The organism is Streptomyces sp. NPDC000941 (assembly GCF_053599555.1).
Genome location: NZ_JBSFMM010000079.1, coordinates 1 through 46,792, shown reverse-complemented (window position 1 = coordinate 46,792; position 46,792 = coordinate 1). Strand labels below are relative to the sequence as shown.

Sequence of the window (46,792 nt, the reverse complement as noted above, 5' to 3'; positions counted from 1 at the left end):
CGCCGGGCGGCCGCGAGGCCGCCCTGTGGCCCCGGCCGCCCTGTGGCCCCGGCCGCCCCAGGCACCGCCCGGCTTGCAGTGGACCTCCCACGCGTAGCTGTCCGCGCTCGGCCGCTACGGACACCACGTCAGCGTGCAGGCGCGGCCCGGGGCGGCCGTCGCCGGTCCTGACCCGGCCGCCCCGGGACCGGTCCGCGCGGTTGTCACGCGGTCACCCGTCGCGGCTCCCACCAGGCCCGGTTGTCCCGGTACCAGTCGACGGTCCGGGCCAGCCCGCGCTCGAAGCCGGTGACCGGCCGGTAGCCCAGCTCGCGGCGGAGCTTGCCGCCGTCGATCGCGTACCGCCGGTCATGCCCCTTGCGGTCCGGTACGAACTCCACGCTGTCCCAGTCCTTCCCGCACGCCGTCAGCAGCGTTTCGATGAGTTGACGGTTGGTCAGTTCCACTCCGCCGTCCACGTTGTACACCTCACCGGCCCGGCCCCCGGCCCGCACCAGCTCCACCGCCCGGCAATGGTCCGTCACATGCAGCCAATCCCGCACATTCAGGCCGTCGCCGTACAGCGGCACCCGGCCGCCATCCAGCAGCCGGGTGATGAACAGCGGTATGACCTTCTCCGGGAACTGCCACGGGCCGTAGTTGTTACTGCACCGCGTCACCCGCACATCCAGGCCGTGCGTGCGGAAGTACGCCAGGGCGATCAGATCCGAGGACGCCTTCGACGCCGCATACGGCGAGTTCGGGTCCAGCGCGTCCGCCTCCATCGATGAACCGGTCTCCACCGACCCGTAGACCTCGTCCGTCGACACGTGCACGAACTGCTCCACGCCGTGCCGCAGCGCCGCCTCCAGCAACGTCTGCGTGCCCAGCACATTGGTGCGCACAAACGCTCCCGAGTCGGCGATCGACCGGTCCACATGAGACTCGGCCGCGAAGTGCACCACTTGCCCGGCCTCCGCCATCAACGTGCCCACCAGATCCGCGTCGCAGATGTCGCCCTCGACGAACCTCAGCCGCCGGTCGGCCAGGTCGAGATTCTCCCGCGACCCGGCATAGGTGAGCTTGTCCAACACCGTCACACCGGAGACCCCGGCGCCCGAGAGCTCGCCCTCCAGCAGCATCCGCACATACGCCGAACCGATGAACCCCGCGGCCCCGGTCACCAGAAGGTTCACGCCTCCTCCAGCAGCTTCGCCAGCGCCCGCTCGGGCAGGTACGAGCGGGCCCGGTCCATCACGTACTGACCGTACGGCGAGTGGCCCATCGCGGCCCCCAGCTCGTAACACTCCTCCACTCCGATGAACCCCATGTGCAGGGCGATCTCCTCAAGACAGGCGATCCGCATGCCCTGGTGGCGCTGGACATGCCGGACGAACTCGCCCGCCTCCAGCAGCGTCTCGTGCGTCCCCGTGTCCAGCCAGGTCACCCCGCGCCCCAGCCACACCAGCCGGGCCCGACCCTGCTCCAGATACGCGTGGAGCACATCGGTGATCTCCAGCTCGCCCCGGTCCGACGGCCGCACGCTCGCCGCGATGTCCACCACTTGGCCGTCGAAGAAGTACAGCCCCGGCACGGCCAGGTTCGACCTCGGCTTCTCCGGCTTCTCTTCGATGGACACCAGACGGCCCTCCTGGTCGATCTCGGCCACGCCGTAACGCTCGGGATCCGCCACCTGGTGCCCGAACAGCACGCACCCGTCCAGCTGCCGCACGCTGCGCCGCAGCAGCGACGGCAGGTCCGCGCCGTGGAAGAGGTTGTCGCCCAACACCAGGGCGCAGTCCTCGCCGGCGATGTGGTCGGCGCCCACCAGGAAGGCGTCCGCGATGCCCCGCGGCTCGTCCTGCGCCGCGTACGACAACGACATCCCCAGCGCATTGCCGTCCCCCAGCAACTGCCGGAAGGCCGCCAGCTCCCCGGGGGCGGGTGATGATCAGGACGTCCCGGATCCCCGCGAACATCAGGATGGACAGCGGGTAGTAGATCATGGGCTTGTCGTAGACCGGGGCCAGCTGTTTGGAGCTGACCAGGGTCAGGGGCTGCAGCCGCGTGCCGCTCCCGCCCGCAAGGATGATGCCCTTCATGACGGCACCCCGTCCCGGCTACCGCGCACCGGGACCGGGGGACACCGGCTTGTGTGCGACTGCGATCAGGCACCCGACCTGGGGGGACGCGCCGAACCCGGCCGTCTGGGACGCCTGTGGATGGACCGGCTTCATCGCCTCAAGCACCTCCTCCACCGTCATCCCGTACTCCCGCTCGAAGTCCTTGCGGCACCGCAGGATTCCGTCGATCACCCGGGTGAAGGTGAACTTGGTGTGCTCGGTGACGTCCCTGAGGTCGTCCAGCTCCAGCCCCGCGTCCGCCAGGAGCCCCGGGTAGTCCTCCAGGCTCGCCATCGAGGCCACGTCCCCGACCGTGTCACCGGGCTGCCGGACACTGTCCCCCAGGGGGAAGGTGTCGGTGAGGACGATGCGGCCGCCGGGTTTGAGGACCCGTTTCCACTCCCGCAGCGCGGTGGGCCGGTCCATGTGCACGATCGACTCGAACGCCAGCACCGCGTCGAACGACGCCGCCTCGAACCCCGTGTCCATCGCATCCTTCAGCTGGAACCGCACCCGGTCGGACATCCCCGCCCGCTCCGTCAGTTCCACCGCCTGGTCCACCTGCTGCCCACTGATCGTGATCCCCAGCACCTCAGCACCCGTCGACGCCGCCACCCGCAACGCCGGACTGCCGATCCCACACCCCGCATCCAACACCCGACACCCCACACCCCACACCCACCCCCAATCGCTCCGCCAGCACATCCGTAAACCGATCCGTCGCCTCCTGCGGCGAACTCCGATCCGACGGCCCCTCCCAATAACCGAAGTGGAGGTTGTCGCCCCACGCCATCCGCAACAGCGGCCCCAGCGCGCTGTAGTAGTCGGTCACCTGGTCGCTCGTCGGCGGCGGAGCTGACGGAGACGTCATCGCGTTCCTCCAAGGGGGCTTGACTGGCTGCGGTACGCCATACGTGTGCAGTAAGACCCAGCCACTGACCACCGAAGCCGCGGCAACGGCTGGCTAAAGTCCGAGGTCACAGCGGTCTGCCACGCCCCCGCGGAACCGGCCGCGCCCAGCCGCGAATTCGGCAGCTCCCCGCTCCTTGCGCAACGGCTATACGTGCGTATCATCGACTACACGGCTGTACAGTAAACGACGCGGCCGTGCAGCGAGCAATACGCGTGAGTGGGAGTGCCGCATGAAGGGAGTAGGGGATGGCGCCGCCGGGCGCAAGACCCCGCGCAGGATCGGCAGATCAGCACCCGAGTCGGAGGACCTGACCGCCCGCGCCCGCATCCGGGACGCGGCTCTCAAGCACTTCACCGATTCCGGGTTCGCGAAGGCGACGATCCGTGAGATCGCCCGCACCGCAGGTGTGTCCCCCGGGCTCGTCCGGCACCACTTCGGATCCAAGGAGGACCTCCGGGACGCCTGCGACGCATACGTCCTCCAAGCCCTCCACCGCTTCAACGACCAGGCCCTGGAGCGGGAGCAGCAGCCCGGCGGCGTGGAGCACGAGGTGGCCGACCGCCACACCCTGGACCCCTTCCAGCGCTACCTGCTGAACGCCCTGTGGGACGACTCCTCCGTCGCGGCGCCGATGTTCGACGAAATGGTGAAGATGGTCGACCGATGGCTCGCACGGGCCGACGCCGAGCGGCCGGACGAGCCCCGGGCGGACCGGACGACCCGCGCCGCGCTGATGGTCGCGCAGTCCCTGGGGATCGCCACGTTTCACGAGCACATCTCCCGCACGATGGGCATGGACATCTTCTCCGCGGAGGGCGACCGGACGATCGCCCTGGCCTTGCTCGATATCTACTCCCACCCCCTGGTGAGCCCGGAGTACGCGGCCTCCGCTCAGGAGAACCTGGCCGGCGGCCACACTCCCGGACCCGAGCACCACCTCCCGGACGACCAGCCGCCCGCAGGGGCAGGCGGCACGTCACCCTCCGATGAACACCGAGACGAGAAGACATCCCCCATGACTGAAGGACGCTGCCATGTCTGATGCCATTACGGTGACCGGGCTGGTGAAGCAGTTCGGTCCCACCCGTGCGCTGGACGGACTCGAACTGAGCGTGGCCACCGGCGAGGTCCACGGATTCCTCGGGCCGAACGGCGCGGGCAAGTCGACGACGATCAGGATCCTCCTGGGGCTCATGCGCGCCGATCAGGGTGAGGTTCGGCTGCTCGGCGGCGACCCGTGGGCCGAGGCGACCGAGCTCCACCAGCGGATCGCCTACGTACCCGGCGACGTCACCCTCTGGCCGAGCCTGTCCGGTGGTGAGGTCATCGACTTACTCGGCCGGATGCGCGGTGGCCTGGACAAAACACGGAAGACAGAGCTGCTGGAGCGGTTCCAGCTGGACCCGAAGAAAAAGACGCGCACTTATTCCAAGGGCAACCGGCAAAAGGTCGCGCTGGTGGCGGCCCTCGCCTCCGACGCCGAACTGCTGCTGCTGGACGAGCCGACATCGGGCCTGGACCCGCTGATGGAGGAGGTGTTCCGGCAGTGTGTGATCGAGGCGCGTGACGCGGGCCGTACGGTACTGCTGTCCAGCCACATCCTCTCCGAGGTCGAGGCGCTGTGCGAGCGGGTGAGCATCATCCGCGCCGGGCGGCGGGTGGAGGCCGGCACTCTCGCGGACATGCGGCACCTGACGCGCACCTCCATCGACGCCGTGGTGAAGGAGTCGCCGGCCGGGTTGAAAGGCCTCGTGGGCGTCCACGGACTGCGGGTGGACGGCGGCCGTGTGCGGTGCGAGGTCGACACCGACGAACTGGACGGGGTGCTGGGGCGCCTGACGGCGCTGGGAGTGCGCAGCCTGGTCAGCCAGCCGCCGACGTTGGAGGATCTCTTCCTGCGACACTACGCCACGGACGGCGAGAGCAGCGGTGACAGCGGCCAGGGCGCCGGAGTGGGGGCGGCCCGGTGACTGCTTTGACCGGTACGGGCAGGCTGATCCGGCTGATTCTGCGCCGAGACCGCTGGCTGCTGCTGGTGTGGATGCTGTGGCTGGTTCTGATCGCGTCGAGTCTCTCCACCACGTATCAGGACCAGTACCCGACGGCTGCTGACCGCGCGGAGTACGCGAACACCAGCGGCACCAATCCCACGTTCCTCGCACTGTACGGACCATTGCAGGACTCCGGCGTAGGGGGGATCATCTCCCAACGCCTGGGCGCGGTTCCGATCTTCATCGCGCTGGTGAGCGTGCTGACGGTGATCCGTCATACCCGGACGGAAGAGCAGGCGGGGCGGCGTGAACTGCTCAGCGCCGGCGTCTGCGGACGACACTCCGCCCTGGCCGCGGCCGTGTCGGTGACCATGGTGGCCAACCTCGTGGTCGGTCTGCTGATCGGCGCCACACTGCGTCAGGACCTCCCCGGCTCCGGCTCCCTGATCCTGGGGCTGGGCTTTGCCGCGGTGGGGTGCGTGTTCGCGGCGGTCGGTGCGCTGGCGGCGCAGGTGACGGAAAACGCGGGAACGGCCCGTGGTATCGCCATCGGCAGCCTGGGGGCATTCCTGCTGATCCGGCTCGCGGCGGACGCCAGCGGCGAGGACAGCGGCCTCAACTGGCTGAACTGGCTGTCGCCCCTGGGGTGGCGGACGGAGCTGAGCGCGTTCGCGGAAGACCGGTGGTGGGTGTTGCTGCTGTTCGTGGTGTTCACCGCCGTGGTGTCCGCGGTCGCGGTGACGGTCTCCGCGCGGCGGGACGTCGGTGCCGGCTTGCTGGCGGCCCGCCTCGGTCCGGCCGAGGCCGCTCCGGCGCTGCGTGGCCCGCTGGGTCTGGCATGGCGCCTGCACCGGACGCTGCTCGTCGGCTGGGCGGGCGTGTTCGTGATCCTGGGCGGGGTGTTCGGCGGACTGGCCGAGGGCGTGGGCGATCTGTTGAAGGACAATAAGAACCTTCAGGATGTGTTCGCCCGGATCGGTGGACAGCAGGGGCTCGTCGACTCCTACATCGCGGCCATGATGAGCCTGGTGGGTCTGATCGCCGCCGGTTACGGCGTCCAGGCGGTACTGCGACTGCGCCAGGAGGAAGAGTCCTCCCGCGGAGAGTACCTGCTCGCCTCCGGCGCCGGCCGTATCCCGTGGGTGGCCAGCCACCTGGTGTTCGCCTTGATCGGTCCTGCGGTTGCGCTGGCCCTGGCCGGTGTGTCGGCGGGCGTGGTGCACGGGGCGAACGTCTCGGACGTGGGCGGCCAGCTGCCGTCGATCCTGGGGGCAGCGATGATCCAACTGCCGGCGGTGTGGATCCTGTCCGGTCTGACGCTGGCTCTGTTCGGCCTCCTGCCCCGGCTGACCGCCACGGTGGGATGGGGCGCGCTGGCGCTGTGCTTCGTGCTGGGCCAGTTCGGTCAGGCGCTGGAATTCGACCAGAGTGTGCTGGATGTGTCACCGTTCACGCATATTCCGCGGGTGCCGGGCGGTGATGTGGCGGCAGCCCCGCTGCTGTGGCTGCTGCTGACGGCTGTGCTGCTGACGGCGGCGGGACTGGTCCGCACCCGCGGGCGGGATGTGGGCGCCTAGCGGCGGATGCCGTCCCGCGCAGCCGTACGCTCCAGAGCGGCTGCGCCGGGTACGTGAACCGGCCCGTACCGCGGTTTCTCCCTGTGCCCGCGGCGCGGGCCGGTTCTGCCGGGTCGCCTGCGGCGACCGAAGGCCGATCGATGCAGCACCGGACGATGTCCCGCACCGAGATCGGGATCCGGCAGGCCGATGACCGCGGATCACGATCTCACCGACTTCCCCGTGCTGTACGGACTTCTCGTCCCCGTTGACCACCCGCATCTCGACACCCCGGATCGGGATGCCGACCGAACCGGGTCTGGGCCATCCCGCAGGGAGCAGATCGGTGGCCACGATGTCGCAGTTGCGGGTGAGGTTCGCGTGGGTCACTCGGCGCCCTTCGGCGCACCTTGGTTCCAGAGGGTAGTAGGCGACTTCCCGGGACTTGAGCAAGGGATTCATCGGAACGACGATGCCGCCGGTCCGGAGCACGCCGAAGTACGTAACGTCCGGGCGCATCGCCACCGCGGGCCGTCTCTGGGGTCCGCCGACGGCTCGTCAGCCGATGGGTTCCGGCATGGGGCGCACGTCGTAGGCGAGGCGGATGGTGTCGCCGGTGGCGGGGTCGCCCAGTTCCACGCGCCAGGCGTCGGCGAACTGGTCAACACCCGGGGCCATGGGGATGGTGCCGGAGATGAGGACGGTGCCCGGGGTGAGGGCGTCGCGGGAGCGCAGGACGTCGACCCAGTAGCCGGGGGTGAGGAGTTCGCCGAGGGTGCCGTGCTGGATCTCGGTCTCGGTGCCGTCGTGGGTGACCCAGGCGCGCAGGGTGAGGTCGTCCAGGCGGGATTCGACGTCGGCGAGCCGCCAGGCTCGGCGGGCGAGGACGTCGGGGCCGGCGTTCTTGCTCCATGCCACGCCGTGCACCTCGAGGTCGCGGTCGGTGTGGTCGCAGGCGGCCGTGAGCAGCAGCTCGCCGTCGCCGGCCACGACGAGCGCCCACTCGGCCTCGCCGGAGGTGCGCCGGTGCTGGACCGCGACGCGGTCGATCTGCTGGGCGAGGTAGGGGGCGACGGGGTAGAGGGTCGGGGTCACGGACGGGGTGGGCACGCCGAGCTCGGCGAGTTCGGCGATATGCGCGGCGACGTCGTCCTGGCTGCGCCCGGCGTACCCGGCGTTGAGGACCTGGACGATGTCGATCTCGCGTGTCGATCCGTCCGGCAGTTCGAAGGTCAGCTGAGCCATGAAGGCACTCCCAGAGTTCGGGTGACGGTCCGCGGTGGCGGATTTCTCCGCGGTTAACTTCTCGCGCAGGGCTTGCGCATACGACCTGTATACAAGAAGTATGCCGGAAGGTCGATGTCTCCGAGCAAGGATGGGCACCATGCACGACACCACCAAGGACGATCCGAGGGCGTCCGAGAGGCGCTCCGGCATCCGCCGGGCCTTCGTCGCGAGCCTGACCGGCACAGCCCTGGAGTGGTACGACTTCGCCGTCTACTCCGCCGCGGCGGCCCTGGTCTTCGGCGATCTCTTCTTCCCTTCGGAGGACCCGCTCACCGGCACGCTGCTGGCCTTCTCCACGTACGCGGTCGGCTACCTCTCGCGCCCGCTGGGCGGGGTCGTCTTCGGCCGCCTCGGCGATGTGATCGGCCGCAAGAAGGTGCTGATCGCCACACTGGTCCTGATCGGCGCGGCCACCTTCCTGATCGGAGTCCTGCCCACGTACTCCACGGTCGGGGTCGCCGCCCCGATCGCCCTGGTCGTGCTGCGGTTCGCGCAGGGCGTGGGCGTCGGCGGCGAGTGGGGCGGCGCGGTGCTGCTGTCCAGCGAGTTCGGAGACCCGCGCCGCCGCGGCTTCTATGCCTCGGCCGCGCAGGTGGGCCCGCCGGCGGGCAATCTCCTGGCCAACGGCGTCCTGGCCGCCCTCGGCGCGCTGCTGACCGAGGCGCAGTTCGAGGCATGGGGCTGGCGCGTGGCCTTCCTGCTCTCCGGCGCCCTCGTCGCCTTCGGCCTGTGGATACGGGCGAAGCTGGAGGAGACCCCCGTCTTCAAGGCGATGGAGGCCGAGCAGTCCCGGCCCGAGGCGCCGATCCGCGAGGTCTTCACCACCCAGCCTCGCGCCCTGCTCGCCGCGATCCTCTGCCGCGTCGGCCCCGACGTGCTGTACGCCATGTTCACCGTGTTCGTCCTGACGTACGCCACCGGGGAACTGGGCATGTCGCGCGGTTCCGCCCTCGCGGCCGTCCTCATCGGCTCCTCGCTGCAGGTCTTCCTGATGCCACTGGCCGGTGCCGTCTCCGATCGGATCAACCGTCGCGTGCTGTACGGCTGTGCCGCGGTGGCCGCCGGTGTGTGGCCGTTCCTGTTCTTCCCGATGATCGGCGGCGGCAGCTGGATCCCGCTGGCGCTGGGCGTCGTGGTGGGCCTCGTGATCCACTGCTTCCTGTACGGGCCGCAGGCCGCCTTCATCGCGGAGCAGTTCTCGCCCCGGCTGCGCTACACCGGCTCCTCGCTGGCGTACACCCTGGCCGGCATCATCGGCGGCGCCGTCGCCCCGCTGCTGTTCACCACCCTGCTGAGCGCCTACGGCAGCTGGCTGCCGCTGGCCCTCTACATCGCCGTCGCCGCGGCCGTCTCCCTCGCGGGGGTGTTCCTGGGCCGCGATCCCGAAGCCGCCGTCGACGAGGACGCCCGGCTCGCCACACCGGCCGAGCAGGCCACGGCCGACGCCGTCCGACCCACTGCCGTCTGACCCACTGAGGAGGAAGTATGCGGATCGCACTGAGCCAGCTCACCACCGGCCCGGATCCCGGGAAGAACCTGCGGCTCATCGAGGAATGGGCACAGCGCGCCGCGGACGCCGGAGCCCGTGTCGTCGTCTTCCCCGAGGCCTCGATGGCCTGCTTCGGCACCCCACTGGCACCGCTCGCCGAACCCCTGCACGGACCGTGGGCCGACGGAGTACGGGAGATCGCCCGCTCCACCGGCACCGTCATCGTGGCCGGCATGTTCACCCCGGCGGACGGCGGCAAGGTGGCCAACACCCTGCTGGCCACCGGCCCCGGCGTCGAGACGTCGTACGACAAGATCCACCTCTACGACGCCTTCGGCTACCGAGAGTCCGACACCGTCGCCGCGGGCTCGCGGACCACCGTCATGGATGTGGACGGCGTACGGCTGGGGCTGGCCACCTGCTACGACGTCCGCTTCCCGGAGCTGTTCCGGGCACACGCCGACGCCGGCGCGGCCGCGACACTGCTGGCGGCCTCCTGGGGAGCCGGGCCCGGCAAGCTCGACCAGTGGGAGCTGCTGGTGCGGGCACGGGCCCTGGACGCCACCCTCTGGCTGGCCGCCGTCGGCCAGGCCGACCCCGGCACCGCCCCGGGAGGCGCGCCGACCGGCATCGGGCACAGCCGGATCGTCGGCCCCGACGGAACCGTGCGGCACGCCCTGGACGCTGAACCGGATCTGCTGGTCGCCGACCTCGACATCGACGAGGTCACGGCCGTACGGAAGAACACATCGGTGCTGGCCAACAGGCGGCCGGAGGTATGGCAGTGAGCAAGCCGGAGCTGGAATTCCACCTGCCCGCCGGACCGTGGACCACTACCGCGCAGACCGGTCCGGGCGTACGGGAACGCGTGCTGGCCGACGACCCCGACGGCGGCGGCCGGACCGTGCTGGTCCACTGGGCGCCCGGCACCGACACCTCGGCGCAGGGCGTGACACGCCACGACTTCTGGGAGGAGGTCTACCTCGTCGACGGGGCGCTGCACGACCTGACGCTCGGCGAGACCTTCACCGCGGGCATGTACGCCTGCCGCCCGCCCGGTATGCCGCATGGCCCGTGGACCTCCGAGAACGGGGTCACGATGCTCGTGATCACCTATCCCGACGGACCACCGGCATCCCGGACCACCGGTCAGTAGCCCTCGAGCAGCACCTTGAGCGTCGACTGCAGGTGATGGTCGATCGCGGCGCACGCCTGCCCGGCGTCGCCGGCGGCAAGGGCGTCCACGATGGCCCGGTGTTCCTTCAGCACCGCCTCCTGCCGCCCTTGCTGGTTGAACACGGCCACTACCCCGGCCCGGACCTGGCGGCTGCGCAAGCCGTCGTAGTGCCGGTCGAGCAACGTGTTCCCCACGGCCGACACCAGCGCCGCGTGGAACTGGTGGTCCACCGCGATGAACTCCCGGGCCTGGCCGGGGCCGGTGAGTTCATCCTGCCGCTCGAGCAGCGACCGCAGCTCTTGCACCGGTACCCGTCCGGCGGTGACGAGCTGCTGCGCGGCGTATCGCTCCACGATGCCCCGCAGCTCCATCAGCTCCCTGATGTCCCGCCCCGTCAGCGGCGACACCCGGGCGCCCCGCTTGGGCACGAGTTCGACCAGGTCCTCGGCGGCGAGCAGGAGCAGCGCTTCCCGGATGGGAGTGCGGGAGACCCCGATCCGGTCGGCGATCTCCTGCTCGGACAGGAACGCCCCCTGCATGCTGGGATCGGTCAGAACCGTGTCCTTCAGATACGCGTACGCCGTCTCCCGACCGGACGCCACCGCAACCCCCAGAAGCTCGTATACATAGCGTATACAGACGCTACCACGCGCTCTCCTCGAGGCGCCGGACGTCGGCTATCATCTCGCCCGGCCTTCGGCGCCGCCACGGGCCGTGCGGCCGCCTGTCCGCGATCGGGCGCCGAGTGGCCCTGCGCTATCCGGGGCTGCGGCTCTACTACGCGGCGCACGCCCTGCCCAAGTCGTACCCGCCGAACGTCATGGGCGTGAACTTCCGCCGGCAGTACGCCGCCGCGTACGGCGAACACGACCTTTGGAGCAACGACGGCCGCGCGCCGCTGGCCTCTGACGCCCTGCGGGTGCTGGCCACGGCACTCAACGAGGCGCGTCAGGACGCCGGGACGGCGGCATTCGGCCGCGGCACGGTGCAGGCCGCACTGGTGAACGGAGCCGGCGGCACGGCCGGGGTACGGGGCGCGTCGGGGACGCTTGCGTTCGGACGGGACGGCAAGGTCCCCGCGCACAAGCGGCTACTCATCCTGCACGACACAGAGCGCGGGCCGGAGGTGGCATTGGAGTGCGGAGTGCGCGACAACGACGACGAAAGGAAGACATGGGGGCCGGAGAATGAGTTCACCTGCCCCAGGTGACCAGGGCCTGTTCGCGCGCGGTGAGAGGCGGTGCACCCGGAGCGCGTCAGCCTGCTCGCGTCACGGTGTCGCGTCGCACCTTTTGACTGGTTTCACGCTCAGGACGGAAGCGCGCGGCAAAGAGACCTTGCCGCCAACCGTCGCGTTGATCACCACCTGCTGCTCATCGACCAGCATCAGTTCGCCGCAGACCGTGGCGGTAGCCGTCCTCGCCTCCATCGGAGACGCGGAGGGAGCGCTCGTCGTCACCCACGCGACGATGAGCGCCCCGACCACCGAGATCACTCCCACTACACAGCACAAGGATGCCCAGGCCAGTGCTCGTGTCACCCGTGTCACTTCCTGCTCGGTCCAGCGGCGCAGCGCCTGCCCGCCCAGGAGAATCTGGCGCTCGGGAGCTCCGTGCGCTGCCCGTACGGCCAGGAGCGAACCCGCGGTCAACAGCAGAAAGGCAGCCATCAGCAGTCCCGTGGCGGTGTTGCGGGCCCAATCAGGGAGGCCGTTGAGGTCGTCGCGGCCCTTGAGCAGCACCAGGACCGCGAGCAGCGCTGTGAGCCCCGTCAGCCCGGTGCGCCACCCTTCGGCCTGTCTGCGCAGTTCCGGGAGTCTGGTGAACTCCAGCTCACGGGCGAGTTCGGCCCAGCGGCGGTCGGAACGGGTACTCATCGCCGGATCCGCCAACTGGCTCCACACCCGAGGTACGACGTGTCCGGAGGGCACTGCGGATGGGCGTGGCCGCACTCGCACAAGTGCACTTCGGCCACCAATGGATCCGGCCCGTCCTCCGCTCTCCTCGTAGTGCCGCCCCCGAACAGCAGGCTCAGTGCCCCCTTCGATCCGGTTCCCGGTGTCGCCCACGGGAACAGTGTCCTGGTGGGGCCATCGCAGCGGGGGCATGTTCCGGCGACGATCACTCCCTGCCCATCCGGGGCCGGGAGCTGAGTGAACAGGGTGGCGTCGACCTCGCCGAGATCCTCATCGGCATACGGTGTGCTGTGATCGTGCCGGCTGACTCGCGTCATCGCTCCGCTTTCTGCTCGTCGGGTTCTTCTCCCAGTTCGTCGACCCGATCGAACCGGAGCCCGAACATGCCCCGGTACACCTCCAGGCGCCGGCGTACCCACGTCGGTGTCTCACCCATCGCCCGCGCGCAGTGCTCGATGTGGTCGTGGCTCACCGCACCGGTCAGGGCGGGCAGTCTGCCGTCGAGGCCTTCGGAGAGGATCGCAAGGTCCTGCCAGCCGGGCACGACGTCGGGCACGTCGTTGATCGCCGGAGGCGTTTCCCCCAAGCCGATGTACGGGGTGATACGCCGCTGCCAGGTGTGACACACCGACTCACCGAGACGTCCTGCGATGCTGACCAGGTCGAGGGGCATCAGTGGGGACCCGGGTGCGGACACCCGATGAGCCGGGTCGACTGCCACGGCATCGTGTGCGGTGGGCACCTCGTCGGGCAGGGCGGCCTCGGCCGCGGCGGACAGCTCCGGTACGAGCGCACCGAGGGAGCGCAAGGGCGCCAGCGCCTGGTATGCCGCCCGAACCCCGAGGTTGCGGGCACGGGCGTAGCTCACGAGGCGCTGCGCGGTGAGGGGGGTCCAGCGCGGAGTCTCGAACCACTCGTATTCCACGTCCTCATGCGGGCCCTGTTCGACCAGCGCCTCGGTCTCTTGCCGCGTCGGGCTGAACGTTCTGAGCTCTTCAGGCGGGCCTGATGCGACCAGGCTGGTGCCCAGCTCCAGGTTGTCGACTTCCTGGCGTGCGGTGTCCCAGAGGAACGACAGCTTTTGCCGGAGCCGCTCGCTCGCGGTGAACAGCACGGCAGAGGTGGCCGGCACGGGGTAGTCGGCACCCTCCCAGCTGGGGTCTTCCCCGGAGAAGGCATATCTGCTGGGGGTCGGCAGAGTATCCCAGGCCTGTAGCAGGTTGGCCGCGTCCGGGAGATTCACCCCGGCTTCTCTCAACTCATCAGCGAACCACGACGTTTCCTCCCAGGACCAGTCGTCAGAGCGAGCGAACGCGAGGTCACGGAGCGAGATGCCGTCCTCCAGCCGTAGGTCCGCCCCGTGCAGCCACCGTGCGAGGTTGCCCGTCTCGGGTGACGGGACCATGTCTCGTCCAGCCGACCGCCTGGTGTAGCGCCGATGGTGGACCAGTCCGAGGCCCTCCGTCTCACGGGCGAGTACGCGTTCCGCCTCCCATACGGAGATCTCGAATTCCGCGGCCAGCTCGATGGTGGCGGCCCACGGCAGCGCGGGGCGGCTGTCGGGTCCGTGGACGAGGTAACGGCGCACGAGCTGAAATACGTCGGTCGACACGGCATCCCACCGGGCGACCAGGAAGGGGTCGGGCAAGGGGCGGTCCAGCCAGGCGAAATCCGCAATACGCCGTTGTGCTTCGCCCGTATCGAGGCCTGCCGCCGCGGCCACCACCCGTACGTCCCAGGGGTGTGTGGCCGGACGCCAGTGACGCTCCTCCTCCTGGAGGTAGAGCAGCTTGAGCTCGTCGTCGGTGCAGATGTGATCGCGGTGGTGGTGCGGTGCTGGGGGCAGCGGATCTTTCAGGAACGGCGCGTACCGAGTGCAGGCTTTGGCAAGCTCGCCGAGTGGCGTGCGATACATGGCTGAGGCACGGGCGATGCCGGAGAGATCCTGGGGTGCGTGCCGGTAGTAGATCTCTTTGGCGGCCGGCCGCTTGGACAGGCGCTGCCCCTGGACGGAGACGGAGAGGCCGGCCAGCGGAGCGCGTTTAGGGCCCAGGAGCCCGGTCATCACACACCAGTCGGTGAATTCTGGTTTCCAGTCCAGGTCGCCCTGGCCCCGGACGGCCGGTCCCGCCAGCCGCGGATGCACGATGCGCAGGCCCCGCGTCGCGCGGAGCACCTCCGCCACGGTCATCTGGTGCTCGTTGGCCATCAGAACCGCGGTGCGCCAGTCACCCTTGACCTTCTCCGCGATGTCCGACCAGCCCGGGCGCGGCACAGGGTGCCCTGACAGGGACAGGGGCGCCGCTTCCTTCTGGGCTTGGTGATCCGGCCCGAGGACGGCCAGCCGCCAGGGCCGGACCAATGCCGTGACCTTCTCGTCCTCGTGTCGGTTCGGCTGTCTAGCCAAGGAGGAGTCCAGCCTGAACCAGCCGACCTCGTCAAGGTTGACAGACCGCCCGAGGCCGGCCGAAGCGCGCACCCCTTGCCCCTGCCACTCCCGCCACAGGATGCGGGCGATCGAGGGCTCGCGGGATTCCATGTTCCGCAGCCACGCGAGGCTCAATCCGGCTCGAGCGGAGAGCACATGGGCGCCTCGCTGGAACTGCTGCTGCGCCCAGCGAACGTCGTAGCTCTCCAGCTTCTTGCGATTGACGCTCAGTTCACCCGCGTGCGCGCCCGACAGATTGAGAACGTACCCGAAGGTCCGTTTGTCGGTGGCGATCCCGTCGCACACGATCGTCCCGTCGCCCCCAACCCACCACAGGGTGCCCGGCACCGCCTCGACGGCCGACTCGGCGGATGCCGCGTGCCGAGCCTCCCCCGGCTTGAGGAGCCCGGGCAGCCAGACGTCCTCGGTACCGTCTTCGCCGCGTACCTCCAGCCGGAACTCGCTGAGCCGGACCAGGGACCGCAGTACCGTTACGACGGAGTCCTCGGTGAGCGCCCCCGTACGGCGCAGGTGCAGCCGGACGCTCGTACCGCCCTCGGACAGCGCCGCGCTGCCGGGCCCGTCGTCCTCCCGCAGCCGGAAGAGACTGCCGCTGACCGGGATCTCGACACGCAGCGCCTTCTCGGCTGGGCGGCCGTCAGGGCCGACCGGACGGGTCACGATGGTCATCTCGTCGGCGAGCATGAAGTAGCTGAAAACACCGATGCCGAAACGGCTGTTGGGATACAGCCGCAGCGATGGGTCGTGGCGCAGCCACGCGGCCTGCTCCCGGCGGAAAGAGTGCGACTGGTCGAAGCGGCGGCCCGCGCGGGTGAAGGTGTTTTTCAGCTGGTCGGCGGTCATGCCGACGCCGTTGTCCACGCACTCGACGTAACGTCCGCGACTGTCCTCGCCCACCTCGACGCGGATCCGGCCGACCCACTCTCCGGGCTCCCTGCCGAGACCCCGCAGATATCGGACACGCATGTCCCGGTAACGGCAGGCGTCCATGGCGTTCTGGTACAGCTCCCGCAGGGCGAGCTCGGGTTGGCCGTCGTACAGCTTCTCGCCCATCAGTAGGCGGCGGATCTCCGTCTGCGCCAGCGTGAAACGTGCGAGCGGCACGTCGTACGTGTCCGCCCCGCGCTCCCTGTCGGGCCGCAGCCGGTGGTCGGTCAGCCGCGCGGGCAGCCCCCGGAGCAGCGCGGCCTCGTCCTCGGGCAGGTGGCGGGCCGACTCCCGCAGTGCGTACCCGAGGTCGTCGGCGTCCTCGACGACCGAGGCGAGTGCCGCGTGGATCGCCGGATGCGGGCAGAGCGCGTCCAGATGGAGGTACGAGGGCATGGCCCCGTCCTGGTCGAGGTCCCATAACGCGTCCCGCAGCACAGTGATCACCTCACGCGGCACCACCGGATCGGAGACGGCGAGGTGCTCGGCGAGGACCTCCGGCAGGCGCCGGGCGTCGAACGCGAGCAGGCCCGCCAGCCGCAACAGCGCCGCAAGGGGCCGTATCCGCAGCCGCCACGGAGTCCTGCGCACAACGTGACGGTCCGGCAGGGACAGCCGCTGATCGTCCGGCGGGGCGCCGAGGGCGAGGCCCGCGGCGACCGTGCGCAGGGCCGCGGAGAGCGATCCCGCCCGGCCACCGAGCCCCTCGCCCACCGGCGGCGGTGCCACGTCCAGGAGCCGCGCCACAAATCCGTCGGCCAAGACGGCGGGCACGGCCTCCTCGTCGGTCGCGAACCGCTCCGCGATCCACTGGTGCACCAGCCACAGGGTGACGGCGTGCCGGTCATCGGCGGGCTCTGCCACCCACAAATACCAGTCTGTGAGCTTCTCGGCGATCTGAGGGTGGTACTCCGTGATCTGCTCGTAGTGCCGCCGCTGGTCGTCGGCCCCGCTGTCGCGCCGGACAAGCTGCGGTCGGAGCTCGGCGGCCTGGCTCAGCCGCTCGGCCCAGGCCGCCTCATGCAGCAGGACACCGGCGATCAGCGCGGTGACCTCCAGAGCGGACAACTCGACGCCCTTTGCCAGCACCAAGGGGAGCCGGTCGGTCAGCAGCCGTACCGGATAGTCGTCGTCGGCCCACGGATCGGGGAGCCGCTCCTGAGCACGGTGGACATGGCGGGCCGTGTCGGTGGCCAGCGAGGTCAGACAGTCCTGCAGACGGACGACGGCTTCCGCGTCGCACTCCGGCACCCGCTCCCAGAGCGCCGGCGCGCGTACGGCGTCCCGCCAAGCCTCCAGCAGCCGTCGGCCTCTGGCGACCTCGCGCGACTTGGTCCGCGCTGCCAAGTCGGTTCCGTAGTGGACCAGTACCGTCTGCGGCTCGGCCCGCGCACGCAGGGCCAGCTCCCGCGTCTTCCGCTGGGCCGCCTCGTACACCTCCTCCACCGTCCTGGCTTCGGTCAGCGCGTCGAAGGCGTGGGCCAGTGCCCGCGTGAAGAAGCTGCCGGCATCCGCGAACCCACTGGGTTCACCGGGGCCGCAGCCGGTCATCATCGCGAAGCCACTGTGCGGCGGGCCCTTGATGACGTGGCTGCCAAAGGCGACGGCCTGTCCGTCCGCGACCCCACGACAGGCGTCGATCAGCCACAGCACGGTATCGGCGCTGCAGTCGGCCAGGTACCGGCTGATGTCAGCATCCAGGAGGGACTCCCGCACATGTGGCCGCGTCCACGTAGTCGGGTCATTGTCATCACTGTCGTCACCGGCAGGGGCACGGGCATCGGCGGGCACCAGGTAATCGGTGTCGCCGATCCGCACGCCGTGCCCGGTGAAGTAGAGGAGCAGTGTGCTTCCGGCCGACATGCTCTCCGAGAGACGGGTGATGCGTTCAGTGATCTCATTACGGGTGGGGTTGTGCAGCTTCTGCACCGTGTAGCCGCTGTCCCGCAGAGCGGCCTTCATGACACGCAGATCTGCGTCGACTGTAGCCCCCAGCGAGGGCAGGCGATGCTCCGCTCCCGGATTGGCACCCACGCCGATCAGCAGGGCCGTACGACCGTCCTCTTGCATGTCCCCCCTCACCCCAGCCTCCATGCTTTCACCCGGTCTTGCAGCAAGGGAGACGATTGTGCAGGTTGCCAGGGATCGGTGGGCGCCACCGATCGGATGCCACGGTCGTGTTCGTTCCGGGCTTTCTTGACAGCGAACCTGGTCGTACGAGGCGACGGGCGCGCGGGACCCGTCCCGGACACCCGCGTATAGAACGACCCCATGACCACATCGGATTCATCGGCCCGCCGCCGCAGGGCCAGACTGACCGCGGCGCGCGGCCCGGCGGGGACCGTCTGCGCCCTGGCCCTCGCTGCCGCGCTGACCGGCTGCGGCTCCGACTCGGACGGCGACGCGGGGGCGCCCGCACCCGCCCCCTCGCGTTCGGTCGAACCGTCGCCCACCTCGCCAACGCCCACGAAGCCCTCCCCATCGCCGTCGCCGACCGCGGTGAAGCCGATGAAGCTGTCAACCCCGGCCGAGCTGCGGGCATGTGCGGACGGAAGCTGCACGGTCGTCGTGACGAAGGGCACCGAGATCCCGCGCGCCGCCGGCCTTCGGGCGGGACCGTTCACGGTGAGCGCCGTCGGTGCCGAGGGCGTGGACCTGAGCTCGGTCGACGCGAGCGGATTCACCTCCAACCTGCTCGGGCAACGCCCCGACCAGGGCGGGCCCTCCACCGTCAACGAGCTGTCGATCGCCGTTCTCGCCATCGCGGGGGACACCGCGAAGCTACGGCTCTTCCCGGCGGAGTAGAACGGGTGTCGGGGGGCTGAGCAGGCGTACCGGCCGTGGGCCCAGACCTCCGCCGTCCCAGCCGGGCGGGAGTCGACGGCTACGAGTCCGCCCTGGCCGCGCTGTTTCCTACACTCACGGGATGAACAACTACACGTGCACTCATTGCGGCACCGTCGGCCTGGTGGACGGTTTCATCGAGGACGCCGGCGAGCACTCGCGTGGGTACGCGCGCTGGATCGAGGGCGCGCTGGAGCGGGGAATTTTCGGGGGTGCCAAGCGGATGGGCCGTCCCCGGCGGCAGATAGAGGCGTTCCGCTGCCCCAAGTGCGGGCACCTCGAACTGTTCGCCACCGGCGAGGTGTAGTCGGCCCTCGTTGTCCCGGACCCCGTGCGGGCGGTCGCGCGTCCCGTGTCTTGCAGGGAAAGCTGCTTCCGCCGTAGCCACAGCCGTGGGGAGGGGCCGTCATCAGCCGAGGACCCGCAACAGGTGTTCCACCGCCTCGGCCATGCGTGTGCGGCCGGCCGCCAGATAGCCCCGCGGATCGACGGTGTGCGTGTCCTCGGTGCAGAAGTCGCGTATCGCTCCCGTGAAGGCGATGTTCAGCGCCGTACCTATGTTGATCTTCGTCATGCCTCCAGCGACCGCACGGCGGAGTTCGTCGTCGGGTACGCCGGTCGAACCGTGCAGTACGAGGGGGGTCGGGACGCTGTGCGCGATCCGGGCGATGAGGTCGTGGTCGAGTGTCGCTGTTCTGGTCGTCATCGCGTGCGAACTGCCGACCGCCACGGCGAGCGCGTCGACGCCGGTGGCGGCCACGAACGCGCGCGCGGCGTCGGGATCGGTACGGACCGAAACCGAAGTCACCGGCGCGGCGCAGCAGCGCCTCGTCGGTGACATGGTCCAAATGCAGGCCGACCGGGACCCGGGCAGCCTCCGCCACGGCAGCCGTGGCGGAGGCGAGGGGGCCGAGGGAGCCACCGTGAAAGCGGACCGCGTTCTCGCTGATCTGGCAGATGACCGGCGTTCCGGCAGCCTCGGCGCCCGCGACGATCGCCTCGGCGTGCTCCAGTGTGATCACGTTGAACGCGCCGACGCCGCGGCCGTCAGCGCGGGCTGAGCGGACGAGTTCGGCGGTGGGGATCAGGGGCATGGGGCGGTGGCCTTTCCTCGCGGTGAAGTGATCGTGGATGAAAACGCTTGTTTTGGCGCGATAAAATGCTCAAACAGGCATCATCTTTCAGAGACTCGGCCTTTGGCCTGTGATTTCATGGGCCCGCACACCACGGAACAGGGGGATGGCATATGGCGGCACCGCAGGCCCGATGGAGCGCGCTGCTGGAGATGCTGACGCGTGACGGACGGATCGAGGTCGAGGCCGCCGCCGACGTACTGCGTGTCTCCGCCGCCACGATCCGGCGTGATCTGGACGAGTTGGCGCGCCAGCAGATGGTCACCCGCACCCATGGCGGCGCCGTGATCAATGCGATCGCGTACGACCTGCCGCTCCGCTACAAAGCCGCGCGCAACGCTCCGGAGAAGGAGCGGATCGCCGACGCGGCGGCGGGCCTGGTGAAGGCGGGCGCCGTGGTGGGCCTGAACGGCGGCACCACGACCACCGCGGTCGCCCGTGCGCTGGCCACCCGGCCGGAGCTGGGCACGGAGGGCGCCGGGCCCTCGCTGACAGTGGTCACCAACGCGCTGAACATCGCCAACGAACTCGTGGTACGCCGCCATGTGAAGCTTGTCGTCACCGGGGGCGTGGCCCGCCCCGCCTCGTATGAGCTCACCGGGCCGCTCGCCACCGAGGTGCTCGCGCAGATCACCCTCGACCATGTCTTCATCGGCGTCGACGCGATCGACGTCAGGCACGGTGCGACGGCCCAGGACGAAGGTGAGGCCGGCATCAACCGGGCGCTCGCCCTGCGCGCCGAGCAGGTGATCGTCGTCGCGGACTCCTCCAAGCTGGGCCGGCGGGCCTTCGCCCGGATCTGCCCGGTGGAGGACGTCCATGTGCTGGTGACCGACAGGACGGCGGGCCCCGAGCTGACCGAACCGTTCGCCGCCGCGGGCGTGGAGATCGTCCGGGCCTGAGCGTCGGCTCACATGGTGACTCACTTGACGCCGCCTGCTGTCAGACCGCTGATCAGATAGCGCTCCACGAAGACGAACAGAACGACGACCGGCACGATCGCGATCGGCGAGGTGGCGAAGAGGTACTGCCACTGCTCCTGGTACGCCGTGACGAATCCGGGGATGGCCTTGGTCAGCGTCGTCCGATCGCCGGACGAGGTGATGGTGAGGGCGACGACGTACTCGTTCCAGGCGCCGATGAACGTGTAGACGAGTGCGGTCACCACTCCGGGCAGCGCCAGCGGCAGAGTGACCCGGGCCGGCGCGCCCAGCCGCCCGGCCCCGTCCATGTACGCCGCCTCCTCCGGTTCCTTGGGGATGCTCGCGAAGTACGCGTTGAGGATCCAGACGCAGAACGGCAGGTTGAACGCCGCGTTGACCAGGATCAGCCCCTCCGCGGTGTCGGTCAGATCGAGGCTGACCATCTCCCGATAGATGCCCACCAGCAGCGCGGTGTCGGCGACCGGCGGGTCCTTCAGCGACCAGACGTCGGCGAAGTTCGACCACTCCCACCGCGACGGCAGATAGGAGGGCGGCGACTTCATGAGTTCCGGCGTCGGCTTCAGCGCGGTCAGGAGCATCTGAAGGTACGGCGCGAGGAACATCAGGGCGACCAGCCAGCCGCCCGCGGTGAGTAACCGGGGTTCGTGGCCTCGAAGTTGTCGATGAGCTTCTCCCAGTAGGGCTGGGTGTCGTCGTCGTACTTGGCGGCCACGAACTTGATCGTTTTTCCGTCGGAACTGCCGCCGGACGAGCCTCCCTTACCGCATCCGGTGAGACTCAGGGTGAGGGTTACGCCTGCTGCGATACCGACGAGGTGCCGTTTCACGGGGTACCACCTTCACTACAAGCGAGTGATTGTTTCTGCTCATAGTCTGCCTGAATCGAGCATCAACATTCATCATGCTCAAAAGTTCGCGCATGATGTCAAGGGCTGCCGGTTACTCGGTTACGACGACGGCCCCATCAGCGCCTGAGACGGGAGTCCCTTCATGAGTCGGACCGAGATCGAGATCGCCACGCAGCCCGAGTGCTGGAGCCGCGCCGCCGAACTGGCGCGGCGGCCGGACGGCCCGGCCTACGCGGCCATGCCCCGGCCCGGCGAACGGGTCGCCGTCGTGGGCTGCGGGACCTCCTGGTTCATGGCCCAGGCGTATGCGGCGCTCCGCGAATCCGGCGGTCACGGGGAGACGGACGCGTTCCCGGCGTCGGAGATGCCGGTCGGCCGGGCCTATGGCCGGGTGGTCGCGCTGACCCGGTCCGGCACCACCTCGGAGGTGCTGCGCGCGCTGCTCGGCGAGGACGTCGGCCACCTGCGGGCACAGGCGGCGTCGGCGCTCGCCGAGCCGCTGCCCGAAGCGCTCCTCAGCGCCGAGCAGTTCACCTTCCTGGGCCGGGGCTGGGCGTACGGGATCGCTCAGGAGGCGGCCCTGAAGATGCGCGAGGCGGCGGGCGCCTGGGCGGAGTCCTACCCGGTGATGGAGTAGTTGGTCGCCCTCGGGCGCGACCCGGTGGCCGACCTGGTCGTGGTGCAGCGGCTGGCCGCCGTCCTAGGTGCGGCGCGCGGCCTGAACCCGGACAACCCCCCGCATCTGACCCGTTCGGTGATCCTGGCCTAACCGGCCCACCCCTCGCATCTGGCCGACGCACAGGAAGCGGAACCACCCGAATCGGGCACGGTTCACACAGAATTTACCGCCGCCTTCCCCGGGTCCGCGGCCACCGGAACCAGGGCGCGGACCCGGGGATTCCACCGTCACCAGGGGCAACAGGGCCGGTGGGCAGAGCCAAGAAATCATGGGACAGAGCGTTGACAGTTGACACTTATGACCAGAACATGAACACAAATAAGCATGATCTTGCAGTGCCGCTCAACGACGCCATGTCCCGCCCCGCAGGAGGACGTCAGTGCGCACCCATCCGCGCAGATCGCGCAGAACCAGCAGATTCGGCACGCTCCTGGCCGCCGCGGTGGCCCTGGCGCTCATACCGTCCGTGGCCGAACCCCTCACCACACCGGCCCGAGCGGACACCGCTGCCCCGCCGAAGGTGACCCACAGCGCGGATGCTCTCACCGTGTCCGTGCCGGCCACCGAGAAGACCCCCGGCTACACCGTCGACATCGCAACCGACGAACTCGCCGTCACCACCGAGCGCGCCGGAGAAGCCGTGCTCAGCACTGCGGGCGGCGACACGGGGAGCCTGCGATTCCGCTCCGGCGGCCAGTGGCAGCACGCGACCGAGGTCACCGACTGGGCATGGAAGGACGGCGTCCTCGCGCTCACCGCCGACACCACGCTCGATGGCGCCACCGTCAAGGCGCGGCTGACCCCCGTATCCGACCGTTACCAGCTGGACTGGGACGTCGAGGGCGGCAGCCCCGACCAACTCGGCCTCGCCTACGACCTGTCATCGGCCGGCCACTGGTACGGCCATGGCGAGGCGGAGACCCCGCAGGGCGGGCCCGGTGTCAATCAGCCCTGGCCGCTCGACGCAGGAGAGGTCGAACACGCGACCTTCGGCCCGGCCTCGTACAACATGATCGATCCGTTCTGGTACACCTCCACCGCGACCGGTCTCCGGGTCGACACTGGGAGTGTCATGGACGTGACACTCAATGGGGACAAGGACGGCCTGGGCCGCTTCACCGTCGAGTCCCCCGGCACCTACAAGGCCACCGTGTTCGTCGAGTCGACCCCGCTGGAGGTCTACCGCGACTACATCGGCATCGTCGGCAAGCCGAGCAAGAGCGATGCCACCTACGAGCAGTACGCCAAGCCGCTGTGGAATTCCTGGGCACAGTTCTATACCAAGGTCGACCAGGAGAAACTGCTCGACTATGCCACCGACCTCCACGACAACGGTCTTGACGGACACACCATCCAGCTCGACGACAAGTGGGAATCGAACTACGGCAATCTGACCTGGGACCCCAGGACCTTCCCCGATCCCAAGGGCATGTCCAAGAAGATCCACGACATGGGGTTCGACTTCGGCCTCTGGGTCACCCTGTGGATCAACCTGGACTCGGACAACTACCAGCACGCCGTCGACAACGGCTATCTCCTCATGGACGCCAAGGACACCGGCAAGCCCTGCGAAGTGACCTGGTGGAACGGCCAGGCCGGGATCATCGACCTGGCGAACCCCGACGCCAGGGCCTGGTACGAGGGCAACCTCAAGAAGCTCATGGACACCTATGACATCGACGGGCTGAAGTTCGACACCCGCTTCTTCGACGAGAAGTGCGCGCCGCGCGAAGGCCACCAGGCCACCGATTACCAGAAGCTCGGCACACAGCTCGCCGACGAGTTCGACCTCCAGGGCGCGGGCATCCGGGTGCACTGGAACGAGACGGCCCACAAGGCCGGCTTCGTCACCCGCCAGGTCGACAAGGGCACCGGCTGGGAGTCCCTGCGCGCCTCCGCCACCCAGAACCTTGCGATCTCCACCATCGGCTACCCGTTCGTCGAGTCGGACATGATCGGCGGCTCCGGCGGCCAGCCCGCACCGTCCAAGAACGTCCTGGTGCGATGGGCGCAGTCCGCCTCGCTGATGCCACTGATGTACTCCTCGACGTCACCGGTGGACACCAATGACACCACCACCGGGCAGAGGGTGGACTACGACCAGGAGACGGTCGACCTCTACCGGCAGGCGATCGAGACGCACAAGAAGCTCGCCCCGTACATCTGGGACCAGGTCCAGTCCACCCTGAAGACCGGCGACCCGATCATGCGGCCCCTGTTCTTCGACTTCCCGAAGGACAAGGCGAGTTACACCGTCACCGACGAGTGGATGCTGGGCCCGGCCGTGCTCGCCGCCCCCAAGCTGAGCACCGGCGCCACCCGGACCGTCCATCTGCCGCCCGGCACCTGGTACGACGTCAACCAGGGCACGGTGATCCGCGGCCCCAAGACCCTCAAGGGGTACGCGGCGCCGCTCGGGGTCACCCCGGCGTTCGTCAACCTCAAGGCCAAGGGCGCCGCCAAGGCCATCAAGGCGCTGAAGCGCGACGACGTCCCGGCCGCCTCCGTCCTGATCAGTCCGGACGCTCCGTCCACAGGCTCCGGCACCCCCTTCCAAGTGACCACCGAGGCGACCAACTGGTCCACCAGGGCCATCAAGAACGTCCAAGCGGCACTGGACCTCCCCGACGGCTGGACCGCCACAGCGGCCGGCCCCACCACCGCCAAGTCCCTCAAGGCCGGGGGAACGCTCACGACCACCTGGACGGTGACCCCGGCCGCCGACGCGAAGTGGGGCGGTCACGATCTCACCGGAACGGTGACGTACGACCGGGCCCAGAAGGTCTCCGACACCGTGCGGGCCGAGGTCAAGGCGGCCCCCGGCAGTGTGACGGCCCCGTATCTGACGACCGCCACCACCGATGACGCCCGATATGCCCAGGGCGGGGACCAGTTCGCCATCTGGGCCGGCGGTCAGGACCTGTCCGGGTGGAAGGACGAGAAGGGCGTCATCTACCTCGACGACGCGGCCGGCGAGAAGGCCACGGTGCAGACCCAGTTGGTCTCCCAGGACAGCGCCTCACCCTTCGGCAAGGCGGGGATCGCCCTCGCCAACGATCTGACCGCACCCGGCAAGGGCGGTTACGCGGTGCTGGTCATGACCGAGCAGTACGGGCTGGAGTTCATGACCGACAGCAATGGCGACGGCGCGCTGGACACCTGGGCGGGCGGTGGCTCCACCTACCACCCGGCGTATCTGAAGCTGACCCGGGACGGCACCGCCTACACCGCGTACGCCAGTAAGGACGGCGAAACCTGGTCGCGGGTCGGCACCGCCGACGTGCCCTCAGCCGCCGGCACCGGTGACGCCGGAATGGTCGCCAGCGCGGCCAACGTCAGCTACCCCGGCGAGAACATCGAGGCCGTCTTCAGCGGATTCTCCGTCACCTCCTGACGCCACAGGGAGAGGGAACACAGAGCCATGGCACGTACGTCCTCGCTCTTCGCCGGCTTCGTCGCGGGTGTCGTGGTGGCCGCGAGCACCACCGCGATCGCCGTCACCGGCACCAACACCCCTACCGACCCCGATTCCAAGGCCACCACCACCTGGCTGACCGTCAAGGTCGCCGATGCCATGGGCACCAGGGACACCATCACGTGGGTGCCCACCGGGTCCTTCGCCGGCTCCGCGGAGGAGCGGGTCCCGCGCTACCCGATGACCGCCATCCAGGGCAAGGACACCAAGGAGCTGAACCTCTCCGCCGTGCGCAACGAGCAGGTCTCGGCGCAGCTGGCGATCGCCTCCGGCAAGGATCTCGACGACGTCAAGGCCGTGGTCGGCGATCTCACCGGACCCGGCGGGGCGAAGCTGTCCGGCGACGACACCCAGGTCCGGTTCGTGAAGTACGTCCCCGTGCAGCGTTCCAAGAGCGAGGTCGACTGGTCCGCCACCATCGACCAGGTCAGCTCCAGCAAGGAGGTCTCCGGCGACCGCAACCCCGATGTGGTCGGCGACCCCCTCGAGGAGCGGTCCTCCGTGGACGTGCCCGCGTACGCGGCGCAGCCGCTGTGGTTCACCTTCCATATCCCCGAGAAGGCCAGGCCCGGCACCTACCGGGGCACCGTGAAGGTCGAGGCCGACGGCCGCACCCAGGCCCGTTACCCGCTGACCATCGAGGTCGCGGACGCGAGCGCGCCCGACTCCGATGACTACAGCTTCTTCCTCGACGTATGGGCCCAGCCGGAGACCATCGCCCAGGCACACGGCGTGAAGCTCTGGTCCGACAAGCACTGGAAGCTGATCGAGGCCTACAGCCGGGACCTGGCTTCCCGCGGTCAGAAGGTCATCAACACCACCATCGTCGACAACCCCTGGCACCATCAGTGGTCGCTGGGCACCCGGGAGTCGCAGACGGCCACGCCGTACTCCAGCATGGTCGGCTGGACCTGGGACGGGAAAGCATTCTCCTTCGACTTCGCCCGCTGGGACAAGTACGTCCGGACCGCCAGACGCGCCGGGCTCGGGCCCGACATCGGCGCCTTCTCCATGCTGGCGTTCCAGGACAAGGAGCACCTCACCTACACGGACACCCGTACCGGCAAGACCGTCTACGAGCACGTCGATCTGGGCGGGGACCGCTGGCGGGAGGCGTGGGGGGCGTTTCTGCCCGCGTTCGAAGAACATCTGAAGGCGAAGGGCTGGCTGGAGGACACCTGGCTGTCGTTCGACGAGCGCCCGATCGACACCATGACGGTCGTCAAGGACTTCGTCCACGAGGTCGCGCCGGTCTTCGACGACCGTATCTCCGTCGCCGGGTCGATCAGCACGGAGGGCGTCGCGTCGAACCTGTCCGTCGACTGGGGCGGCATCGACGCGATGACGAAGGAGAAGGTGGCGGAGCGGCGCGCGGCCGGAAAGCTCACCACCTTCTATGTGTACGGCTCACCGGCTCATCCGAACACCCTGTCGTACTCTCCCGCCGTCGAGTCACGCATGCTGCCGTGGATCTCCGCCCAGCGGAATCTCGATGGGTTTCTGCGCTGGTCGTACAACAGCTGGACCCGCGATCCCTTCCATCAGCCGGTGCACATCTTCACCCAGGGCGACGAATACCTGGTCTACCCCGGCAAGGACGGGCCGATGTCCAGCATCCGCTGGGAGCAGTTGAAGGAGGGCATCGAGGACTACGAGCTCATCGCCCAGCTGAGGAAGAAGGAGGCCGGCGCCGCCGACAGCGACGCCCTGACCGAGGCCCTCGCCACGGCGACCCGGAACCTCGACGGCCGCACGAAGGACGTCAGCGACATCGAGACCGCGCGGGCGGCCGTGGTGAAGGGGCTGACGTCATGAGAGGGCGATGGCGCTGCCTGCTGCTCGCCGCGCTGCTGGCCGTCCTTCCCCTGACCGGTCCGGGCGCCGCGACACCGGCCCGGGCGGAGCCGCCGGCGCAGCAGCACACGGTCACCTACGACCAGTACTCCGTGAAGGTCGACGACGAGCCCCTGTACATCTGGGGCGCCGAGTTCCACTACTTCCGGCTGCCCAGCCCCGACGCGTGGCGTGACGTACTCCAGAAGATCAAGGCGGGCGGATTCAACGCGGTCTCGCTGTACTTCGACTGGGGTTACCACTCGGCCAAGCCGGGCTCATACGACTTCACCGGCATCCGTGATGTGGAACGGCTGCTGGACGAGGCCGAACGCGCCGGCCTGTACGTCATCGCCCGCCCCGGCCCGTACATCAACGCCGAGGTCTCCGGCGGCGGCTTCCCGGCCTGGCGGAAGACGCGAAAAGGCGTCAACCGCACCTCCGAGACCGGCTATCTCGACGACGCGCGCGAGTGGATGAGCCGGATCAACCGGATCATCGCCCGCCATCAGCTCACCCGCGGCACCGGCACGGTGATCCTCTACCAGGTCGAGAACGAGTACCAGGGCGGCCGCCACGACGCCGACTACATGCAGACGCTCATCGACTGGGCGAAGAGCGACGGCATCGACGTGCCCACGTATCTCAACGACGGCGGTGCCAACAAGAACTGGGTGAGCGGCAAGGGCGCCCCCGACATCTACGGCTTCGACGCCTACCCGCAGGGCTTCGACTGTTCGAAACCCGACACCTGGAAGAACCTGCCGGACTATTCCGAGGTCAACGAGTGGAAACCCGAGTCCCCGCTGATCATCCCGGAGGCACAGGGCGGCGCCTTCGACCCCTGGGGCGGCACCGGGTACAAGGACTGCGCGCGACTCACCGGCACAGACTTCACCCGGGTGTTCAGCAAGATGAACATCGCCGCCGGGGTGACCGGCCAGTCCTTCTACATGACGTACGGAGGCACCAACTGGGGCTGGCTCGCCGACCCCAACGCGGTGTACACGTCGTACGACTACGGGGCTCCGATCAACGAGTCCCGTCAGCTGACCGACAAATACCAGGAGTTCAAGCGCCTCGGGTACTTCGTCAACTCGGTCCGCTCGCTGGCGCGGACCGACAAGGCCGAGGCGCCCGCCCCTTCCGATCAGGCGCTGCGCGTCGACCGGCGGGTCAACCCCGACGACGGCACCCAGTTCTTCACCCTCCGGCACGCCGACACCCGGGTGAAGGACAAGGATGCGACCACTCTGTCCCTGACCGGCGCGGACGGCGACTATCCGCGCGTGCCGCAGCAGGGCACGATCACGGTCGACGGCCGGGACGCCAAACTCCTCGTCGCGGGCTACGACCTGGGCGATCAGCGGCTCGTCTACTCCACCTCGGAGATCATGACGCACGCACGCGTAGGCGACCGTGACGTGGCGCTGCTGTACGGACGCGAGGGCGAGGCCGGTGAGACCGTGCTGCGGTACGCGAAGCGGCCGAAGGTCACCGTGCTCGACGGCGATGTCACCACCGCCTGGGATGCCGAACGTGGCGATCTGCGGCTGGACTACACCCACGACGGGCTGGCCCGAGTGCTGGTGAACGGCCTGGAACTGCTGATCGCCGACACCGCGGAGACCGCCCACTGGTGGCGGCAGGACACCGCCGCGGGCCCGGTCCTCGTGCGTGGCCCGTCCCTTGTCCGTACGGCCGAACTGGACGACGGAACGCTGAAGCTGACCGGCGACTCCACCGATGCCGTAAAGATCGAGGTCATCGCGGACGCCACCAAGGTGACGTGGAACGGCCGCGAGACCGCCGTCACCCAGGCACCTCGCCCCATCGAGCTGCCCGAGCTGACGACGTGGAAGTACCAGGAGGAAGCGCCGGAGTCCGCCCCGGGCTTCGACGACTCCACCTGGACCACGGCGGCCAAGCTCAGCGCGAACAGCGCCGAACTGGACGGATCGCTGCCCGTCCTCGCGATGGACGAGTACGGCTACCACCACGGCGATGTCTGGTACCGCGGCCGGTTCAAGGCCACAGGGAAGGCGACTGCGATCGCGCTGAACGCCAACACCGGACCCACCGGCCAGTACGCGGTCTGGCTGGGCGGCAGCTACCTCGGCAGCTCCGGCGACGGCGCGCACACCTTCGACATCCCGGCGGGGGCGCTCGAGGCGGAAGGCGACAACGTCCTCTCCGTGCTCGTCGAGAACGCGGGCCACAACGAGGAATGGGGCCACGACTACTCCAAGGAACCGCGCGGCCTGCTCGGCGCCGAGGTGATCGGCGGGGCCACCACCCTCACCTGGAAGATCCAGGGCAGCCGGGGTGGCGAGAACCCGGTCGACACCGCACGCGGCCCGTACAACAACGGCGGGCTGTACGGGGAGCGGGCCGGCTGGTCGCTGCCGGGTTACCCCGACAGCGGCTGGAATCGCACCACCCTGTCCCGGCAGACCGGGAAGACCGGACCCGGCGTGCGGTGGTACCGCACTACCGCCGAGCTCGGCCTGCCGCGGGGCCAGGACAACGCGATCGCATTGGATCTCGCCGAACCCAAGGGCGGAAACACCGACTATCGCGCCCAGATCTTCGTCAACGGCTGGCTGATCGGCCGCTACCTGGCCGACACCGGGCCCCAGACGCGCTTCGTCATCCCCAAGGGCATCCTGCGCGAGCGGGGCGACAACACCATCGCCCTGGCCGTCCGGTCCACTGACAAGGCTTCGGGCCCCGGCTCCGCGACCCTCGTCGACCTCGGCGCGGCGGCGGGCGGGATCAAGGTCCGTACGGTGGACGCGCCCTCCTACGACGCCAAGACCTACGCCATGCCGACGTCGGGCGCCCGGGTCAGCGTCGGCGCCGAGCCGTTCCTTGAGCCCGGCACGGCCACCGAGGTCCCCGTCACGCTCACCGTGCCGAATGACGCGCCGACCGCCCGGAACGTCAAGCTGGCACTGACCGTGCCGGACGGCTGGACCGCGGCCACCGGCGACACCACCCGTTTCGACCGGGTCCGGCCCGGCGACACGGTGACCGCGGCCTATACCGTCACCCCGCCCGGCGACCCGGTTCCCTACGCCGTCCTGTCCGCGACCGCGGAGCTGACACAGACCGGCCGTCCCAACACCGTCACCGGCCGGCGGGCCGTTCAGGTGCCGCCGCCGGGGCTGTCCGCCGACGTCTACGTGAGCGACCTGAACCTGGTCAAGGCGGTCAACGGCTGGGGCCCGGTGGAGAAGGACACCTCCAACGGCGAGTCCGCGGCAGGCGACGGGCGGCTGCTCGCGATTGGCGGCACCACATATGCCAAGGGCCTCGGCGTGCACGCGAACAGCCAGATCCGGGTCTACCTCGGGGGCGGCTGTACCCGGTTCACCGCCACCGCCGGGGTGGACGACGAGGTCGGCGACAACGGCAGCGTCTCCTTCCAGGTGATCGCCGACGGCCGCTCCCTCGCCACAACCCCGGTGGTGCGCGGCTCCGACGGCGGCACCGACATCGACGTGGATGTGACCGGCGCCCGCTGGCTGGACCTGCTTGTCGACGGCGACGGCGATGTCTCCACCGACCACGCCGACTGGGCCGACGCCAAGCTGACCTGTGCGGGAGGCACCTCGTGAACGTCGTCCGCTATCCGTCCCCTTCCGGCCTCGCGCGAGTTGGACGGCTGCGCTCCGCGCTGGCCGGAGCGCTGGCCGCCATCCTGCTCCCGGTCCTGTCCGCGGCAGTGCCCGCCCACGCCACGGGCACAGCCTCCGAATCCGCCAAGGCCACGCCGCACACGGTCACTTACGACAAGTACTCCGTCAAAGTCGACGGCGAACGACTCTTCGTATGGTCCGGAGAGTTCCACTACTGGCGGCTCCCCAGCCCCGACCTGTGGCGTGACGTACTTCAGAAGATCAAGGCAAGCGGTATGAACGCCGTCTCGATCTACTTCGACTGGGGCTTCCACTCCCCGGCGAAGGGCCGTTACGACTTCACCGGCGTCCGTGACGTCGACAAGCTCCTGGACATGGCCGAGGAGGCCGGGCTCTATGTCATCGCCCGCCCCGGACCGTACATCAACGCGGAGACTGACGGCGGAGGATTCCCCGGCTGGCTGATGAACCAGAAGGGACAGGCCCGCTCCACCGACCCCGATTACCTCGACGCCGCCCGCGAGTGGCTCAAGGAGATCGACAAGATCCTCGCCCGCCGCCAGGTCACCGACGGCACCGGACCGGTGCTGCTCTACCAGGTCGAGAACGAGCTGTACGACCCGGATGGCCGGGACTACATCGTCGAGCTGAGCAAGCAGGTGCGGGCCGACGGCATCACCGTGCCCCTCGTCGGCAACGAGCCGATGCCGCAGTACGCGGGCGGTGGGGGCTTGGACTTCGTCGGCGAGCTGGACCAGTACAACTCCTTCTGCAAGGGCGAGTGGTGGCTGCCCACCCTCAAGCGGCAGCAGGACGACGCACCGCTGGCGATCTTCGAGGCGGGCACCGGCTGGTTCCAGACCTGGGGCGACACGGGCTACGAGAAGTGCCGGGAGAAGATGGGCCCGGACTACCAGAAGATCGTCAACAAGCACGAGGTCATGCAGGGCACGACGATCGAAAACCTCTATATGACCTACGGCGGTACCAACTGGGGCTGGCTCGCCGACCCGCGCCAGGTCTACACCTCGTACGACTACGGCGCACCGATCAGCGAACCGCGCCAGACCGGCGCCGACTACGACGAGATGAAGCGGCAGGGCCTCTTCTACACCACCACAGGTCCGCTCACCGCGACCGATCCGGCCGACGCGCCCGTCCCGTCCAACGACGCCGTGCACATCGAAGCCCGCGCCAACCCGGACACCGGCACCCAGTTCCTCTACCTCCGGCACGGCGACCCGATGGCCGGCGCCGACGCCACCACCACCTTCGACTGGAAGACCCCCGACGGCACCTATCCGGTCACCGCGCGGCTGAACGGCAAGACCGGCAAGATCCTCGTCGCCGGCCACGACCTCGGCGGCCGGCAGCGGCTCGTCTACTCCACCAGTGAGCTGCTGACCAGCACACGGACCGGTGACCGCACACAAGCCGTGCTGTACGGCGGCGAAGGCGACCCCGGGCAGACCATGCTCCGTTACTCCGCCAAGCCCAAAGTCACCGTGGTCGACGGCAAGGCCGACGTGACCTGGGACGCCGAGCGCGGCGACCTGAAGCTGGACTACACCCACTCCGGCCTCACCCGGGTCCTGGTCCAGGGCGGCGGCCGCCCCGATCTGCTGCTCCTGATCGGCACCGACGACCAGGCCGCCGATTTCTGGCGGCAGGACACGGGAGCCGGTCCGGTCCTGGAACGCGGCACCGAGCTGGTCCGAACGGCATCCGTCACCGGCCGGAAGCTCGCCCTCACCGGGGACGCCCGGAAGGCGGGGCCACTGGAGGTCTTCGCCCCGCCCGGCGTACGGAGCGTCACCTGGAACGGCTTGCCCCTGAAGGTGAAGCCGACCGCGTCCGGCAGCCTGCTCGGCACGGTGCCCGGTCCGAAGGACGTCACCCTGCCTGAGCTGACCGGCTGGAAGGCTTCCGCCGAGACCCCCGAGGCCGACCCGGACTTCGACGACTCGTCATGGACCTACGCCGACAAGCTGACCACCGACAACCCCACCAAGCCCGGGACTCTGCCGGTGCTCTACCAGGACGAGTACGGCTACCACTACGGCTACGTCTGGTACCGCGGGCGCTTCAAGGCCACCGGCACCGAGAAGTCCCTCTCCCTGACCGCCTACGCCACCAACCCGGACACCGGCTCGGCCGCGGTGGGCGCGTACTCGGTGTGGGTCAACGGAAAGTTCGCCGGGACGAGCAAGACCGGCCGCCGGACCTTCCCCCTCGCCGACGGCCTGCTGCGCAAGGGCAAGGAGAACGTGATCTCCGTTCTGGTCGGCACCATGGGCCACAACGAGGACTTCACCTGGAACAGCGACGACCACAAGCAGCCGCGCGGGCTGACCACGGCGTATCTCGCCGGCTCCGACGCGCAGATCACCTGGAGAATCCAAGGTGCCCGGGGCGGCGAAAGACCCGTCGACACCGTGCGCGGGCATATGAACAACGGCGGTCTGTACGGCGAACGTGCGGGCTGGACCCTGCCCGGCTACCCGGACCGCTCCTGGGACGACGCCACACTGCCGGCCACCGACAAGACCCCCGGCATCGCCTGGTACCGCACCACCTTCAACCCCCGGCTGCCGGGGGGCCAGGACGTCTCCGTCGGCGTCACCATCACCGACTCCACCGACCGTGACTACCGCGCCCTCATCTATGTCAACGGCTGGCTGATGGGCCAGTACGTCAACGACACCGGCCCCCAGCACACCTTCCCCATTCCAGGCGGCATCCTGCGCGCCGACGGCAAGAACACCCTTGCCATCGCCTCGTGGAGCGAGGACGCGAAGAGCGGCGGCCTCGGAAAGGTCGGCCTCACCACGCTCGGCAATGTCACGTCCTCGCTGCGGGTCGCCGATGTGTCCGCCCCGGCCTACGATGCCGCCACCTACACCGACCCGGCCACCCCGGCGCGGGTGACCGTCGACGCTCCCGACACTGTCGAGCCGGGCAACACCTACCAGGTCACGGCGACGGCCTCCGTACCGGAGAACGGCAGGACGCTCAGCGACCTCACCCTGAGCCCGAACCTGCCGGAGGGCTGGACCGCGGCCCCGGGTGATCCGGTGAAACTCGGCACCCTCAAACCCGGTGCCTCGGCAAAAGCGCAGTGGACCGTCTCCGTGCCGTCGTCCCAGAAGACCGGCACCGTCGCGAACCTCGGCGCCACCGCCGACTTCACCCGGACCGGCAGACCCGGCTCGGCGGCCGGGGAAGAGGTGGTGGCGGCGCAGCCACCGCCGCTCACGGCCGGCGAACACTACGTCAGCGATCTGCCGTTCCAGTCCAGCAGCAATGGCTGGGGCCCGGTCGAACGCGACCAGTCTGTCGGCGAGAACGCCGAGGGCGACGGCCGGCCGCTCACCCTGCACGACACCGGCTACGAGAAGGGCCTCGGTACGCACGCCGCAAGCAGTCTCCAGGTGTGGCTCGGCGGCACGTGCGCCACCTTCCACGCGGCCCTCGGCCTCGACCAGGAGACCTACGGCCGCACCGACGGCCCGGCCACTGTCACCTATACCGTCCTCGCCGACGGAACGCCCGTCTACGAGAGCGGCACCGTCGACCGGGACACCGCGACGAAGAAGATCGACGTCGAAGTGGCAGGCGCGCGCCGACTGGAACTCGTCGTCTCGGACGCCGGGGACGGCAACGCCCTCGACCACGCCGACTGGGCCGACGCCAAGCTGACCTGCGGCGGCGGTACCTGATGCCCGGCGTGAGACGGACCCTCCGCCGCTACTCGGCGGCGCTGGCCCTGGCCGCCCCGCTGCTCGGCGCGGCCCCGGCAGCCGCCGAATCCGGGCCGATCACCCTCGCCACGCCGGACTACGAACTGCGCGTGGCGACGGACCGGCTGACCCTCACCACGGTACGGGCGGGCCGGACCGTCCTGGCCACGGCGGCGGGGGCGTTCCGGTTCCGGATCGGCGGTGACTGGTATCTCGTCCGGGAGGTCACCGGCAGCGCCCGCGACGGCGACACCCTGCGGGTCACCGCCGCCACCGATTTGCCGGGCGTCACCGTCGACCTGAGGATCACCCTGCGGTCCGACCGGTACGACGTGACGTGGTCGCTGTCCGGGGCGACCGCGGACGCGCTCAGCACGGCATACGACCTGGGCAGCGCCGGGCACTGGTATGGGCACGGCGAGAACAGCGACCAGACGGTCCAGCCGTGGCCGCTGGACTCCGGGCAACTGGTGGACACCGGGTTCAGCCCGGCGTCGTACCAGGTGGTGACCCCTTTCTGGTACACCGCGAGCGCCACCGGGCTGCGGGTGGACACCGGTGAGCCGATGGACGTGCGCATCAACTCCGGCGGCAACGGGCTCGGGGAGTTCACCGTCACCGGAGAGCGGCCCGCCGCCTCCACCGTGTTCGTCGAGGACACCCCGGCCGAGGTGTATCGCGACCACATCGAGCTGGTCGGCAAACCCGAGCGCTCCGACACTCCCTACGAGCAGTACGCGACCCCGCTGTGGAACTCCTGGGCCCAGCTCTACACGGAGCAGAACCAGGGCAACGTCATCGACTGGGCCCGCTCGCTGGCCGACGCGGGGCTCGACGGGCACGCGGTACAGATCGAGGAGAGCGTGATCGCGGCCGACTTCGGCCAACGCTTCCCCGATCTGCCCGCCCTGTCCGAGGAACTCGGCCGCCTCGGATTCGACCTCGGCATGTGGACCGGCCTGTACATGCCCGAGACCGCCGCCGACTTCTCCTACGCCGTCGACCACGGGTATCTGCTGAAGGACCCCTCCGACCCGTCCAAGCCATGCCTGTTCACCTGGTGGAACGGCCGCCGGACCGGGCTGATCGACCTGGCGAATCCGGCCGCGCGGCAGTGGTACACTGAGGATCTGAAGGCGCAGACGCGCGAATCCGGCGTGGCCGGATTCAAGTTCGACACCGCCTTCTTCGACGACCGGTGCGCGCCCTACCCGGGAGCGACCCGTGCCGACTACGTGACCTACGGCACCGAACTGGCCGACGAGTTCGACCAGCAGGGGGCGGGGCTACGGGTCGCGTGGAACGCCGCGCAAGCCAAGGGCTTCGCCACCCGCACGGCCGACAAGCCCACCACCTTCGGGGGGCTGCGCGCCTCGGTCTCGGCCAACCTGGCGGTATCCACGGTCGGTTACCCGTTCGTCGAGACCGACATGATCGGCGGCTCGCTCCTGTATCCGCCGCCCACCAAGGCGGTCCTGGTCCGCTGGGCGCAGGCGGCTTCCCTCATGCCACTCATGTACGCGTCGACCTCGCCCACCGGTGTACGGGACGCGACGACCGGCGAGTGGGTCGGCTATGACCGGGAGACGGTCCGGCTCTACCGCGCGGCCATCGCCACGCACGAGCGGCTGGCACCGTACATCTGGGACCAGGTGCAGCAGACGCTGAAGACAGGCGATCCGATCATGCGGCCTCTGTTCTTCGACTTCCCGAAGGACGAGGCAAGTTACACGGTCTCCGACGAGTGGATGCTCGGTCCGGCCGTGCTGGCCGCGCCCAAGCTCGACGAGGGCGCTACCCGGGACATCTTCCTGCCGACCGGGACATGGCGCGACGTCACCAACGGCAGCGTCGTCCGCGGCCCGGTGACCCTCAAGGACTACGCGGCGCCCCTCGGGATCACCCCGGCGTTCGTGAACCTCAAGGCCAACGGCGCCGCCAAGGCGCTCAAGGCACTCCACCATGCTTCCTGAGGAGGACCCGTGCCGGGAGTGCTTGGCGTGTTCAGAGGGCTGGGACACCGCAGATTCGCCGCCTTGACCGCGGGCCTGGCGGCCACCCTGGCGGCGCTGCTCATGGCGGCGCCGGCCGAGGCCGGGCAGCCGGCCTGGACGGGTACATGGGCCACCGCGCAGCACGCCTCGTACGACCCCGGCACCTCGGAGGTGACCGTGCGCATACCGGTGCGCGTCAGCGCCGGCGGGTCGAGCGTGCGGATCCGGCTGACCAACGGGTTCACCGACCAGCCGGTGACGATCGGTCACGCCACCGTGGGGCCGCGCGGCAGCGGTTCCGCCGTGGCGCACCCGTACGACGTGCGGTTCGGCGGGAAGCGGGAGGTGACGATCGCGGCGGGCGAGGACGCGGCCAGTGACCCGGTCCGGCTCGCCGTGCCCGACCGTACCGACCTGGTGGTCAGCCTGTATTTCCCGGGTCGGCTCACCCACATCAGCCAGCACTGGATGGGCCTGCAGACCGTCTACTGGACCCCGGACGGCGGTGGCGACCACGCCTCGGACGCCGACGGGGACGCCTTCACCCGGACCGACTCCACCTTCCCGTTCCTGACCGGCGTCGATGTGCGGGGCGGTGACACGGCGGGCGCCGTGGTGGCGCTCGGCGACTCCATCACCGACGGGGCGTCCTCCACGGCGAACGCCAACCGGCGCTGGCCCGACTACCTGGCGGCCCGGCTTTCGGCCTGCTCGTCCACCGCCGGGGTGCTCAACGAGGGCATCAGCGGCAACCGGATCACCGCCGGGACCGACGGCAACCCGTCGGCGCTGGACCGGCTGGAGCGCGACGTGCTGTCCCAGCCGAACGCCCGGACGGTGATCTTGTTCGAGGGCGTGAACGACCTCAGCTGGGGTGGCGCCACCGGCGACCAGGTGATCGACGGTATGCGGCAGATCGCGCGGCGGGCCCACGCCCGCGGGCTGCGGGTGATCGGCGCGACCGTGGTCCCGTACCGGGGGTGGGGCGACTGGTGGACCGAGGACAAGGAGGCCGACCGGCAGCGGGTCAACGCGTTCGTCCGTGACTCCGGCGGCGTCTTCGACGGGTACGCGGACTTCGACAAGGCGGTCCGGAACCCGGACGACCCCACCCGGTACGCCGCCGCGTTCGACTCCGGTGACCATCTGCACCCCAACGACACCGGGATGAAGGCGTTCGCCGACGCGGTCGACCTGGCCGGCCTCGGCGTGGCCCGCGACTGCCCCTCGGCCCGGGTCCGGCTGACGCCCTACCAGCCGAGCCTGCGGGCCGGTCAGGCCACGGAGGTGACGACGACCGTCACCAACACCGGGCCCATCGCCGTCACCCGGGTCAGCACCCGCCTGGAACTGCCGCACGGCTGGTCCGCCGAACCGGCGGGCAGCGCACGGATCCGCACCCTCGCCCCGGGCGAGCGCGCCGCCGTCACCTGGACCGTCGTCCCCGCGGCCGACGCGGCATGGGGCACCCACCCGATCGAAGTGGGCGCCTCCTACTACCAGGGCGGCCGGTCACGGCACGACTCCGACAGCGTGGACGCCACCGTCGTCCCCATCCCGTCCGAGGTGCGGGCGCCGTACCGGACGACCGCCACGACCGAAGACGCCCAGTACGCCCAGAACAGCGGGCGAAACGGTGACCAGTTCGCCATCTGGGCGGGCGGCCGGGACCTGTCCGGCTGGAAGGACGAGAAGGCGGCCGTCTACCTCCCCGGCGCCGTGCCGCGCTCGGGCAGCGTCACCGCCCGGGTGGTCGGCCAGACGGGCAGCGGGCCGTCCGCCAAGGCCGGGATCGCCGTCGCAAGCGACCTGACCGCGCCGGAGAAGGGCGGCTACGCCGTGCTGACCATGTCGGCGCAGTACGGCGTGGAGTTCCTGACCGACAGCGACGGCGACGGCCGCCTGGACACCTGGGCGGGCGGCGGCGCCTCCTACCACCCCGCCTGGCTGCGGCTGGTCCGCGACGGCACGACGTACACCGCGTACGCCAGTTCCGACGGCGCGGCCTGGCAGCAGGTCGGCACCGCGACCCTGCCCTCGGCGAGCGGCAGCGGCGACGCGGGCCTGGTCGCCGGCGCCGTCAACCTCAACTATCCGGGCCAGACCACCGCAGCTGTCTTCGACTCCTTCGCCGTCACCGAGTGAGAGGCATCCATGGCAATCAGCCGCAGAAATCTCCTGACCACCGCGACCGCCCTCGGCGGGGCCGTGCTGCTCGGCCCACCGGGGATCGCTCAAGCCCACGGCGGCAGCGCGCGCCCCGACTATGAGCCCACCAAGGCGTCGCTGGACACCCACCCGGTGCCGCGCTGGTACAAGGACGCCAAGTTCGGCATCTTCATCCACTGGGGCGTCTATTCGGTGCCCGGAGGCACCGGACGGCACAACGCGGGCGAGTGGTACCTGTGGTACCAGAGCTTCAAGGACACCGCCGAGTGGAAATACCACCGCGACACCTACGGCCAGGACTTCGTCTACGACGACTTCATCCCGCGGTTCAGGGCCGAGAACTTCGACCCCGACTCCTGGGTGAAGCTCTTCGAGCAGGCGGGCGCCCAGTACTTCGCGCTGACCAGCAAGCACCACGACGGCTTCGCCCTGTACCCCAGCGAGGTCACCGACCGGCACTCGGTGAAGTACGGCCCCAAGCGCGACCTGGTCGGTGAGCTGATGACCGCCGCCCGCAAGCGCGGCACCGTACGGCCGGGCCTCTACTACTCGCTCGGCGAGTTCTTCAACCCGGCCATTGGCCGGCCGATGAAGAACTTCTACACCGACGAGGAAATCCCGATGGTCGGCTACAAGCCGGTCGAGGACTATGTCGGCGACTACGAGTTGAAGCAGCTGTACGAGATCGTCGACCGGTACGACCCCGAGCTGCTGTGGGCGGACGGCCAGTGGTTCCGGCCCACCGGGGAGCCGCCGTGGCGCAGCGAAGAGCCCATGGCCTACTACTACAACAAGGCCAAGAACGGGGCCCGGCCCAAGGGTGTCGTGGTCAATGACCGCTTCGACACCCACTTCGACTTCGCCACCTACGAGCAGCGCACCAACCCCACCATGGACCCGCAGAAGTGGGAGTGCTGCATCACCATGGGTTACTCCTGGGGCTACAACAAGCACGAGCTGGACGAGGACTACAAGACCTCCGAGTTCCTGATCCATCTGCTCGCCGACGTGGTCAGCAAGAACGGCAACCTGCTGCTGAACATCGGCCCCAAGCCCGACGGCACCATCCCCGCCATCATGCAGGAGCGGCTGCGTGACATCGGCGCCTGGCTGGATGTCAACCGCTCGGCGATCTACGGCTCGGCGCCGTGGGTACGGGCCGAGGAGGAGGGCAGCCCACTCGGCATCCGTTATACCGTCACCCCCGGCAGGTTCAACATCATCGCGCTGGGCGCCCCCAGCGGAACCCTGTCCGTGCCCGCCGACATCCCGATCGGCGCCACCTCGACGATCCGGCTGCTCGGCCACGACGGCCCGCTGCGGTGGACCCGCAAGGACGGCAAGATCCACATCACGGTCCCCTCCGCTCTCCCCAGCGACATCGCGAATACCTTCACCGTGGACTGGGACCGGGGACGAGCCTGATGACCGGACGCGACGAAACCCGGTTCGACACCCTCGGGCCCACCCTCACGGTGACCACGGTGCCCGCGGACCCGGCCGGCGGCGACGCGGTGACGGCCACCGCGCACCTCACCAACGACTGCCCCTTCCCGCTCCGCGACGCCGTGCTCCACCTGATCGGCCCGGGCGCGACGACGGCCGCCAGAACCATCCCCCTCGGCGACCTGCGGCGCGGCGCGAAGGCCACCCGCAGCTGGCAGACCGCGATGCCCGCCGACGTGGCGGGCGACGTATCGTTCACCGCGCACCTCGTCTTCGACGTCGACGGCAACAGCTCCGACTGCGCCCGCTCCGCCAGGACCGTCAGCATCCCCTACGAGCCCAACGGAGTGCGGGAGCCGTACACCACCTTCGCCACCACCGACGACGCCACGTTCGGCCAGTACGCCCCCGGCCAGTTGGTCATCTGGGCCGGCGGCCGGGACCTGTCCGGCGGCACCGACGAGAAAGGGGTCATCTACCTCCCCGGCGTCGCCGCCGAGTCGTGCGTGATACAGGTCAGGACAGCCGGCCTGACCGGCAGCGACAACCCCAGCGCCAAATCGGGGATCGCGATCGCAGGCGACCTGACCGCACCCGGCAAGGGCGGCTACGCGGTGCTGACCATGTCCGCCCGGTACGGCCTCGAATTCATGACGGACAGTGACGGCGACGGCCGCCTGGACACCTGGGCCGGGGGCGGCGGCTCCTACCACCCTGCCTGGCTGCGCCTGGTGCGCTCGGGCGCCACCTATACCGCGTACGCCACCGGCAACGGGCTGGCGTGGGAGCAGGTCGGCACCGCGACCCTCCCCTCGGCGAGCGGCGCCGGGGACGCGGGAGTCATCGCCAGCGCCGTCAATGCCAACTACCCGGGCACCACCGTCCGGGCGGTCTTCGATCACTTCTCGGTGGAGGCGCTATGAACGGCCACGCATACCGGCCTGACGAGGACTTCCTCACCCCGCCCGTCTCGCTGACCGTGTCGCCGACGAGTCCGGAGGCGGGCTCAACGGTGACGCTGACCGCCACCGTCACCAACACCGCCCGGATCGCGCTGAGTGACACGGTGCTCTACCTCGCCGTGGACGGCACTGGGCGGCCGTCCCGTCTGGGCAGCCTGGCGCCCGGTGCCACGGCCACCCGCAGCTGGCGTACCCGGCTCGCCGACGACGCCGAGGGCCTCGTCTCGTTCACCGCCCACGCGCTCTTCGACGTCCACCGCGACGGCTCCGACTGCGCCCGCGCCACCTCGTCGGTGCGGCTGCCGAACCTGTCCCTCGCCGGAGCCTTCGACAACGCGGGCATCGCCTCCGACGACGCCCTCACGGTCGCCGACATCGACGGGTCGCGGTCCAGCCTGTCCGCTCAGGCGCTGGCCTCGGTCGGGCTGACGCCGGGAGCGGTGGTGACCTACGACGGGACAGCCTTCACCTGGCCGGACACCCGGCCGGGCAACAAGGACAACGTCGTCGCCTCCGGGCAGACCGTGCTGCTGTCCGGCTCGGGCTCCCGGCTGGCCTTCCTCGGTACCAGCACCTGGGGCGAGGGCAAGGGCGAGGGAGCCGTCGTCTACGCCGACGGCACGCGGCAGGCGTTCTCCGTCGCCGTCCCGGACTGGTACGGGGCGAACGGCTCCGCCGCGGTGGTGGTGCCGTACCGCCACATCTCCACAGGCCGGGACGACACCCCTGTCAGCCTTTACGTGTTCGGCGTCGAAATTCAGGACAAAGAGGTGCGCGCCGTCGTGTTGCCGAAGGTCAGCGACGGCCTGCAGTCGGGCGTCCCCGCTCTGCACATTTTCGCGATGACGGTCGGCTGAAAGGACAATCATGAACAGCAACGAAGGCGTCAGCCGCAGACGAGTGCTGACCGGAGCGGCCGCCGTGGGCGGCGCGCTGCTGCTGGCGCAGCCGCAGGCCGCCCGGGCGGCCGCCGAGAACGGGAGCGCCGGACCGTTCGACACGGCACCGGCCGCCGCCGCGCTGCGGCGGCTGGTGCCCGGCCACCACCAGCAGGTCACGCTGCGCGCGGTGGCGGCCGGCGACGGCGACCACTTCCGGGTCACCGGCCGGGCCGGGAGCATCACGGTGGAGGGCACCAGCCCCGCCGTACTGCTCACCGGGTTCAACCGGTACCTCGCCGAGGCCGCGAAGGCCGACATCTCCTGGAACGGGGAGCAGCTGAACCTGCCCCGGCTGATGCCCTCGCCCGGCACGGAGATCACGGGAGCGGCGAACGTCGCCCACCGGTTCGCGTACAACGACACCAACGAGGGCTACACCGGCGCCTACCGGAGCTGGAAGGCCTGGGAGCGCGAGATCGACGTACTGGCGCTGCACGGCATCAACGAGGTGCTCGTGTACATCGGTGCCGACGCGGTCTACTACGACACCTTCCGGGACTTCGGCTACTCGGACGCCGAGCTGCGGGCCTGGATCCCCGCCCCTTCCCACCAGCCCTGGTGGTTGCTGCAGAACATGTCGGGGTTCGGCGGTCCGGTGTCCAAACACCTCATCGACCAGCGGGCCGCCCTCGCCAAGAAGATCGTCAACCGGGTGCGGGAACTCGGCATGACCCCCGTGCTGCCGGGCTACTACGGCACCGTGCCGGACGACTTCCTGGCCAAGAACCCCGGCGCGTCGCTGGTTTCCCAGGGCACCTGGGGCGCCTTCAAGCGCCCCGACTGGCTCGATCCGCGCACGGATCTCTTCGCCGAGGTCGCCGCCGCCTTCTACCGGCACCAACGGGAACGCTTCGGCGACAGTTCGATGTACAAGATGGACCTGCTGCACGAGGGCGGCAACCCCGGTGACGTGCCGGTCCCCGAGGCGGCCAAGGCCGTCGAGGCGGCTCTCCAGAAGGCACATGCCGGGGCGGTCTGGGCGATCCTGGGCTGGCAGACCAACCCGAGCCGGGAGATCCTCGGCGCGGTCGACAAGAGCACGATGCTCGTTGTCGACGGCCTGTCCGACCGCTACACCACCGTCACGGACCGGGAGAGCGACTGGGACAGCACTCCGTACGCCTTCGGCTCCATCTGGAACTTCGGCGGTCACACGCCGATCGGTGCCAACGCTCCCGACTGGGTGGACCAGTACCCGAAGTGGCGGGACAAGACGGACAGCGCGCTCGCCGGGATCGCGATGATGCCGGAGGGCGCCGACAACAACCCCGCCGCGATGGCCCTGTTCACCGAGTTGGCCTGGACGCCCGGCACCATCGGCCTGGATGGCTGGTTCGCCTCCTATGCCGTGTCCCGGTACGGCGGCGAGGACCCGCACGCCGTCGCCGCCTGGAAGGCGATCCGTGACACCGCGTACAACATGTCCCGCACGGACTCGTGGAGCGAGGCGCCCGACGGGCTGTTCGGCGCCCGGCCGAGCCTGGGCGCCAACAAGGCTGCCGCGTGGGGCCCGGAGGCCGACCGCTACGACATCACGGCCTTCGACACGGCGCTCACCGAACTGCTCCAGGTCGCGCCGGGGCTGCGCGACAGCTCGGCCTACGCGTACGACCTGGCCGACGTGACCCGTCAGGTGCTGTCCAACCGCAGCCGGGTGCTACTGCCCCAGATCAAGGCGGCGTACGAGGCCGGGGACCGCGCCCGCTTCGACCGGCTCACCAAGACCTGGCTCAGCTGGATGAAGCTGATGGACAAGGTGCTGGCCACCAGCGGCCGGCATCTGCTCGGACGGTGGCTGGCCGACGCCCGTTCCTGGGGCGCCACCACGGCGGAGAAGGACCAGCTGGAGTACGACGCGCGGTCGATCATCACCACCTGGGGCGGCCGGGCGAGCAGCGACGAGGGGCTGCACGACTACGCCAACCGGGAGTGGTCCGGGCTGCTCAGCGGCCTCTACCACCTCCGCTGGAAGACGTACTTCGACGAGTTGTCCGCGGCGCTCGCGGCCGGTCGGCAGCCGGCCGAGATCGACTGGTTCGCGCTGGAGGACCGCTGGGCGCATCAGCACGACAGCTACCCGGTGCGGACGTCGGGCGACATCCACAAGCTGGCCCGGAAGGTGCGGGACACCCTGACCGCGGATCCCCACCAGGTGGCGCTGACCGCGTCCGCCGACCGGGCAGCGGTGGCCGAAGGACGCCCGGTCACGGTCACCGTGTCGTTCACCAACCGCAATGGATTCGGCCCCGCGACGGATGTGAGCCTGTCGGCTGACGCACCGGAGGGGATGACCGTCGAGTCGGCCGGCCCGACCACCGCGGCGTCCGTCGCCCCGGGCGAGACATTCTCGGCGAGCTTCCGGGTCACCCTCACGGCGACCGACGGCGCGCTGGTCTCCCGGGTGCCGGTGGGCGCGTCCTACCGGACCGGCGGCTCGCGGGGCTCGGCCTCGGCGGCGGTCCGACTGATGGCGGGCACCGGTGTACAGGCGCCTTACCGAACGGCTTCCTTCAACGACGCCGTCTTCGGCCAGTCGGGGGACGGACTCGCCATCGAGGGCGGTGGCGCCGATCTGTGGGGTGGCACCAATGAGTTCGCCACGATCCACCGGGTCGCCGCGTTCGGCTCCGCCTCGGTCGCGACGGTCCAGGTCACCTTGCAGGACAACACCGGCGGCTGGGCCCGCGCCGGGCTGATGGTCCGTAACGACCTCTCCGCGAACGGCGACGGCTCGGCCGGGTACGTCAATCTGGCGGTGACACCGTCCAACGGATGCGCACTGTCCTGGGACGCCGACGGCAACGGAACATTCGACTCGATCGAACTGTCCGGGTCCTTCACCGCGCCGGTGCATCTGCGGCTGACGCGCTCCGGCAACACCTATACCGGCGAGTGCAGCAGTGACGGCGTCTCATGGACCACGGTCGGCACGGCCACCCCGGGCGGCGTTGCCGACGCCCAGGACATCGGGGTGTTCATGACGGCTGCCAACGGCTGGACCGGCACCCGCGGGATCGCCGCCTTCCAGGGCTTCTCCGTCACCTGAGCCGGCGGGGTCCGTGCGATCTTGCTCAACCCCATGGCACCGGCCACCGGGTCCAGAACACGCAAGGTCGCCTGCTGACCTGCCAAGGTCTACCAGGACGCTTCAGCCGGAGGTCTGGAACGTCTCGATCTCGCAGCGCGCCACGCCGCTCTTGTCGATTCTGGCGTCGCTGGTGATCAACGGCAGTCCCAGACTCTCGGCCAGGGCGACATACTGCGCGTCGTAGGCGTAGAGGTTGCTCGACAAGCCCTTGACGCGATCCCAGAGGATCAACGTCTCATGCCGGTCGAGCGCCAGATCGCGGTACGTCGCCACGGCCTTGCGGAGCTGCTTCTCGCTCAGCTTGGGCTCGCCGCCACGCCGGCCGCGCGCCAGGCCGAGCAATGCGGACATGATCTCGTAATCGATCAGGTGCGGTGCGGCGAGACGGTCCTCCTTGGCGACACGTTCGCGTACCCGGTGCCCGGTGGGGCCGTCGTCGCTCAGGAAGAAGACGAGTGCCGAGCAGTCGACGACGATCAACGGCCCGCCCTCGCGTCGTCGATCGCGGCCAGCACGTCCGACGTACTCAGGCTCGTCCCGGCCTCGGCTTCCGCGCGGGTGGCGGCCTCGGCGAGCGTGGGCCTGGCGGCTTCACGGACGAGGAGGTCGAGTGCGTAGGCCTGTAGCGACTTGCCCGCCTTCGCGGCGCGGGCCTTCAGCGTGGCAAGGGCATCGTCCGGCACATCGCGAATAGTCAGGGCAGTCATGCCTGCATTTTAGCAGCATTGCATGCAAAGCGCAGTTTCGCTTGCGCTGCTGATGTCGGAGACTGATGCTCCTATTGCCTGTCAAGCGGCTTGGAGCCAGTCGCGGTAGGCGTGGGCGAGGTCGTCGTCTCGGCGGATTCCGCGTTCGAGGGTGGAGATGGCGGTCGGCCAGACGCCGAAGTGCTGGGCTGCGGCGGTGAGAGTGATGTTCTTGGACTGCCGCAGGGGCCGCAGGTCGGCGATCTCGGGGACGGTGACTGTGGTGGTCGGGCAGCGGAACATCTCGCGGGTGATGGCACGTTTGAGGAGCCGGATGATCTCTTTCTTCGTCCGGCCGGCGGCGATCTGGCGTGCTACGTAGTCGCGGGTGCGGGGGTCGCTGGACATGCGGACCAGGGCGATGCGGTAGAGGGCGGCGTTGGCCTGCCGGTCGCCGCCGCGTGAGAGCCGGTGGCGGTTGGTCCGGCCGCTGGAGGCGGGGACGGGCGCGGCTCCGCAGAGGGCGGCGAAGGAAGCCTCGGTCCGCATGCGTTCGGGATTGCC

Annotated in this window: 31 protein-coding genes and 5 pseudogenes; 21 read left to right on the top strand and 15 right to left on the bottom strand. The window is 69.6% G+C overall.

The genetic code is table 11. The features are described from left to right. Positions 1 to 203: 203 nt before the first annotated feature. The 4 genes and pseudogenes from rfbB to ACWDSL_RS24935 all read right to left on the bottom strand — a co-directional run bounded on the left by rfbB (position 204) and on the right by ACWDSL_RS24935 (position 2,973). Positions 204 to 1,175 carry a dTDP-glucose 4,6-dehydratase gene (rfbB, locus tag ACWDSL_RS24950; protein WP_450488911.1) on the bottom strand — a complete coding sequence of 324 codons (972 nt, stop codon included), beginning with the start codon at positions 1,173 to 1,175 and terminating at the stop codon, positions 204 to 206. Then, positions 1,172 to 2,081 (bottom strand): annotated as a pseudogene (gene rfbA, locus ACWDSL_RS24945) (glucose-1-phosphate thymidylyltransferase RfbA). The gene rfbB and the pseudogene rfbA overlap by 4 nt, the downstream one beginning before the upstream one ends. An 18-nt stretch (positions 2,082 to 2,099) precedes the next feature. Next, positions 2,100 to 2,807: a methyltransferase domain-containing protein gene (locus ACWDSL_RS24940; protein WP_450488909.1), complete on the bottom strand. Its 708-nt coding sequence runs from the start codon at positions 2,805 to 2,807 to the stop codon at positions 2,100 to 2,102. Next, the gene (locus ACWDSL_RS24935) at positions 2,695 to 2,973 is read right to left on the bottom strand and encodes a hypothetical protein (protein WP_450488913.1); all 279 of its coding nucleotides are present in this window, start codon (positions 2,971 to 2,973) and stop codon (positions 2,695 to 2,697) included. Before ACWDSL_RS24935 ends, ACWDSL_RS24940 begins: the two co-directional genes overlap by 113 nt. Positions 2,974 to 3,244: 271 nt before the next feature. On the opposite strand from ACWDSL_RS24935, the gene ACWDSL_RS24930 reads away from it, so the two are divergent. The 3 genes from ACWDSL_RS24930 to ACWDSL_RS24920 are packed head-to-tail and all read left to right on the top strand — an operon-like array spanning position 3,245 to position 6,583. Next, positions 3,245 to 4,057, top strand: coding sequence for a TetR/AcrR family transcriptional regulator (locus ACWDSL_RS24930; protein ID WP_450488907.1), 813 nt, complete (start codon positions 3,245 to 3,247; stop codon positions 4,055 to 4,057). Beyond that, positions 4,050 to 4,985, top strand: coding sequence for an ABC transporter ATP-binding protein (locus ACWDSL_RS24925; RefSeq protein WP_450488903.1), 936 nt, complete (start codon positions 4,050 to 4,052; stop codon positions 4,983 to 4,985). The genes ACWDSL_RS24930 and ACWDSL_RS24925 overlap by 8 nt, the downstream gene beginning before the upstream one ends. After that, positions 4,982 to 6,583, top strand: coding sequence for an ABC transporter permease (locus ACWDSL_RS24920; RefSeq protein ID WP_450488901.1), 1,602 nt, complete (start codon positions 4,982 to 4,984; stop codon positions 6,581 to 6,583). Before ACWDSL_RS24925 ends, ACWDSL_RS24920 begins: the two co-directional genes overlap by 4 nt. Before the next feature lie 201 nt (positions 6,584 to 6,784). Here ACWDSL_RS24920 and ACWDSL_RS24915 read toward each other — a convergent pair. Both ACWDSL_RS24915 and ACWDSL_RS24910 read right to left on the bottom strand, forming a co-directional pair. Further along, a pseudogene (locus ACWDSL_RS24915) lies at positions 6,785 to 6,916 on the bottom strand (hypothetical protein); the annotation flags it as partial. A 204-nt stretch (positions 6,917 to 7,120) separates the two neighbouring features. Further along, the gene (locus ACWDSL_RS24910) at positions 7,121 to 7,807 is read right to left on the bottom strand and encodes a DUF2848 domain-containing protein (RefSeq protein ID WP_450488899.1); all 687 of its coding nucleotides are present in this window, start codon (positions 7,805 to 7,807) and stop codon (positions 7,121 to 7,123) included. 139 nt (positions 7,808 to 7,946) lie between these two features. Between ACWDSL_RS24910 and ACWDSL_RS24905 the strand changes: the two genes are divergently transcribed. The 3 genes from ACWDSL_RS24905 to ACWDSL_RS24895 are packed head-to-tail and all read left to right on the top strand — an operon-like array spanning position 7,947 to position 10,494. Further along, on the top strand, positions 7,947 to 9,317 hold the full coding sequence (locus ACWDSL_RS24905; protein WP_450488897.1) for an MFS transporter: 1,371 nt from the start codon (positions 7,947 to 7,949) through the stop codon (positions 9,315 to 9,317). 17 nt (positions 9,318 to 9,334) lie between these two features. Further along, positions 9,335 to 10,126 carry a carbon-nitrogen hydrolase family protein gene (locus ACWDSL_RS24900; protein WP_450488895.1) on the top strand — a complete coding sequence of 264 codons (792 nt, stop codon included), beginning with the start codon at positions 9,335 to 9,337 and terminating at the stop codon, positions 10,124 to 10,126. Then, positions 10,123 to 10,494, top strand: coding sequence for a cupin domain-containing protein (locus tag ACWDSL_RS24895; protein WP_450488893.1), 372 nt, complete (start codon positions 10,123 to 10,125; stop codon positions 10,492 to 10,494). The genes ACWDSL_RS24900 and ACWDSL_RS24895 overlap by 4 nt, the downstream gene beginning before the upstream one ends. Here ACWDSL_RS24895 and ACWDSL_RS24890 read toward each other — a convergent pair. Then, entirely contained in the window at positions 10,488 to 11,117 is a 630-nt protein-coding gene (locus ACWDSL_RS24890; protein ID WP_450488891.1) for a GntR family transcriptional regulator, read from the bottom strand. The two genes, ACWDSL_RS24895 and ACWDSL_RS24890, sit on opposite strands and share 7 nt — an antisense overlap. A 143-nt stretch (positions 11,118 to 11,260) precedes the next feature. Here ACWDSL_RS24890 and ACWDSL_RS24885 point away from each other — a divergent pair, with 143 nt between their 5' ends. Beyond that, a complete protein-coding gene (locus tag ACWDSL_RS24885) occupies positions 11,261 to 11,725 on the top strand; it encodes a hypothetical protein (RefSeq protein WP_450488889.1) in 465 nt (154 codons plus the stop codon). Positions 11,726 to 11,785: 60 nt separating this feature from the next. Here the strand turns inward: ACWDSL_RS24885 and ACWDSL_RS24880 are convergent, their stop codons facing one another. Next, entirely contained in the window at positions 11,786 to 12,391 is a 606-nt protein-coding gene (locus ACWDSL_RS24880) for a hypothetical protein (protein WP_450488887.1), read from the bottom strand. 352 nt (positions 12,392 to 12,743) lie between these two features. Further along, entirely contained in the window at positions 12,744 to 17,876 is a 5,133-nt protein-coding gene (locus ACWDSL_RS24875; protein ID WP_450488885.1) for an HD domain-containing protein, read from the bottom strand. A gap of 201 nt (positions 17,877 to 18,077) precedes the next feature. Here ACWDSL_RS24875 and ACWDSL_RS24870 point away from each other — a divergent pair, with 201 nt between their 5' ends. Then, positions 18,078 to 18,611 carry a hypothetical protein gene (locus ACWDSL_RS24870; protein WP_450488883.1) on the top strand — a complete coding sequence of 178 codons (534 nt, stop codon included), beginning with the start codon at positions 18,078 to 18,080 and terminating at the stop codon, positions 18,609 to 18,611. Positions 18,612 to 18,732: 121 nt separating this feature from the next. Continuing rightward, positions 18,733 to 18,957 (top strand): hypothetical protein, encoded by a 225-nt coding sequence (locus tag ACWDSL_RS24865; RefSeq protein WP_450488881.1) that lies wholly within the window; start codon positions 18,733 to 18,735, stop codon positions 18,955 to 18,957. A gap of 102 nt (positions 18,958 to 19,059) precedes the next feature. Here the strand turns inward: ACWDSL_RS24865 and ACWDSL_RS24860 are convergent. Continuing rightward, positions 19,060 to 19,744, bottom strand: a pseudogene (locus ACWDSL_RS24860) (class II fructose-bisphosphate aldolase). Between the two features lie 152 nt (positions 19,745 to 19,896). Between ACWDSL_RS24860 and ACWDSL_RS24855 the strand changes: the two are divergent. After that, positions 19,897 to 20,685 (top strand): DeoR/GlpR family DNA-binding transcription regulator, encoded by a 789-nt coding sequence (locus ACWDSL_RS24855; RefSeq protein WP_450488879.1) that lies wholly within the window; start codon positions 19,897 to 19,899, stop codon positions 20,683 to 20,685. A 20-nt stretch (positions 20,686 to 20,705) separates the two neighbouring features. Here the strand turns inward: ACWDSL_RS24855 and ACWDSL_RS24850 are convergent, their stop codons facing one another. Continuing rightward, entirely contained in the window at positions 20,706 to 21,329 is a 624-nt protein-coding gene (locus ACWDSL_RS24850; protein WP_450488877.1) for a carbohydrate ABC transporter permease, read from the bottom strand. Continuing rightward, positions 21,329 to 21,553, bottom strand: a complete 225-nt coding sequence (locus ACWDSL_RS24845; protein WP_450488875.1) for a hypothetical protein — start codon at positions 21,551 to 21,553, stop codon at positions 21,329 to 21,331. The genes ACWDSL_RS24850 and ACWDSL_RS24845 overlap by 1 nt, the downstream gene beginning before the upstream one ends. A 163-nt stretch (positions 21,554 to 21,716) precedes the next feature. Between ACWDSL_RS24845 and ACWDSL_RS24840 the strand changes: the two are divergent. From ACWDSL_RS24840 to ACWDSL_RS24790, 11 genes and pseudogenes are all read left to right on the top strand, one after another. After that, positions 21,717 to 22,343: pseudogene (locus ACWDSL_RS24840) on the top strand (SIS domain-containing protein). A 289-nt stretch (positions 22,344 to 22,632) separates the two neighbouring features. Beyond that, positions 22,633 to 25,647: a TIM-barrel domain-containing protein gene (locus tag ACWDSL_RS24835; protein WP_450488873.1), complete on the top strand. Its 3,015-nt coding sequence runs from the start codon at positions 22,633 to 22,635 to the stop codon at positions 25,645 to 25,647. 27 nt (positions 25,648 to 25,674) lie between these two features. Beyond that, positions 25,675 to 27,543, top strand: a complete 1,869-nt coding sequence (locus ACWDSL_RS24830; protein ID WP_450488871.1) for a glycoside hydrolase domain-containing protein — start codon at positions 25,675 to 25,677, stop codon at positions 27,541 to 27,543. Next, a complete protein-coding gene (locus ACWDSL_RS24825) occupies positions 27,540 to 31,181 on the top strand; it encodes a beta-galactosidase (protein WP_450488869.1) in 3,642 nt (1,213 codons plus the stop codon). The genes ACWDSL_RS24830 and ACWDSL_RS24825 overlap by 4 nt, the downstream gene beginning before the upstream one ends. Continuing rightward, positions 31,178 to 34,921, top strand: coding sequence for a beta-galactosidase (locus tag ACWDSL_RS24820; protein ID WP_450488867.1), 3,744 nt, complete (start codon positions 31,178 to 31,180; stop codon positions 34,919 to 34,921). Before ACWDSL_RS24825 ends, ACWDSL_RS24820 begins: the two co-directional genes overlap by 4 nt. Next, positions 34,921 to 36,915 (top strand): glycoside hydrolase family 31 protein, encoded by a 1,995-nt coding sequence (locus tag ACWDSL_RS24815; RefSeq protein WP_450488865.1) that lies wholly within the window; start codon positions 34,921 to 34,923, stop codon positions 36,913 to 36,915. Before ACWDSL_RS24820 ends, ACWDSL_RS24815 begins: the two co-directional genes overlap by 1 nt. A 9-nt stretch (positions 36,916 to 36,924) precedes the next feature. Next, positions 36,925 to 39,081, top strand: a complete 2,157-nt coding sequence (locus tag ACWDSL_RS24810) for a GDSL-type esterase/lipase family protein (RefSeq protein ID WP_450488863.1) — start codon at positions 36,925 to 36,927, stop codon at positions 39,079 to 39,081. 9 nt (positions 39,082 to 39,090) lie between these two features. After that, complete coding sequence (locus ACWDSL_RS24805) at positions 39,091 to 40,530, top strand: alpha-L-fucosidase (protein WP_450488861.1); 1,440 nt, start codon at positions 39,091 to 39,093, stop codon at positions 40,528 to 40,530. Continuing rightward, positions 40,530 to 41,474 (top strand): hypothetical protein, encoded by a 945-nt coding sequence (locus ACWDSL_RS24800; RefSeq protein ID WP_450488859.1) that lies wholly within the window; start codon positions 40,530 to 40,532, stop codon positions 41,472 to 41,474. Before ACWDSL_RS24805 ends, ACWDSL_RS24800 begins: the two co-directional genes overlap by 1 nt. Continuing rightward, positions 41,471 to 42,370: a CARDB domain-containing protein gene (locus ACWDSL_RS24795; protein ID WP_450488857.1), complete on the top strand. Its 900-nt coding sequence runs from the start codon at positions 41,471 to 41,473 to the stop codon at positions 42,368 to 42,370. Before ACWDSL_RS24800 ends, ACWDSL_RS24795 begins: the two co-directional genes overlap by 4 nt. 10 nt (positions 42,371 to 42,380) lie before the next feature. Then, complete coding sequence (locus ACWDSL_RS24790; RefSeq protein WP_450488855.1) at positions 42,381 to 45,500, top strand: alpha-N-acetylglucosaminidase TIM-barrel domain-containing protein; 3,120 nt, start codon at positions 42,381 to 42,383, stop codon at positions 45,498 to 45,500. Between the two features lie 102 nt (positions 45,501 to 45,602). Here the strand turns inward: ACWDSL_RS24790 and ACWDSL_RS24785 are convergent, their stop codons facing one another. The 3 genes and pseudogenes from ACWDSL_RS24785 to ACWDSL_RS24775 form a co-directional block, all read right to left on the bottom strand. Further along, complete coding sequence (locus tag ACWDSL_RS24785) at positions 45,603 to 46,022, bottom strand: type II toxin-antitoxin system VapC family toxin (RefSeq protein WP_450488853.1); 420 nt, start codon at positions 46,020 to 46,022, stop codon at positions 45,603 to 45,605. After that, positions 46,019 to 46,249 carry a FitA-like ribbon-helix-helix domain-containing protein gene (locus ACWDSL_RS24780; protein WP_450488851.1) on the bottom strand — a complete coding sequence of 77 codons (231 nt, stop codon included), beginning with the start codon at positions 46,247 to 46,249 and terminating at the stop codon, positions 46,019 to 46,021. Before ACWDSL_RS24780 ends, ACWDSL_RS24785 begins: the two co-directional genes overlap by 4 nt. Before the next feature lie 276 nt (positions 46,250 to 46,525). Further along, positions 46,526 to 46,792, bottom strand: a pseudogene (locus ACWDSL_RS24775) (transposase); the annotation flags it as partial.

What these genes read in the sequence shown, in the direction of transcription:
- ACWDSL_RS24940 (WP_450488909.1), bottom strand. Translation starts at nt 2,807, where the DNA reads ATGTGCTGGCGGAGCGATTGGGGGTGGGTGTGGGGTGTGGGGTGTCGG.
- ACWDSL_RS24935 (WP_450488913.1), bottom strand. Translation starts at nt 2,973, where the DNA reads ATGACGTCTCCGTCAGCTCCGCCGCCGACGAGCGACCAGGTGACCGAC.
- ACWDSL_RS24930 (WP_450488907.1), top strand. Translation starts at nt 3,245, where the DNA reads ATGAAGGGAGTAGGGGATGGCGCCGCCGGGCGCAAGACCCCGCGCAGG.
- ACWDSL_RS24925 (WP_450488903.1), top strand. Translation starts at nt 4,050, where the DNA reads ATGTCTGATGCCATTACGGTGACCGGGCTGGTGAAGCAGTTCGGTCCC.
- ACWDSL_RS24910 (WP_450488899.1), bottom strand. Translation starts at nt 7,807, where the DNA reads ATGGCTCAGCTGACCTTCGAACTGCCGGACGGATCGACACGCGAGATC.
- ACWDSL_RS24905 (WP_450488897.1), top strand. Translation starts at nt 7,947, where the DNA reads ATGCACGACACCACCAAGGACGATCCGAGGGCGTCCGAGAGGCGCTCC.
- ACWDSL_RS24900 (WP_450488895.1), top strand. Translation starts at nt 9,335, where the DNA reads ATGCGGATCGCACTGAGCCAGCTCACCACCGGCCCGGATCCCGGGAAG.
- ACWDSL_RS24880 (WP_450488887.1), bottom strand. Translation starts at nt 12,391, where the DNA reads ATGAGTACCCGTTCCGACCGCCGCTGGGCCGAACTCGCCCGTGAGCTG.
- ACWDSL_RS24875 (WP_450488885.1), bottom strand. Translation starts at nt 17,876, where the DNA reads ATGCAAGAGGACGGTCGTACGGCCCTGCTGATCGGCGTGGGTGCCAAT.
- ACWDSL_RS24870 (WP_450488883.1), top strand. Translation starts at nt 18,078, where the DNA reads ATGACCACATCGGATTCATCGGCCCGCCGCCGCAGGGCCAGACTGACC.
- ACWDSL_RS24865 (WP_450488881.1), top strand. Translation starts at nt 18,733, where the DNA reads ATGAACAACTACACGTGCACTCATTGCGGCACCGTCGGCCTGGTGGAC.
- ACWDSL_RS24855 (WP_450488879.1), top strand. Translation starts at nt 19,897, where the DNA reads ATGGCGGCACCGCAGGCCCGATGGAGCGCGCTGCTGGAGATGCTGACG.
- ACWDSL_RS24850 (WP_450488877.1), bottom strand. Translation starts at nt 21,329, where the DNA reads ATGTTCCTCGCGCCGTACCTTCAGATGCTCCTGACCGCGCTGAAGCCG.
- ACWDSL_RS24830 (WP_450488871.1), top strand. Translation starts at nt 25,675, where the DNA reads ATGGCACGTACGTCCTCGCTCTTCGCCGGCTTCGTCGCGGGTGTCGTG.
- ACWDSL_RS24825 (WP_450488869.1), top strand. Translation starts at nt 27,540, where the DNA reads ATGAGAGGGCGATGGCGCTGCCTGCTGCTCGCCGCGCTGCTGGCCGTC.
- ACWDSL_RS24815 (WP_450488865.1), top strand. Translation starts at nt 34,921, where the DNA reads ATGCCCGGCGTGAGACGGACCCTCCGCCGCTACTCGGCGGCGCTGGCC.
- ACWDSL_RS24805 (WP_450488861.1), top strand. Translation starts at nt 39,091, where the DNA reads ATGGCAATCAGCCGCAGAAATCTCCTGACCACCGCGACCGCCCTCGGC.
- ACWDSL_RS24800 (WP_450488859.1), top strand. Translation starts at nt 40,530, where the DNA reads ATGACCGGACGCGACGAAACCCGGTTCGACACCCTCGGGCCCACCCTC.
- ACWDSL_RS24795 (WP_450488857.1), top strand. Translation starts at nt 41,471, where the DNA reads ATGAACGGCCACGCATACCGGCCTGACGAGGACTTCCTCACCCCGCCC.
- ACWDSL_RS24790 (WP_450488855.1), top strand. Translation starts at nt 42,381, where the DNA reads ATGAACAGCAACGAAGGCGTCAGCCGCAGACGAGTGCTGACCGGAGCG.
- ACWDSL_RS24780 (WP_450488851.1), bottom strand. Translation starts at nt 46,249, where the DNA reads ATGACTGCCCTGACTATTCGCGATGTGCCGGACGATGCCCTTGCCACG.